We start from the raw sequence: 57,671 nt of genomic DNA on the forward strand, positions 1-57,671 counted from the left end.
TTTTCCCTGGTATTCAAGGTGGACCATTAATGCATATCATTGCGGCGAAAGCGGTATGCTTTAAAGAGGCTTTATCAGATGAATTCAAGGAATATGCTGGACAAATCATTAAAAATGCTAAAGCGTTCAGTGATGCATTTATCGAAGAAGGATTACGTATTGTTTCAGGTGGAACCGACAACCATTTATTATTAGTTGATGTGACTCCACTTGGGCTTACAGGAAAAGAAGCGGAACACATTCTTGATGAAATTGGAATTACAACAAATAAAAACACGATCCCATTTGACACAAACAGTCCGTTCGTAACTAGTGGTGTTCGTATGGGTACTGCTGCAGTTACTTCTCGTGGATTCGGCGAAGAAGAAATGAAAGAAGTAGCAGCTATTATTGCGAAAACATTGAAAAATCATGAAGATGAAGCTGTATTAAATGAAGCGAGAGAACGTGTGAATGCTATAACAGCTAATTTTCCATTGTACGAAAAATAATTGATTTGAAAGATGTTCCTTAACATGTTGGGGAGCATCTTTTTTTGGTTATATACTTATGGGATGCCGGTGTGTAGTGAAATTACTGATATCGAGTGCGGGAACCGCTGATAAGAGTAGTGTGATTGCTGATATTTGAAGTGTGAATACCAATTCAAGCTAGCGAACCTAATTAACCTTAGAAAAAATACTGAAAAAATACTCTTTTCGACATTATTCCGCAAAGCTTGAATCCCTATCATTTTTTAAGTACAATTTGATAGAATGAAAATTGAAGGAGTGAACGGAAAGTATGGGCAATGTATTCGTTTTGGATCATCCATTAATTCAACATAAATTAACGTATATTCGAAATAAAAACACTGGTACAAAGGAATTTAGAGAGCTTGTTGATGAAGTTGCAATGTTAATGGCTTTTGAAATTACAAGAGACCTACCATTAGAAGAAGTAGATGTAGACACACCAGTTATGAATGCAAAAGCGAAGATACTAGCTGGGAAAAAGATTGGACTTGTCCCCATTTTACGTGCAGGATTAGGAATGGTTGATGGAATGCGTAAACTAATCCCAGCGGCAAAAGTAGGACATGTTGGACTGTATCGCGACCCAGAAACATTGCAACCTGTAGAGTATTACATTAAATTGCCTTCTGATATTGAAGAACGTGAACTAATTGTAATTGATCCAATGCTTGCCACAGGTGGTTCAGCAAACGATGCTATCCACTCATTGAAAAAACGCGGAGCAAAAAATATTCGTCTTATGTGCATAGTAGCAGCCCCTGAAGGTGTAGAAGTGATTAAGAAAGAGCATCCGGATGTAGATATTTACTTAGCAGCATTAGATGAAGGACTTGATGATCACGGTTATATCGTGCCAGGACTTGGTGACGCAGGAGATAGGTTGTTCGGAACAAAATAAAAAACATGAAAAAAGCTGTTATGTAAGTAGCAGCTTTTTCTGTAGCCGATATATTCAGACTGTTTAGTAAACATTGCAATATAGTGTATAGGGTTATATAATTAAAACAATACTAAACCAAAAAAGTTGGGGGTAATAAAATGCATATTAGATCTTCAGCTAATCTTAAAGAAAATTACAAACAAATTTCAGAATTAGCTCATCAAAAGGCTGAACCAATATACATTACAGACAATGGAGAAGAAGACCTTGTGTTAATGAGTGTAGACGCGTTTGAGAAAAGAAAAGCCATAATTGAATTAAAGGAAAAATTATTAATTGCGGAGGAACAACGTTTATCTGGAGAACCATCCATACCACTTCACATTGCCAAAAATAGAATAAAGGAAAAGATAGATGAAAAGTTACAAAGTTGAGCTATCGCTTGAGGCGAATAGAGATTTAGATGCTATATTTGATTATATTTTGCTTCATAACTCTCAGGCTGCGTATGAGATGTTAAATAAGATTTTTAGTTCGTTGGAGCAACTTTCTCACTTCCCTGAATTGGGTGCAGAGGTAAGGGGGCTTGAACTAAGTACTTACCAATTTAGAATGTTAGTTATAAAACCATATTTGGCATTCTATAGGATTTTTGATAATAAGGTATATGTATATCGTGTATTACATGCATCTCAAGATTATATTAGTATCTTCACCTCAAACTAAACAAACAAAATCCACTATAAACATCCACATTCACTGCATAATTCCCTATTACTTTACAGAAACTACCTGTAAAAAGGGGAACTCCATTTTATGTATCGTTTGATCTTCTTACTTTTACTTATAAGCTTATTTAATATTTTCCAACCCCAAGTATCACTGGCGGAAGAAGAAAAAAAGGTAGATTCAATTATTATAGAGGTTGAGGGAGACCCTGAAGAGCGGAAAGAATATATTGAGAAAAATTACCCCTTTATTGATGTCGTAGCAACATATGAATTGCTTTTTAATGGGGTGGCGTTACAAGGAAAACCACGAAACTTAGAGAAATTGGAATCACTCGAATTTATTAGGGCGATTCATACGGTTCAAACTTATGAGGCTTTACCTTATTTCAAAGCAAATCAAACTCTTAGGCAATCGTATGAGGGATTAAAAGAGAAAAAATCTGATGTCATTCCTTCTGACTTAAATGATACGGAATACACAGGAAAAGGAATTAAAGTTGGTGTTGTGGATACCGGTATTGATTACAACCACCCGGATCTTTCTAATAATTACAAAGCCGGATATGACTTAGTAGACCTTGATGAAGATCCAATGGAAACATTGAAAGAAGAGGGTATCCCGACTATTCATGGCTCTCATGTTGCAGGTATTATCGCAGCGGATGGTGATTTGAAAGGTGTTGCACCGGATGCGGAAATCTATTCATACCGTGCCCTAGGACCAGGGGGGGCTGGAACATCTGTACAAGTACTGGCTGCAATGGAGCAGGCTGTAAAAGATGATGTGGATGTATTGAATCTATCTTTGGGTAATTCGGTAAATGGGCCTGATTATCCAACGAGTGTAGCGGTGAACCGTGCCGTTGAACTTGGTGTACCTGTCGTTATTGCAAATGGAAATAGTGGGCCAAATCATTGGACCGTTGGAGCTCCTGCAACCGCATCAAAAGCATTCTCAGTTGGTGCTTCTACCAATCCGCAAAAAATACCTTATCTTGTGGAACCGAAGTCGAATCGGCCTTTTCTTATTCAAGTAATGATGGGGTCTGTTCCTTGGGACTTTGAAAGGTCCCACCAAATTGTAAAAGATACAGAAAAGGAAAATATGTACGGTAAAATTGCTTTATTACAACGAAGCGATATTCCTTTTTATGATTTGGCAAAGGAAGCGGAAGAAAAAGGAGCAGAGGCTGTTTTAATTGCAAATAATGAAGATGACATGATTAGTGGATCCATTGATACGGGGGAAGAACCAATCAAAATTCCTGTTGCGATGATTTCCAAAGAAGATGGGGAATGGCTAAATAAACTAGTAGCCAAGGATTCTGTTTACCTTGAAACAGCTTATCAACAGGTGGATACAACAATTGCTCCTTTCAGCTCTAGGGGGCCAGTAACAGTGAATTGGGATATTAAGCCAGATATATTAGCACCGGGGACGAACATATTAAGTACTGTTCCAGGGGGATATCAATCTTTACAAGGGACAAGTATGGCTGCGCCTCATGTTGCTGGAGTTATCGCATTAATAAAAGAAGCACATCCAAATTGGACTACCGAACAAATTTATGGAGCAATCGAAACGACTGCTATACCATTGAAGGATGAGGAAGGAAATCTTTTTGATCCAATCGTTCAAGGGATGGGCGAAATTCAACCGAGTGATGCAATTGAAACAGATGCCATTATTCATGGGGCGAAGCTATCCTTTGGCAAAATAGAAAAATATAATGAAACAAAAATGGTTCAAGTCAAAATAGAAAATAAAACTAATCAAGATCAAACCTATTATTTTGATATACCAAAGAAACAAAAAGGAATCACTTGGGAATTACCGCAAACATTTACAGTAAAGAAACAAGAAACGAAGACATTCCCCATAAAATTAACGATAACAAGTCCTCAAGTTGAGGAAGGTTTACAACAAGGATGGTTGCAATTAAATAGGAAGGATAGTGAACAGTCCTATCAATTACCGTATTTATTTATTAATCAAACTACGGATAATCCAAAGGCAATGGGATTTCAATTTGCTTTAAAACCTTTTTCGGAGGATTCTTATACGTATCAATTATACGTCACGGAACCTGCTAAAAAAGTGAAAGTAGATTTGTATGATCCACAGACACTACTCTTTGACCGAACGTTATTAACAACGGAAGAATTACAAACGGGGATGAATGAAGGGGAAATGAAGAAAAAAGAAATCGGAAATCCAGGAAATTACCTGGCAATTATAACGGTCTATTTAGAAGATGGAACGTATGAAAGTTATGAAACAATAATAATGATTGAATAAAAACAAAGGCGCAAGCGCCCGGTAAGGGACGTACGTTTCTTTCCTCCCTATTAAAAAGGACCAATCAAGAGGGTTAAAACACTCTTTTGATTGGTCTTTTTTTGTTGAGTTCTTTCGTTCACAAATTTGTCAATAATAGTTCAAAAAAGACTTGGATTTAGCGACATCTTGATGCGGATGTTGTGGTACTATGATTGTAAAGAAAAGATGGGGGAAACACCTTGCAAAATAGAGCTTTTTTCTGTTGTTAAATTAATGCAAATTAACTTACAAAAGCGATTGACAATGGTAGTCCTGCTAATGTAAACTAACTTAGTGTGGGATGGTAAGGTTTTCATTAAACAACATATAGATAGTGAAAACTCAAGTACATAGTATTCGCTTATCCTTACTGTCGTAAACATGAAAAAAATGCTGAATAACAACGAATAATGGCAAATGATTCCCTAAAGATGTGTTCAAAAGAACTTTTTGAACAACTTCACAAAAGGTTAGAGCAATCTGGGGCTTTAGACTAAGCATAAAGGAAATAGGAGAGAGAAAATGTCAGAATATGAAAGTATGGTTCGACGACAACGTAAATGGATGCTCTATTTTCTGTCGATATTAGTGCTAGGGGCTGGTTTTACACCATATACCCATGTTTTTAACGGTCTAATCTTAGGGTCAGCCATAAGCTTTTATAATTTATGGTTATTACAGCGAAAAACCGAAGCATTTGGTAAATCCGTTGTAGATACTGGCGCAGCTCGGAGTGGACTAGGAGTTTTTTCAAGACTGGCTGCAGTGGCGATTGGGATTTTACTGGCACTACGTTATCAAGAGGTCTTCCATATTATGGGTGTAGCTATAGGGGTTTTATCTTCTTATCTTATTATTCTATTTGACATGATTCTAGAAATTATCAAACAGAAGAAAGTGAAGGAATCGTAAAGGTTACTCATATGATGGCAGACCTTTTTGCAGATTGGAGAAATGTTTCCTGCTGCAGTATAGATTGTCTATCGGCAATCAAAGAGGTTTCTAGATACTATAAATCTGAAAAGAGGTGATAGTTTTGGATCATACAGCTCCAATAGTTGAAGATGTATTCGGGATTTCCTGGCTAGACTTTAATTTGGCTAATGTCTTCATGATAGCTGTAACATCATTGATTGTTTTTGTTATTAGTGTACTAGGTGCTAGAAATTTACAAATGAAGCCAAAAGGTGCACAAAACGTAATGGAGTGGATTCTTGACTTTGTTAAGGGAATTGTCAATGACACGATGGACTGGAAGACTGGTAAACTGTTTTTGCCATTAGCCTTAACCCTATTTAGTTATATTTTAGTAGCCAATCTGTTAGGCGTAATGACCAATGGGGTAGTAAATGGTGACTTATGGTGGAAATCTCCAACAGCAGATCCGGGTCTAACCCTGTCATTAGCTGTCATGGTAATTGTTCTAAGCCATTTCTATGGAATTAAGTTGCGTGGGGGTAAAGCTTATATAAAAGACTATTTTACTCCAATTTGGCCGCTATTCCCTATTAAAATAGTGGAGGAGTTCTCCAACACCTTAACATTAGGTTTACGTCTATTCGGTAACATCTTTGCTGGTGAAGTATTGTTAACATTATTAGTAGGTTTAACAACATCCGGCGTATTAGGATTTATTGGAGGAGCTATTCCTTTCCTAGCTTGGCAAGGATTTAGTGTGTTTATTGGTGGTATTCAAGCATTTATCTTTACAATGCTATCAATGGTTTATATTTCACACAAAGTTAGTGATGAACATTAATTAAGTGACTCAGCCAGTTTTAATTTATCATTAAAATTGGAAATAATAAAAAAATTAATATAAATTATCAAGGAGGAAATTATATTATGGGAGCTTTAGCAGCAGCAATTGCAGTAGGTTTAGGTGCACTTGGAGCAGGTATTGGTAATGGTTTAATTGTTAGTCGTACAGTAGAAGGGATTGCACGTCAACCAGAACTTAAAGGTCAATTACAAACAACCATGTTTATTGGGGTAGGTCTAGTTGAAGCGGTGCCGATTATCGGTGTAGTTATTGCGTTAATGGTAATGTAGTCTATTAATTAAATGATAGATCATTAAAAGAATGGCGAAGGAAATCTTCCAAAGGAAACTTCGCCGTTGTTTTCATGTAGGTAAGTAGTTAAATAGGGGGTCGCTCTGGAGAAACTCTAAAACGACCATTTAATTGGAACTTGTAATATTCACTGATAAAGGTGAAAGGAGTGAATTTTGTGCAGGTATTTGCGAATTCTTATGTATATGCAGCATTAGGTGGACTTAACGTAGGAGATATGCTAGTGCAGTTATTTTTCTTCATTGTATTGCTATTACTACTTAGGAAGTTTGCTTGGGGTCCAGTAGTAAACATGATGCAAAAACGTGAAGAATATGTGGCAAACGAAATTGAGGTTGCTGAGAAAAACCGTAAAGAAGCGGAAGAGACAGCCCAAAAGGCTCAGGCTGAATTGAATCAAGTAAAACAAGAAGCACAGAAAATGTTTGAAGATGCAAAAGTTGCCGGAGCAAAACAAGAACAAGATATTATCGAAACTGCTCGTAAAGAAGCAGACCGCATAAAGAAACAAGCACAGCAAGAAATTCAAAACGAAAAAGAGCAAGCATTACAAGCACTTCAAGATCAGGTTGCTTCATTATCCGTTTTAATTGCTAGTAAAGTAATTGAAAAGGAATTGAATGAAAAAGACCAAGAAAGATTGATTCATGATTATCTTAAAGAGGTAGGAGAAGAGCGATGAGTGAAACGGTAGTTGCCAATCGTTATGCAGAGGCTCTTTTCGAACTCGGACAAGAAAAACATATATTGGATAAGTTTGTAGAGGAATTCACTGTTGTTCGTGAAGTGTTTCAAACAGAAGAGCAATTTGTTAAATTTCTTACATATCCAGGGATTAATAATGACAAGAAGAAAGAGCTAATTGAAGCTGCATTTAAAGGATGTCAAAAAGATGTTATAAACACAGTGAAACTGTTGGTTGAACGTCATCATACTGTAAATGTTCCAATCATTATTGATCACTTTATCCAATTAGTGAACGATTCAAAAGGTATTGCAGAAGCTACGGTATATTCTGTTCGTGAATTATCAAGTGACGAATTACTCAAAGTAAAACAGTCATTTACAAAACGTTTAAAAAAGGAAAAAATTCATATTACCAATATTGTGGACCCATCTATCATGGGGGGCATTAAAATCCGCGTTGGAAATACCATTTATGATGGTTCCATTAGCAATAAATTAAAACGTTTTGAACGGAATATCGTAACTGCAAACATATGATGATAGGGGTGAAGATGGTATGAGCATTAAAGCTGAAGAAATCAGCACACTGATTAAACAGCAAATCGCAAATTATGATGCGGAAATCGAAGTTAGTGATGTTGGAACAGTTATTGAAGTTGGGGACGGTATCGCGCGTGCGCACGGTCTTGACAATGCAATGGCTGGTGAACTTTTAGAGTTCCAAAACGGTGTCATGGGCTTAGCGCAAAACCTTGAAGAAGCTAACGTTGGTATCGTTATTTTAGGACCATATACAGAAATTAAAGAAGGCGATGAGGTTCGTCGCACAGGTAGAATCATGCAAGTACCAGTAGGAGAAAGTTTATTAGGACGTGTAGTGAACCCGCTTGGGCAAGCAATTGATGGACTTGGCCCAATCGAAACAACAAAAACTCGTCCAATCGAATCTCCAGCGCCAGGGGTTATGGATCGTAAATCGGTTGATGAACCACTACAAACTGGTATTAAAGCAATTGATGCCCTTGTACCAATTGGACGTGGACAACGTGAGTTGATCATCGGTGACCGCCAAACTGGTAAAACCACTCTAGCAGTAGATACAATCATTAACCAAAAAGATCAGGATATGATTTGTATTTATGTTGCAATTGGACAAAAACAATCTACAGTACGCGGAACGGTTGAAACACTTCGTCGTTATGGAGCGTTAGATTACACAATTGTTGTTTCCGCTGGTGCATCTGACCCAGCTCCATTACAATACCTAGCACCATATGCTGGTGTATCCATGGGTGAAGAATTCATGTACAACGGTAAACACGTATTAGTAGTTTACGATGACCTTTCTAAACAAGCGGTTGCTTATCGTGAACTTTCTCTACTATTACGTCGTCCACCGGGTCGTGAAGCATTCCCAGGAGATGTATTCTACTTACACTCACGTTTACTAGAACGTGCAGCTAAATTAAGTGATGCAAAAGGTGGCGGTTCTTTAACTGCATTACCATTTGTTGAAACACAAGCTGGGGATATTTCAGCATATATCCCAACAAACGTAATCTCCATTACAGACGGACAGATTTTCTTGCAATCTGACTTATTCTTCTCAGGGGTTCGTCCGGCAATTAACGCAGGTTTATCTGTATCACGTGTTGGTGGTTCCGCACAAATTAAAGCGATGAAGAAAGTTGCAGGTACACTACGTCTAGACTTAGCTTCTTTCCGTGAGTTAGAAGCATTCAGTCAATTCGGTTCTGACTTAGATAAAGCAACTCAAGCGAAACTGAACCGTGGTCAACGTACAGTAGAAGTTCTAAAACAAGGATTGCATAAACCACTAGCTGTTGAAAAACAAGTTATGATCATTTATGCATTAACAAAAGGATTCCTAGATGATATTCCGGTAGAAGACGTTCTTCGCTTTGAAGAAGAAATGAACAACTGGTTGGATTCTAACCGTGCGGAACTGCTTGCTTCTATTCGCGAAACTGGAAACCTTCCAGATGCTAAAGACATGAACGAAGCAATCGAATCATTTAAGAAAACATTTTTAACTTCAAATTAATCGACCGTTTATAGAGAAATAAGATGCAGAAATCGGTGCAAATGACCCGATTTCTGACATCTACCTCATGTTTTGAAAGTGTGGTGAAATAAATTGGCATCACTAAGAGATATAAAAGCAAGAATTGATTCAACAAAGAAAACAAAACAAATTACAAGTGCGATGGAACTTGTTTCTGCATCTAAAATGAACAAAGCAGAGCAACATGCAAAAGGTTATGTACCATACAGTGAGAAAATGCAAGAAGTAGTTGCACATATTGCAAAAGGAACGGATGCATCTCACCCAATGCTTGAAACACGTGAAGTAAAGAAAACTGGCTATTTAGTTATTACTTCTGACCGTGGTCTAGTAGGTGGATATAATAGTCATGTTTTAAAACTATTACAAACTACGATTAATGAGCGCCATAACTCACCTGATGAATATACTGTTATCGTCATCGGACGTAAAGGGTTTGACTATTGCAGGAAACGGAATATTCCGGTTTCTAATAGTATTATCGGTGTTGCTGACCATCCACAATTTGCAGATATTAAAGATATTGCAAAAGCAACTGTTCAAATGTTTACTGATAAGGAAATTGATGAATTAAACATCATTTATAACCACTATGTAAGTGCAATATCTCAAGTACCAACAATGAATAAATTGTTGCCAATTGAAGATATACAAGGACAAAACGGTACTACTAGTCAGTATGAATATGAACCAAATGAAGAACAAATATTGAAGGTATTATTACCACTTTATGCCGAGAGTTTAATTTTCGGTGCATTACTAGATGGTAAAGCAAGTGAACACGCAGCAAGTATGACGGCAATGCGTAGTGCAACAGATAATGCTAATGATCTGATTGGAGATTTAACATTGTCCTATAACCGTGCTCGTCAGGCGCAAATCACTCAACAAATTTCTGAAATTGTTGGTGGAGCAGCTGCTATAGAGTAACTTTTTTCCATCTAAACGCTAGGAGGGAATTTTTTTGAGCAAAGGACATGTAACACAAGTTATGGGACCAGTTGTTGACGTGAAATTTGATGACGCTGACCTCCCGGAAATTTATGATGCTCTTACTGTTAACATTGAAACAGAAGAAAATACAAGTGAACAACTTACATTAGAAGTAGCGTTACAATTAGGCGATAACGCTGTCCGTACGATTGCGATGTCATCTACAGACGGATTAAAACGTGGAGCGGAAGTTACAGGCCTAGGACGCCCTATTTCTGTACCAGTTGGGGATGTAACTTTAGGGCGTGTGTTCAACGTTTTAGGTGATAAAATTGACCTAGATGAAGCATTACCAGAAGGAATTCGTAAAGACCCAATTCACCGTGAAGCACCTAAATTCGAAAACCTTTCCACTGAAACTGAAATTTTAGAAACTGGAATTAAGGTTGTAGACTTACTTGCACCATATATTAAAGGTGGTAAGATCGGTCTATTCGGTGGTGCGGGTGTAGGTAAAACCGTACTTATTCAGGAATTAATTAATAACATCGCACAAGAACACGGAGGTATTTCCGTATTCGCTGGTGTTGGAGAACGTACTCGTGAAGGTAACGACCTTTACTATGAAATGAAAGACTCTGGCGTTATTTCTAAAACAGCCATGGTATTCGGACAAATGAATGAGCCACCTGGAGCACGTATGCGTGTAGCTCTAACTGGACTTACGATGGCTGAATATTTCCGTGATGAACAAGGACAAGACGTATTGCTATTCATTGACAACATTTTCCGATTTACACAAGCTGGTTCAGAGGTATCCGCTCTACTTGGACGTATGCCATCTGCCGTTGGTTACCAACCAACACTAGCTACGGAAATGGGTGCACTTCAAGAGCGTATTACGTCAACTGATAAAGGATCCGTTACATCTATCCAGGCTATTTATGTACCTGCGGATGACTATACTGATCCTGCGCCAGCTACGACGTTCGCGCACTTAGATGCTACAACAAACTTAGACCGTAAATTGTCTGAACAAGGTATCTACCCAGCAGTGGATCCATTAGAATCTACTTCACGTGCACTTGACCCTGAAGTGGTAGGGGAAGAACACTATAAAGTAGCAACTGAAGTACAACAAACACTTCAACGCTACAAAGAATTACAAGATATTATCGCAATCTTAGGTATGGATGAATTAGGAGACGAGGACAAACTAGTCGTTGCTCGTGCACGTCGTATCCAATTCTTCCTATCTCAAAACTTCCACGTTGCGGAACAATTTACTGGTCAACCAGGTTCTTATGTTCCAGTAGCTGAAACAGTGAAAGGATTTAGAGAAATCCTTGACGGTAAATATGATGATCTACCAGAAGATGCATTCCGTCTAGTAGGCCGTATCGAAGAAGTAGTAGAAAAAGCACAACAATTACAAGGTTAAACGAAAAGCGAAGGCGACCGTTTAGGGAAGTTTACTAGTCCCTGGTCGCCGGAGCTAGACAATAAGAAAAGCGGAATCGTTCGTATAGAGACGTACGGGCTGGACTGAGCCGCAGGAGACAAAAGAAGCCTCGCTAGTCTCTGGACGATCGAGCTAAACAATGGGTTGTTAAGCGAAAAACCAGTTCGGCTGGATTCAAGCTTAGGTCTATAAAAGAGGGAACAATGGGGTAACGTGTATCGTTATCTCTTCCTCTATGCAAATCCTAGGAGGGATTACATTGAAAACACTAACTGTGAGTGTTGTTACTCCTAATGGTCCCGTTTTGGAAGATGAATATGAAATGGTTGTATGTCGTGCGGAAAGTGGAGAAATTGGCATCATGCCACACCACATTCCGATTGTTGCCCCATTATCCATCGCTGCCGTTCGTTTGAAGAAAGCGGGTAGTGAGGATAAACTCGCTGTGAATGGAGGCATCATGGAAGTTAGCTCAAACAAGGTTTCTATCCTTGCACAATCAGCTGAAAAGCCATCTGATATTGATGTAGAACGTGCAAGAAAAGCTAAAGAAAGAGCTGAACGCAGACTTCAATCAAATCAAGATAATATCGATAAATTACGGGCAGAATTAGCACTCCAACGCGCAATTAACCGTTTAGATGTTTCAAGTAAATAATTGTAAAAATCTCTTGCGACTTTGTTGCAGGGGATTTTTTGTTTTTATCCCACTTTAAGCTTTTGTGGAAACAAAGAAGGTAGATGGGAGATCAACTGCCCGTATAGGTCCGATAAGTCAGTGAGGGATGAAGGGAACCCCCCATTGATGGAAGTCTCCTTTATTAGAATCGTATATTACATATCGACGCAATCCAACGAAAAACAACATTAATATCAATAATCTTCTTATAATCAGCAAGATAATCTATTTATCCTCTTAAATAGATATTTCCTAGGAAATGATTCCATTATTCGATTAGAATATCCGACATTCGACATACCTTTTTAGCGAATGCCTTAGTTGCATTTATGGAGACCTTTTTGGTGAAGAAAGTAATTGAAGTCATTGAAATCATAGGATAAGATAGATAATATTTTCTTGTTTAAAGAAATGGGTTAGAAACATTGTACACACTATATATTTTTGACATTTTTATATATTCATGGCAAAGTAACAAATAGAAGAAGAATAAGGTGGTTGTATATGTTATCAATTGGACAATGGGCTTTAGTCAGTATTTTTTCGCACTTTTTATTTATATACATTACTTGGCGCGTACTATTAGCTGTAAACCTTTCGTCAATTATTAAAAAGGGGAAGGTAACAGAAGCAAGAATTTTATTATTTTTTATAGCAATTTTAATCGGTTCTGGTGTTAGCCGATTTTTCCTAGAAATTGTTCAATGGTCAAATGACCTTATTTTCTTGTTTTAATAGTGTGTGTTTAAAAAGGAGGATCAAAAGGACTGGGGTGGCGGTAGCTTTGAGCGGAGTGTCACTTTTACCGACTTTTTGAACAACCTTTAATATTAAAAATACTAACTCTAGTAATCTATGAGTATATCAAATAACCTCTTCGGTCAATACTGTGACTAGCAGAAATAACCGGGGGGTTTTTTTATGAAAAAAATGTTACTAATCTCTGTATTATTCATGTTCACTTCAGTTGCATCCGTTCAAGGGAAAACAGTATCGGAAATAGAGCAATTAGCTGATTTTGTTACAAATCAACAATTACCCGTAAAAGAATGGCAAGTTATTACCAAGGAAAAGATGACCGAGAACTCTATTAATGAAATTTTGAAGGATTTAAAAAATAGTTATAAAGCCTCTAGGATGGAAAATGAAAATATAATAAAATTTCAATTTAGAGACACTCATAAAGAGAGAAGTGTTAACGTAACATATAATGTTATGTTACCTAAAAAGAAAGAAAGTTATCCACAATTAACAATGGTTGTCGAAGGAAGTGCTTGGAATCAAGACATAAAATCCGAGTTTCATCATGTGTTTCATTCCATTTCAACTAAATATTTTTCAAGTAATAAACGAATATTTTCGTGGCTTAAAACGGAAACCGGTGGTATAATACATAATGGTGTATTTGAAAAAGAACTAATAAACTTTTTTAATCTTCAACATATAAAAACACAATTAGATACTACTACAAATATAGAACGTAAATACATTTATGGATATACAGAAAAATGGGATGAAAAGATAACAATCGAAGACATACCAGTAAACGTCCAAATTGCAATAACCCATGAAAAAAAAGGACATCCAGAAGTGACTTTAGGAACACCTATCCTAATAAATGAATATTAATATAGAGAAAATGGATCTGAAGGAGATTTGTAACATGGAAAAAATCATCGTAAGAGGCGGACACCAATTAAATGGCACTGTTCGTGTAGAAGGTGCCAAAAATGCGGTTCTTCCGGTTATTGCTGCAAGTTTGATTGCAAGTGAAGGTAAGAGTATCATTACTGAAGTACCTGTTCTAGCTGATGTGTATACAATTAATGAAGTATTAAGAAATATGAACGTTAATGTTAACTTTGATCCTGATAAAAATACAGTAGAAATTGATGCTTCCAATGATTTAACGACAGAAGCTCCATTTGAGTATGTTCGAAAAATGCGCGCTTCTGTATTAGTGTTGGGACCACTTTTGGCCCGCTATGGTCATGCAAAAGTTGCAATGCCAGGTGGCTGTGCAATCGGATCACGTCCAATTGACTTACATTTGAAAGGCTTTGAAGCGATGGGTGCCGAAATTCATGTAGGCAACGGATTTGTTGAAGCAAAAGTAGATGGACGTCTGAAAGGTGCAAAAATTTATTTAGATATGCCAAGTGTTGGTGCAACTGAAAATATTATTATGGCAGCTGCATTAGCTGACGGAACTACGATACTAGAAAACTGTGCAAAAGAACCTGAAATTGTAGACTTGGTAAATTATTTAAATAAAATGGGTGCCAAAATTGTTGGTGCAGGAACTGAGACCATTCGCATTACTGGAGTGGAAAAGTTACATGGTGCAAACCATTCGATTATTCCTGATCGAATTGAAGCAGGTACCTTTATGGTAGCAGCTGCAATTACTGGTGGAAATGTTTTAATTGAAAATGCAGAAGCAGACCATCTTCGTTCCGTTATTTCCAAATTAGAGGAAATGAACGTTACCGTAAAGGAAGAAAACCGTGGACTTCGCGTAATCGGACCGAAAGATGGAAAATTAAAAGCGACAGATATTAAAACATTACCATATCCTGGTTTTCCAACAGATATGCAGTCACAGTTAATGGCCTTAATGCTTCAAGCAAAAGGAACTAGCGTCATTACCGAAACGGTATTCGAAAATCGCTTTATGCATGTAGAAGAATTTAGACGTATGAATGCAAAAATGAAAATTGAGGGACGTAGTGTTATTATTGAAGGTCCTTCTGAATTACAAGGTGCTGAGGTTGCTGCGACGGACTTACGTGCTGCAGCTGCGCTAATATTGGCCGGTTTAGTTTCTGAAGGATATACAAGAATTACTGAATTAAAACACTTAGACCGTGGTTATGTTGATTTGGCAGGGAAATTAGCTTCCCTTGGTGCAAACATTGAACGTGTAAACGAAGACCCAAACGTGCTAATTCAAGCGGACCAAGACAACAAAAGAATGATTGCAAGATTATCCTAAAAGTGGACAATAATATAAACATAACTAAGAAATCGCGTGGATCAATAACAACCATGCGATTTTTTTGTCTTTGTCTGGGAAATTATAAAATTTGTGGTTGTGGATAACATAGATACAGAAATAGCCACGTCCGGCTCCAGCGCCCAGTGACTAGTAGACTTCCTTCACCTCCGTACGATAAAGAAGACTTGCCGATTGGTGAAACCAGAGGCTTAGTCGCACTTATACCCTTGCGGTGAAAGTCAACATCGGCTCGCTTACGCTCTCCGTGTTTCCTTTATCTCCTACGGCTCAGTCCAGTCTATACGTCACTAAACGGGCGCTTGCGCCTTTGTTCTTATAAGGCGCATCAGTATTTCACTTTATCATGTCTTAACTAGCTGTAAAACAAAACCCCCACTGAATGATTTTCAATTTATCTTACCTAAACAGGCAGTTAGACTCTCACCTTAAGCTTCTGAAGGGAGGTGGGAGATCAACTGCCCGTAAAGGTACTTAATGTAATGAGAGTTATTCATATTTTACAAATAACTACATATGATTTTTAAGTAGGATGAGGGAAATATCAAGGAGTGTGACAAAGATGATCTTTCCAAATAGATTATGTAAAGGGGATACAATTGGTGTCATGGCGCCAGCGGGACCGGCAGATTTGGAAGATATCAAAAAGGTCATTCCTTTTTTTGAAAATCTTGGACTATGCGTACAGCTCGGACAACATGTGGATAACGTATATGGATATTTGGCTGGAACCGACCAAGAACGATTAGAGGACTTTCATGATATGGTTGCCAATCCGAATATAAAAGCGATTATTTTTGCCCGTGGTGGATATGGTACAGCTCGATTTGTTCCTTCTGTTAATTACGAATTGGTAAGATGTAATCCTAAAATTTTATGGGGTTATAGTGATATTACATATTTGCATACGGCCATTCGACAACAAACGGGTCTTGTAACTTTCCATGGACCGATGTTAGCATCTGATATTGCCAAACCCCATTTCGATTACTTCTCCGGATCCATGTTTAAACAGTTATTCCAACCTACGTGTCTTATTTACTCAGAATACATATCCCCACTCTATGTACATGATGCTGGTGAAACAGAAGGTCAGTTGGTAGGTGGAAATTTATCCGTACTACTTAGCACAATGGGTACCCCATATGAAATAGATATGAAAGATAAAATCCTTTTAATAGAGGATATTGGTGAGGAACCTTATCGAGTGGATAGCATGCTCAATCAGTTAAAAATGTCTGGTAAACTACGAGAAGCGAGAGGCATCGTAATAGGAGATTTTGCGAATACGGAATCGAAATTGAAACATTCCTTCACAATAGAAGAAGTGTTTAACGATTATTTTTCGAATATAGGCATTCCCGTGATAAGTGGTTTCAAGATTGGTCATTGTTTTCCACACTTTTCTATTCCTTTAGGTGCATATGCAAAGTTATCCACATATAATAAACAATTAATCATTGAGCCTGGAGTTAGGTAATCATGCCAAAAAGGTCGAAATATGTGGAGTGAAAGCGAAAAGTAATAAATTCATTACCTAAGTTCGACAAGCTTTAAGTCTATCATCGATTGGAAGTTACGTATTTTCCTATAGAATTGTATAAGTGCGTGTTCAAAAAGACTGTGGTAAAAGTCTAGAAGCGTCTTTAAAAAGTTTAAGAGAACTGTATTCTTTTACCGGACTTTTTGAACAACTTCTATAAAGGAAATTTCAATTTCTGGTTCTATTGAAAACAGGATTTGTATAAATTTAATAATAGGGTTACTAGATTAATCAAACGACTACATTATTAAAGGAGGAAAGCTGTGAAAGGACATAACTATTCATACAAGCCAGTCAAAAAGAAGAAGAAAAACTTAAGCGTAGTAAAACAACTAAAAAAGAAGCAGTCATCTCATCATTTTACAAAGAAGAACAAACTGAATAAAGTCACCCAACTCCATTCTGTATATCAGAGCAAATGGACTTCGAAAAAGTGGAGGCTTCCAACTATACTAACTCTATCTGTTTTGATTATGTTCATTCTAGTAATTCCGACGATCGTTGTACTACCATTTGGAAGTAGCGAGCAAGAAGGTACTGTAGTAGGAGCAAAGGAGATGAAAGAAGAAACCGTAGAAACTGCTTCATCACCGTTTACAGTAAAGGTGAAACGAACTGCAACGGAAAAGGTTGAAAATATACCGCTCGAGGATTACATCGCTGGGGTTATTGCTGCAGAAATGCCTGCAGAATTTGAGTTAGAAGCACTGAAAGCTCAGGCCCTTGCAGCGCGAACTTATACGGTCAATCATTTGCTGCATGGTGAAAAAAATGAAGAATACGATGTAACAGACACCGTTGAACATCAAGTATATAAGAGTGACGACGAACTTCTAAAACAATGGGGTAGTGAATACTCCGAGAAAATGAATAAAATTAAAGAAGCGGTTAATGCGACAAAAGGGAAAATCTTAACTTATAAAGAAGCTCCTATAACAGCAGCGTTTTTCTCTACTAGTAATGGTTATACAGAGAACTCCGAAGATTACTGGGATAATGAGCTTCCATATTTAAGAAGCGTTAAAAGCCCATGGGATAAAGAATCTCCAAAATATCTGAACCAAGACACATTTACAATACAAGAAGTAGAAACAGCATTAGGTATCACTCTACCAAAAGATAAGCCCGCGTATATAGAAGAATCAAGGACGGAAAGTGGCCGCGTGAAAGAGATTGGAATAGAAGGAAATAGTTTTTCAGGAAGGGAAGTCCGTGAAAAATTAAATTTAAAATCAAGCGACTTTAAGATAAAACAAAATAATGGACATTTCGTTTTTACAACAGAAGGCTTTGGGCATGGCATAGGAATGAGCCAATATGGGGCAAATTTTATGGCCAAAGAAGGTAAAACATATGAAGACATCGTCCATCATTATTATAAAGATGTAAAAATCAGTACGGTAAATGAAACCGCACCAACTCTCGTTTCTAAATGAAATGAGGGTTTTTTGGTGTTTGAATACGGCGGAAAACTTGAGAGCGGAATTGATGAGTGACCGAAGATAGAAAGGATTAAAGGAAAAGGTCACTCATGTATGTGATGAGTGACCGAGGAAGGAAAAAACCAAAGGAAAAGGTCACTCATGTATGTGATGAGTGCCCGAGGACGGAAAAAATCAGAGGAAAGGGTCACTCAAGGAGATGATGAGTGACCGAGGACGGAAAAAATCAGAGGAAAAGGTCACTCATGTATGTGATGAGTGCCCGAGGAAGGAAAAAACCAAAGGAAAAGGTCACTCATGTATGTGATGAGTGCCCGAAGACGGAAAAAAATAAAGGAAAAGGTCACTCATGTGGCTGATGAGTGCCCGAAGACGGAAAGGAATAAAGGAAAAGGTCACTCATAGAGATGATGAGTGACCAAGATAAACTGTCGATCGGCAAAAGATCCTACCTCTTGTGATAAATTCGATTATGCATGACAGTTAGATATCCTATTCATAATAAGTCCATTGATTTACCCCTACACGGTTAAAATTAGTTGCTAGAATTCTTCTTATAGCCTTTTTAGATTCTACTACTTGGCACCAATCTTGAATCATATTGGTTGTAATTTTTTCATTTGGGAACAGAGTTTGAAATTCTTTAATGGTTCTTAATACAGCATTGCTAATCGGTTCTTTATAGCTACAATTGTGGCAAACGCATTTTCTTTTCTCCACTGAAACAGAAAATGAATGACATTGGAAGCAGGTAATCCCTTTTCGAAGTTGGTTATAATTATAGGAAGGAACTTTTTTATATGGCGAGTCAGTAATGTGTAACGATGTTAGCTGATCTGCAAGTTTTTCGTGCCATTTAGATAATTTGGAAGGTGTTTTATTTAAATGACTCAAGTAATTTTTAATTTGTGTTGGAAAAATAATAGGTTGGTTAAGAGGTGCTTGGTATAAGGTGAAAGTTGGATTAATAAAAACAATGGAAGCATGTATTGGGAGAGTGTAACCTAGTTTAAGGAGTAATTGTCGTAGTAGGGATTCACTTCTGCTCAATTGGTGAAGTGGATTTACAATTTCTGTTTTAGGCTTCTTGAATATCTTATCTGAATCGTAATAATAATCACCTTCAAAGTTTTTCACCTCATAAAAATAGATTGCCTCTTGAAGAATAAGGAGGGAATCAATTTGGAAGGTAGTGTTATTTATTTCCAATAACAAATCATTTAATATGAAGCATTCACACTGGAGTTTTTCTGTTAAAGTATCAAACATTACCTCACCTTCATAGCCCCTTTTTTGATTATAATAGTGTTGTTTATCTTTGTTAGTTAAATTCATTCGGGGATTTAATAATTCAAGAATCTTTAGATCAATGGGTTTTGTACGGTATTTAAATATCATATGTACACATCCTTTTAATGTATTTAAATCTATTATATTGGATTCTTAACTTAGAAGAAAGAGACAAGCTGAAGACATTTAAGGAATGTTGCTAGACATCATTCAAACGCTTACTTTTCCCTATTATTTAAAATAAATGCATAAAATCGAATAATTTTTTCTCGGCAATGTATATATTTCTCCATTTCTGATAACAATGATTGCTGAGGTGATGTTCTAATGAAAGAAAACAGAGAAACTCCAAAAAATAAATGGAGTCAAATTTTCCGGAAAAAATGGTTTTTCCCAGCTGTATATTTAGGTCTTGCTGCACTTCTATTAGCTGTTGTTGTATGGTATCAAAATATGGATAGTTCTGTTCCGACTGCTGATGAGGAAATTCAAAATGAACAAGAGGAGTCTATTCCTACGTCAGCTGATGATGAAGCAGAACCAGTAGCAAATCAACAAGAAGTCATTCAATTTCCTTTAACAGATCCTGATCAAGCAGAAATCGTAACTAAATTTTATGACTATAGTGCATCTGAAGAAGATCAAGAAAGTGCTTTAGTATTTTATAATAATAAATACTATCAAAGCAAAGGAATTGACGTTGCATCAGAAAAACCATTCGATGTTGTTGCATCCTTAAGCGGGACTGTAAAGGAAGTGAAGGAAGACCCACTTCTAGGTAATGTGGTTGTACTTACTCATGGCAATGAAGTGATGACCTATTACTCAAGTCTTGAGGAAGTTAAAGTAAAACCTGGAGATGAAGTGAAACAAGGGGATCAAGTAGGAACAGCGGGACAAAGTATTTTCGGAAAAGACAATGGTACACATGTACATTTTGAAATAAGAAAAGATGGACAAGTAGTAAATCCAGAAAGCTTCTTCAATCAACCAGTTAGTAGTTTAGATAAGGTAAAAAGTGAAGAAGTAACGGAAGAAGCTGAAGCTAATGAAGACACTGCTGTAAATGAAGAAGAAGCTGAGTCTGATGAAGCTGCAACTGAGGATGCTAACGAATCTGAAGCAAGTGAAAATGAAGAAGAAGATGCTAATGCAGATTCAGAGGCGGATTCTGACAATGAAACAATTCAATAAAAAGTGAAAAAAGTACTCTAGCATAACGTTTGCTAGGGTATTTTTCTTTGTTTAGGAAAATTGAAACGTAAATAGGCAAAAATAGAGATGAAAAATAAGGAAAAACTCGGATATTGTCGAACGATTTTTCATAATTTCCGAAAAAATTGTGCTATGATGGTACATGTGTTTGTTAGTAATGGTTTGAATTTAGGTAATCTTACAAGAATATGACCAGAAAACTAAGAAAAGAGAAATAAAAAAAGAAAATAGACTGAAAGAATAAGAAAATAGAGATAAAGGTAAAATACTGTAAAAAAGAAGAGATTTTTCATATGGTAAGAGAGGAGAATATAATTGACAATGGTAGCAGGTAAGATATATTCGGAAATGGTATCGCTAATTCAACTTCAAGATGCACTTAGGCAAAAATATAGTGAGAAAATGGCAGCGGAACAAATGAGACAGTTTTGTTTAGATTCTTCTTCAAAAGATATCCAAAAAAAGGGCATGGAATTTTTATTTATAAATGGTTATCTTCACGACTTGCGAACATTAATTGAAAAAAACAAACGATCCAACGACCCATCCAATAGAAAGTGGGCAGAAGTTTACAAAATTCAACTACAAATTAGGGAAAAAGACTATAAACCTATTGAAGTTATAGAAAGAATTAATCAATTCGAAACAAATGAACCGGAATTATTATGTCTACTTGAGTTCGCCAAAGTGAATTTACAATTTAATATGCACAATTACCATGATCTCGGAAATGCAATTTGTAGATATGATGAGCTTCTCCCACAAATAAATGATTATTTTTTAGTGGAAAACTTTAAAATTAGGTATCATATCCTAACACTTACTTACACATTAATGCAAAATGAAATTATTATGACGAGAAAACATGGGTATAAATTACTGAACTTAACGTGTAACCCAGAAATACAAGTAAGCACACATATTAAATTGGGAGAATCCTATACGTTTGATTCTTATTCACAAGGGATGTTTCATTTGAAGGAAGCATTAAAAATAGCAAAAGAGCATAATTTGACATCCCAAATTGAGTTTATTGAGCAAACAAAGATTCCTTTTTTAGCTGCTCATTCCAATAAAACAGATAATATTACGACCACCGATAAAAGTGAGCAAGCACATTTAGAAATTATGAAAGGAAATCATAAGAAGGCAATTGAAATATTAAAGCAAATTCCTATAGATACACCATTTAAAAAATATTATTTAGGTAAGGCGAAACGAGATAAATCGTTATTATTACAATCCTATAAAGACTTTGTATATAAACGAAATGATAACTTCTTTTGTCGTTTACCTTTGCGTGAATTAAAAATACTATGACATGAAGCGTTTTAGCAAAAGCTGACATATAAGTTGTGTCAGCTTTATTTTTATATTGATTATTTAAAAATACAACTTGTCCGACAGCCTAAATATGGAATTTTTATCATAAATGGAGTGTAAGCGTAATAAAATGAATACTACCAATCAGTCATTTAGCAACGTCTGAGGTGAGAGCTCATTGTGGCTGGTAGTCTGAACATGATAATGAAAGCAGATTATTGTATTTTGTCAGTAGAAATTACAGAATATTCCTATAGAATTCGTTATTTAATTACGATTAACAATTTAATAGTTACATAGATTACTTTGTCGCTCCGATTATTATTCGTATGAATGAACATGCCGCACTATGATTAACACCTTGTCTCAGGTTCTTAGACACCTCGGAAGTTATCAACTTAGGGAGGCGAACGGTGTGCACGATTACATCAAAGAAAGAACGATTAAAATAGGTAATTATATCTTGGAGACAAGAAAAACAGTTCGAACGATAGCGAAGGAATTTGGTGTTTCCAAAAGCACAGTTCATAAAGATCTTACAGAACGCTTACCAGAAATTAACCCCGAATTAGCCGCTCAAGTAAAAGAAGTCCTAGAATATCACAAATCGATACGACATCTTCGTGGGGGAGAAGCAACAAGAAAGAAATATAAAGTAAACCCACCAAATAAGGATACTCCTAAGCCAGTAGGATAATGAGGAGTACTAGGATAGGACGAGAGATTTCTCGTCCTATTTTTGGCAGGTAGGAAAGTTTGTTGGAAGTACTTTAAGGGTGTATTTTGCAATAATTAAGTCATAACTTAATAGTAGTGAAATAAAATCTCCATTAATTTAAGCTAGAACCTCTGAGCCAGGGCAAATATTATAAAGTGTGGACAAATCATGAAAGTTTTGTGCTAGGGAAAATGAGAATAAATCTTGTATAGTTTTCTCTAGATGACGAATATGAAGTCATTGCTTTTGGTATTAATACAATTGCAAAATAAGATTGGTGAACAGGGTGGAGAGACCGTCAAGCCCATTGTTAACAGTTACAAACATTGCGGTATGATTGTCACCCTTTTTCACAGAATAAAATTAACTGATTTGTACACATGTATAACTATTTCAGCCTACCGAGACACTGATGGCAAATCTAATGTAATCTCAATAATTCCTCAAATGCCTTCGTCTCAATCCCCAAATCCCATTAAAAAATTCAACAAAAATCTTTTTAGATAAATGCAGTTAATTGTAGATTTTTGTGGTAAAATATTTTACTAGTAGCATTATGTTTTCGGACAGATGCAAGTTAATAAACTTAGGAGGATCTAGATACATGTTTTCTAGGGATATTGGAATTGACCTTGGAACGGCAAATGTACTTATTCATTTGAAGGGGAAAGGAATTGTTTTGAATGAGCCATCCGTTGTTGCGATGGACCGCAACACTGGGAAAGTCCTGGAGGTTGGGGAAGCTGCACGGCGTATGGTTGGTCGTACACCTGGAAACATTGAAGCAATTCGTCCATTAAAAGATGGAGTAATTGCTGATTTCGATGTAACAGAAGCAATGCTAAGGCATTTTATTAATAAAATCAATGTAAAAGGACTTCTTTCCAAACCAAGAATGCTCATTTGCTGTCCAACGAATATTACGAAAGTGGAGCAAAAGGCGATTAAAGAAGCCGCAGAGAAATCTGGTGGGAAAAAGGTTTATTTAGAAGAAGAGCCTAAAGTTGCTGCAATCGGTGCGGGAATGGAAATTTTCCAGCCAAGCGGGAACATGGTTGTTGATATCGGTGGAGGTACAACAGACGTTGCGGTACTATCCATGGGAGGTATTGTTACTTCCGAATCGATTAAAATGGCTGGGGATAAGTTTGACGTTGAGATTCTTCAATATATTAAGAAAAAATATAAATTATTAATTGGTGAACGGACTGCTGAGGAAATTAAAATTCAAGTTGCGACTGTATTTGAAGGTTCTAGAAAAGAAGAAATGGAAATTCGTGGTCGCGATATGGTTACAGGTCTTCCACGTACAATCTCTGTGGAATCGGTTGAAATTGAAGAAGCACTTCGTGAATCGGTTTATTTAATTGTACAAGCAGCGAAATCTGTTTTAGAACGTACACCACCAGAATTATCAGCTGATATCATTGACCGTGGAATTATTTTAACCGGTGGCGGTGCGCTTATCCATGGAATTGATCAGCTTCTAGCAGAAGAATTAAAAGTTCCTGTATTTATAGCGGAAGAACCAATGAATTGTGTGGCAAAAGGTACAGGTATCATGCTTGAAAATATTGATAAGATTGAAAAGAGAATTATCTAAGCCCCGAGCCTTGGAGGTGATTAGATGTTAAGAGGTTTTTATACGGCTGCAAGTGGGATGTTAGCGCAACAACGTGCACAAGAGACGTTAGCAAATAATGTAGCAAATGCGAATACTCCAGGGTATAAAGCGGAACAAGCGACTATAAGAGCTTTTCCAGAGCTTTTGATGCAACAAATGGGTTCTAAACAGACGCCTATGAAAAATAGCTCGAATGTAGCAACAACGAAATCAATTGGGGCGTTAAATACTGGAGTATATGTGCAAGAAACAATTCCAAACTTTCAGCAAGGGGATATCCGTGAAACGAAACTTCAGACGGATTTAGCCATTGTACAAGGTGATGTTCCTGACGAAAATGGTGCATTATTTTTTACAGTGCAAAATGATGCTGGTGATGTTCGATACACAAGGAACGGGAATTTCACAGTGGACGGACAAGGATACCTTGTAACAAGTCAGGGTTATTATGTTTTGGATCAAACAGGTAATCCGATTCAAATGGACGGTACATCGTTTTCTGTTACGCCAGATGGAATCATAGAAACAAATACGCAATACATTCCATTGGGCATCGCTTATACAGACAATGCACTAGAAATGGTAAAAGAAGGTAATGACTTATTTGCTGGGGAAACGGGTGCAGTCCCTGCTAATGCCAATTTTACAATGAAACAAGGATTTCTAGAAGGGTCAAACGTTGATGCAGTAAAGACGATGACGGAAATGATGAATGCTTATCGCATGTTTGAAACAAATCAGCAGGTATTAAAGGCCTTTGATGAAAGCTTGGGTAAAGCAGTTAGTGAAATTGGAAGAATTTAATGATTGGTGAAATTTAGAAGTACATGTTCAAAAGGAGGATGAAAAGGACCGAGGTCGGCTAAATGCGCAACGTCCTTTTGCAACGCCGACACTCGCACGTCCTGTGCTTCGCAGTTCGAGGCGGCGAAGTTTTGAGGAACGGAACGTATGCAATTAATACGTGAGTATCCGAAAAGCGAGCCAACTAGAAACGTCGAAGTGTCTTTTTCACCGGACTTTTTGAACGACCTTTAGGAGGAAATGTAATGTCTCGTATGATGATACAAGCAGCTGTAACAATGAACCAATTACAAAAAAAGTTGGACATTGTTGGGAACAATATCGCAAATAGCCAAACAACAGGATATAAATCTCGTGGAGCTGAATTTTCCTCCTTGCTTTATCAACAAATCGATAATTTGGAAAACCCAGGGAATGGAGAACAACGTCTAACACCTGATGGTATCCGAATTGGTTCAGGTGCTAGCTTAGGTGCAACCACTTTAAATCTGGATCAGGGGTCGATTGTTACGTCGGACAGAGCGTTAGATACTGCTTTGTTAAACGAAAATACGCTTTTTCAAATCCAAGTTACAGACAATGGGGTAACGGAAACGATGTACACTCGTGACGGGGCCTTTTATTTAAGTCCAAGCACGGATGGCAGGTCGGTAACATTGACGACGAAAGATGGAAATCCAGTTCTTGGTGAAAACGGTCCAATCACATTTAATAGTGGTTTTGATTCTATTTCCATTCGTGATAATGGACAAGTTGTCGTGGAACGTGGAGGTATTGTAGAAGAAGTAGGAACAATTGATATAGTGGAAGCAACCCGTCCAAATGTTTTGGAAGCGGTAGGACAAAATTTGTTCCGTTTGCCAAACCTAGAGGAACTGAATGATAATCTAGCGGATATTATCCAGGACGTTCCAGCACAGACGAAGCTAATTCAAAGTAATGCTTTAGAGCAATCCAACGTAGATATCTCCCAACAAATGTCGGACTTAATCCTGGCACAACGGTCCTATCAATATAATTCCCGCACGATTTCCATGTCAGATCAAATGATGGGACTTGTGAATGGATTGCGGTCTTAATTGGACTTTAACTTGTTATTAAAATAGTTCTAGATATGCGGTACCGCAATGTGATAATATTTTATATATAAAATGAAAAAGAATAGGCATTTTTATTTGCTTGTTTGAATACCATTTAATATATAGAACGGACGCGATTGTCAGGATTGAGGAGTTACAAATATGTCAACAGAACAGTTAGAAAAAGTTGCTGAGAATCCTACACGTAAAGAGCAGAAAGAGAAAACAGCTGAGAAGCAACCTAAAAAGAATCATGCAGAAACAAGAAAACAACTTAAAGAGCAAAAGAAAAAGGATAGATTTCAAAAGCTCGGACGCCTTCTAAAGACGGAGCGCCTTCCAAAGCTCAAACACTTTCTTAAGTTTGAACGTCGAGGACGAAGAATGTTCCCGATTTGGCTACGTATTATTGTTGTACTTTCACTTGCTGCAATTGCTCTAGTAGTAGGGTTAATGGTAGGTTATGGAGTTCTAGGCAATGGTAACCTAATTGATGCCTTAAAAATCGAGACCTGGCAACACCTGATAGATATTGTGGTAAAAGCAGAATAGCAAAAAAATTAGCATTTCATCATAGGATGGGGTGCTTTTTATTTTTCAATTCGTTTCACCCTAGAACTTTGATATAATAACGACAAGACTTATTTTTATTAAAAGGAGTAGATACCATGATGGACATCGAACAAATTAAAGAAATTATTCCACATCGCTATCCGTTTTTGTTAGTGGATAAAGTTACTGAAATGGAAGAAGGTAAACGTGTCGTTGGTCTAAAAAATGTAACCATGAATGAACCATTTTTCCAAGGGCATTTTCCAAAATATGCGGTAATGCCTGGGGTTCTTATTATCGAAGCATTAGCACAAGTAGGAGCAATTGCGGTACTTGGTATCGAAGCGAATAAGGGGAAAATTGGCTTTTTGGCAGGTGTGGACAAGTGTCGATTTAAACGCCAGGTGCGACCAGGTGATCAGTTAAAACTTGAAGTAGAAATTATAAGAATGAAGGGACCAATTGGAAAAGGAAAGGGAATTGCAACAGTGGATGGTGAATTAGCTTGTGAAGCAGAAATCACCTTTGCGATTAAATAAAATTTAAAAAAATGGTAAAAACATGAATGACTTTGTCATAAATGGAAATCCTAATCTCGAGACTATAAAAAAGGAGGCAACATTTATGACGAAGAAAATTCTTATTAAGTTAGGTGCATCACTGCTGGCAATATCTTTAGTAGCGGCGTGTGGTAACAATAATGATAATGATGATAATAATCCGGATAACGCGCCGGTAGAAGATCAAAACCCAACGAATGAAGCGCCAGCAGATGACGGAGTGAATGATAATAATGAGGATCCAATAACGGATGACAACGAAGCTCCGTTAAATCAAGAGGATGATAATGGAAACCTTAATCCAGCAGAAGACAATGGTTTAGATAATCAAGATGATAACAATGATGTAGAAAATCCAAATGATGATCAAAACCTTAACAAAAAAGATGATAAAGACAATAGAGACAATCAATAATACATCTACTTAAACAGAGCAGCTTTTAAAGTTGTTCTGTTTTTGTTATTTGAAGTCCTCTTGTTTTGTTGAAATTCTCTGATTTTATAGTACAATAATGAAGAAACAGAATAAAGTGAGGAGGATATTTATGGTGAAATCACCGTACTATATGGTAACAAAAGATACAAAAATGATAGTAGAGGAGGATTCAGCGTATTATCGTTCTAGTATTATTGAAGAAAATCAAACGATGAAGGATGAAAAAAGTTATTCCCCTTATAAACCCGAGCAAATTATTGATTATAATTGTAAACGTTATGGTTCTACGTTAAATGGTAGAAGAGAAGTTGTAGAAGAGATTTTAAAATCCTCAAGCAAAATCCCTATTCCAATTAACCCTCAGTCAGGTATTTACTTCATACCAACAGCTTCCACAAGAAACAAAAACTGCGTATGGATTGCGTATCACCAGATTAAACATTATAGAAAAAGCGATGAACAAACATTGGTTTTGTTTCATGATGGAACGAGCGAACTAATTCCTACAACGGCATCGGTATTCGACCGTCAATTTAAGCGTGCAAGCCAAGTGATTGTTCATTTTAATCGTTATACGTTATTCGGACATGGACCAAAACTGTGGTAAATGGTCATATACATTTGTGTTCAAAAAGGAGGATGAAACGGACCAAGATCGGCATTGCCAACTAGAAACGTCGAAGTGTCCTTTTCGCCAGACTTTTTGAACAACTTCTATAAAAGTGAAACATAATGAAGTGTTAACCGTACTACAAAAAAAGAGGATTCATTCCTCTTGTTAAAAATAAATTATCGCAAAATTTGCTTATTTCGGTGGAATGCTGAATTGGAAAATGAGATAATAAGGGGGGATGGTTGGAATTTAATGTAAGAATGAATATTCGCGCCACAACCCAATATGTTCAGTTCAAAGAACGTCTTTTAGGAATTACACTACACAAACATATGATGTTATACGAAAGGCGATTCACCTCCCACCTACCCATTGGGTTAAACCCTACATATTCCTTGAGGATGGGAGTCCTCTCGCCTAATTATGATAGAAAAAAGAAGAAGGTAAAGGGGGAAATTAGGGGAATGAAAAAAATTATTTTAGGATTTTCTTTTGTACTAATTGTTTCATTGCTTGCGGCATGTACAGAGAGTAATGACGCTGCAGAAAACGAGGAACAGGAAGAAAGGGTTGTAGCGGTAGAAACGGAAGAAGCCGTAGAAAAGGATCTAGTCATTGACAAGTCCATCTATGGTCGTACGGCACCTAATCATGTTGCACCGGTTGCGGTACAGACGCCTGGTGAGGTAAAAGAAGTGATGGTGGAAAATGAGGAAGAGGTAGATGATAATGATACGATTCTCAAAATCTCCACAGCTGTAGGAAGCCAAAATGTTCGTTCAACAACAGAAGGTGAAGTCATTAATCTTTTAGTGAATAAAGGAGATGTGGTGGATCCTGAAGAACCAGTTGCCATGGTTGCAGATCTTGACACAATAAAAATCGAATTTTCCGTAACAAAACAGTTACTTTCTTTGATTTCTGAAGATGACAAGGTAAACGTATTCATTGAGGATAAAGAATATGAAGCAGCCATTACGAATGTAGGTACACTTCCTAACGAAACAGGATTATATTCCGTTATCGCAACAGTAGATAATGAGAAAAGAGAGATTTTACCCGGCGTTGTTGCTGATATTCGTATACCTGAGAAAAAAGTGGAAACTGCTATTCTAATTCCAACTTCAGCCATTGTAAATGAAGAGAATAAGGATTTTATTTTTACGGTTAAAGAAAATGTAGCAACAAGACAAGAAATAAAGGTATTAGAAACAGAGTCAGATGTTACTGCTGTAGAAGGTATAAACGCTGGAGATCAAGTTGTTACGACGGGACAGTTGACATTAACCGACGGCGCTGAAGTGAATGTTACAGGAGGCGAGTAAATCGTGAAATTAATAAAAGCATCCGTGAATCGTCCAGTCGGTGTCATTATGATTGTACTCGCCATTATAGCTCTAGGTTTTGTTTCTGTACGTAACTTGGCGGTCGACCTATTTCCAGAGATTGAACTTCCGATCGCTGTTGTAGCAACTAATTATGAAGATGCAGCACCAGAGGATGTAGAGAATTTAATTTCTCGTCCAGTAGAATCAGCGGTTAGTACTGTTCAGGGGATTGACACGGTCCAATCGCAGTCACAATCAGGTGCATCTCTTGTGATGATGATGTTTAAGAATGGAACAGATCTTGATCAGGCCATGCTTGATGTACGGGAAAAAATCGACCAAATTAAGGGGATGCTTCCAGAACAAGCAGGGGATCCAAGTATTCTACGTTTCAGTCCCGAGGCATTACCTGTTATGTACATTGGTTTAACAGGGAAAGATGCTGCAACATTAACGGAACTTGCAGATAATCAAATCGTCCCTTTCCTTGAAAGACAAGAGGGAGTAGCTTCTGTAACAGTAGAAGGAGCAAAGATTCGAGAAATACAGCTAGTGGTTGACCCAGCCAAATTACAACAATATGGTGTCACTACGCAAATGATTCAGCAAGCACTCGGGGAAAGCAATCAATCCGCATCAGTTGGAACCGTGGATAAAGGAAATAAAGACTTGCAGTTACGAGTGACAGGAGAATTTGACTCGATAGATGATATTCGGGAAACAGTTATTCAAACCGAATCAGGCGCCATCCTACATGTGGATGATGTGGCTGAAGTTAAAGATACATATAAAGAGGCGAGTTCAGCTTCCTTAGTAAATGGGGAAGAATCCATTGTTTTGTCCATCATGAAGCAAACCGATGCCAATACAGTAGCAGTAGCAAACACCGTTCAGAAAAACTTAGAAACGATTCAAGCTGAACTTGGAGATGAAGTGAATTTAGATGTCATTATCGATACATCGGAGTTCATTCAGATGTCAGTGGATAGTGTTTTATCCAATATTATTATAGGTGGCGCTATTTCTTTCTTTATCCTATTACTATTCCTAAAGAGCATTCGTGCGACATTTGTTATCGGTTTATCGATTCCAATTGCACTTATTTCTACCTTTGCGCTTATGTATTTTACAGGACATACACTAAACGTCCTAACATTAGGTGGATTAGCGCTTGGGATTGGAATGATGGTGGATAGCTCGATTATTATTTTAGAAAACATTTACACGTATCGAAAAAATGGAGAAAGCTTGAAGGAAGCCGCAATTAAAGGTGCCTCCGAGTTAACTCCAGCAGTTATCGCTTCCACTACAACGACAATTGTGGTATTTTTACCAATGGTTTTTGTAGAAGGAATTGCGGCAGACTTATTCATGCCACTTGGAATAACGGTTGCCTTTTCTCTTATTGCTTCATTAGTTGTAGCAATCACATTAGTGCCGATGCTATCTTCTAAACTTTTAGCAAAATCAATGGAAGATAAAGGACGTAGATATTGGTTTGATAGATTCTTAGACTGGTTACGTAATAAATACAGTAACGCTCTTAAGAAAGTATTGAAATATTGCAAAACAAGCGTTTTCGTTGTTATCTTATTGATTGTCGGAAGTTTAGCACTTACTCCTTTGATAGGAGCGGAGTTTATTCCAGCATCTGACCAAGGGCAAGCAATGATTAACGTGGAAACGGAGCCAGGAACGAAATTTGAGTACACGTATAAGATTGTGGAACAAGTGAATGAAGTTTTGGCGGGATACGATGAAGTTTTAGATGTAAGTTATGTAGTAGTTAGTTCATCAGGTGGAATGATGGGCGCTGGTGGTTCCAATGGTGGTGCGAGCTATACGTTAATGCTTACACCAGCAAGTGAACGAACGAAATCCACGACCAAAATCGTTCAAGAAATGGATGAACAATTACAACAGATACCTGGTGCTGAAATTACGGCCACCGCAATGGATGGCGGAGCAAATATGAGCATGGGGGACCCAGTTCAAATTATTTTAAACGGTCCGGAACATGATGTGTTACGTAGTCTGTCTGAACAAGTAGTGGATGAAATTTCTACGGTTGAAGGGGTATTTAACCCAACAACAGGCGCATCGGATGGGATACCACATATGGAAATCCATGTCGATGAGGAAAAAGCGGCTATGTATGGATTAACCCCATCTCAAGTGACTGGACAAATTCAATTACAGTTTAATGGACAAATCGCAACACAATATCGTGAGGCTGGAAAAGAAATTGATGTCACATTAATTTATCCTGAAGATCAACGTTCGACTATTAATGATATTAGAGATATGAAGATTCAGTCAACTAACGGTGCAAGGCTTCCTTTAGAAGAAGTAGCAACTTTTGAGGAAACACAAGGACCTGCTACGTTACAAAGGGAAAATCAACAGCCACAAATGAATGTATCTAGCGCTCTTGTAGACCGTGATCTTGCAAGTGTGATGCAAGATATCGATGCAAAATTAGGTGCGATGAACTTCCCAGAAGGATATAGTTATTCCATCGGTGGTCAAGCGGAGGATATGGTAGAAGCGTTCGGGCAACTAGCATTAGCTCTCATTTTTGCCATATTCCTAGTATATGCGGTAATGGCTGTACAGTTTGAAAACTTCCTATTCCCATTCATCATCATGTTCGCATTGCCAACAACAATAATCGGGGTGATTATAGGATTTTTAATAACCGGAATTTCATTTAGTATACCTGCGTTTATCGGTATTATCATGCTCGCCGGTATCGTAGTTAACAACTCCATCGTTCTGGTAGATTATATTAATATATTAAGAAGACGAGGAATGACAAGAAGTAAAGCAATTGTTGAGGCCGGCCGCAGTAGGCTACGACCAATATTAATGACCACTCTCACCACCGTGCTCGCTATGGTTCCATTAGGATTAGCACTCGGTGAAGGAGCGGAAATGCAACAACCACTAGCAATTACGATTATTTTTGGTTTAAGTGCTTCAACTATATTCACGCTATTCTTCGTACCGGTTATATATATTATTTTTGATAATATTACAGAGAAGTTTACGAGAAGGAAAAAGAAAAAGGTGGTAGAAGAGTAAAGGAGGCCCACGCTAGGTGATAGCGTGGGTTTGTTTTTGTGCAGGTAGGAGGTATAAAAATCTTTCCTGTCTGGGAATCCGGTTATACGTTAATCAAAGACGAGAATCTGTTATTTATGGGCAATCATTCATTTTTCATGGTTATGGTTGGAAAATCAGCAAACGGCTCCTGGATATCAGCGATCGAACTTCAAATATCAGCACACACCCTCGGGATATCAGCATTCAAACATCAAATATCAGCACCCGCCCTTGGGATATCAGCATTCAAACATCAAATATTAGCACCCGCCCCCTGGATATCAGTAATCAAACTCTATATATCAGCACACACCCTTGAGATATCAGCAGTCAAACGTCAAATATCAGCACACGTCTGGGATATCAGTAATCAAACTTTATATATCAGCACACACCCTCGAGATATCAGCATTCAAACATCAAATATCAGCACCCGCCCCCTGGATATCAGTAATCAAACTCTATATATCAGCACACACCCTTGAGATATCAGTAGTCAAACATCAAATATCAGCACCCGCCCCCTGGATATCAGTAATCAAACTCTATATATCAGCACACACCCTCAAGATATCAGCATTCAAACATCAAATATCAGCACACACCCTCGGGATATCAGCATTCAAACACCATATATCAGCATAACCTCCGAGATATCAGTAATCAATCGCATCCAATAACCTTCTACAACCAAAACAAAACCCCCACACGCTTAGTGCGTGTGGGGGGCCACAAATTAAACATCCCACCAATGGAAACCATCTTTTTCAAGCAGTTCATCTGCTGCTCGTGGTCCCATGGATCCGGATTTATAGTTAGGGAAGCTTGGTTGTTTCTCTGCCCATGTTTCTAAAATTGGGTCAACGAATTCCCAAGATAATGCAACTTCATCCCAATGGGTAAAGTTTGTTGCATCACCAATCGTACAGTCATATAATAATTTTTCATATGCTTCTGGAGTGTTGATTCCAGGAACATCATTTTGATTGTATGTTAATTCGATTGGTTCTGCTAATGATCCAGTTCCTTCTTTACTCGCATTAATGGAAAGGGTAACGCCAGCATCAGGTTGGATATTAATTCTAAGCAAGTTTGGATATCTTTGCTTATGAGATTTGTAATACAAGTTCATTGGGAGATCTCTAAATTGGACTACGATGCTAATCGTTTTTTCTGCCATGCGTTTTCCAGTACGTACATAGATTGGTACGCCAGCCCAACGATAGTTATCAACAAGAAGTCTACCTGCTACAAATGTTTCCGTATTGGAGAAGGCAAGATCTTCATGCTCTTCACGATAGCTTGGTACAGCTTGATTATTGATTTCACCAGCATCGTATTGACCACGGACAAAATATTTGTACACTTCATCTGGATTAATTTTGCGAAGTGCACGAAGGACTTTAATTTTTTCTGAGCGAATTTCTTTTGTTGTTAACTTAATTGGTGGCTCCATTAAAAGAAGGGCAACCATTTGTAAAATATGGTTTTGCAACATGTCACGTGCAGCACCAGATTGATCGTAGTAACGAGCTCGATCCTCTACTCCAAGTACTTCACTTGCAGTAATTTGGATATTCGAGATAAATTGGTTATTCCATAAATGTTCGAATATTCCATTGGCAAAACGAATGACCTCAATATTTTGGACCATTTCTTTTCCTAAATAATGGTCGATACGATAGATTTGATCTTCATCAAATGCTTCACGGATTTCATTGTTCAATTCTTTCGCTGTAGCTAAATTTGTTCCAAATGGTTTTTCGATAATAAGACGAGTCCAGCCAGCGGATTCTTTCAAACCATATTCTTTTAATTTTTTCGCGATTAAGCCAAAGAAGTTAGGTGCCATTGCTAGGTAAAATAGGCGGTTGCCGTCCGTTTCGTATTTACCTTCCAAATCGATGATCAATTTATTTAGACCATCGTATGTAGCATCGTCCGTAACATCAAATGATTGATAATAGAAATGAGATGTGAAATCACTTAGCTCTTCTTCAGTAGCAGTAGCTTTGCGGATAGAGGTTTCAACATTCTCACGTAAAGTTTCATCTGTCCAAGGTCTACGTGCTAATCCCACAACCGCGAAATTTTCACTTAAATTGCCTTTTTTATAAAGGTTATAAATGGAAGGGAATAGTTTACGCTTTGCTAAGTCTCCGGTTGCACCGAATATGACAAAAACAACTTTTGGTTGTTGTGTATTTTCATTCATTTTGAATTCCTCCGCTTAAAAAAATATATATTAACTATAATAGAGAAAACAGAAAATTATAGCAAATGATTGATAGGACTTTTAATATAAAAGTTTATTTAGAATAGTATAACGAATGTATTAATCTTTCCTAATAAAAACCTTTTTGACAATCTGATTGACTACTTCTGAAAACATGAGTCCAATTGCAATTCCACCGGCTAAAAGCATAACTTGTGCGGATAACTGTATCGCTAAATCATAATTGTTTTCCACGAATTGTCGCATCGCACGGTAGGCAACTCCACCAGGCACTAATGGAATAATTCCAGAAACTGTAAAGATAATGATGGGTGTTTTGTAAATTTTAGCGCATGTATAGCTTAGTATAGAAACTAGAACTGCACCAAATATTGTAGCTGGAACAACATCCAATCCGTAAGTTGTAAGGGAATAATAACAGATCCAACCAAGCATGCCGACAAGACCACTTTGAATGATTGATCGTTTTGGTACATTAAATATTATACCAAATCCTGCCGAGGCAATAAAACTTGTGACTAATTGTGCCGAGATCATGAGCATGGGTTAAGCCCTCCTTCATTTACATAAAAGTAAAAATAGCTGCAATACCTGCACCAATGGCAACTGCAGTTAACGATGCTTCCACACCTTTAGAAACCCCTGCTACCAAATGACCGGCCATTAAATCACGTATTGCGTTCGTAATTAGTAAACCAGGAACGAGTGGCATAACTGCACCAATTATTACCAGATCAAGGGAAGTACCAAATCCATAGTGGATAAAGAGAAGCGAAGAGATCCCGATTAAAAAGGCACCGAGAAATTCCGCAAGAAAGCGAATATCGACAAATCTCTCAAAACTTATCATGCCAGCAAAACCGATTCCCCCAGCAATTACTGCTGGTAGAAAATCTTCCCACCTCCCGCCAAACATAATGGCGAAACAACCGCTAACTATAGCGGAAGCAAGTATCTGCAACCAAGCTGGATATAGCTTTCCCTTTTCCACCTCTTGTAGTAGAAGAAAAGCGCGTCCCAAGTCTATCTCGCCAGCGGCAATTTTTCGCGAAATGCTATTCACTTCAGCGATTTTACTTAAATCAGCCGTTGATCTTTTTCTAATACGTAACATTTTCGCCTCAGAATCTGCATCAATAGCAAAATTAATAGCTGTTGGGGTCGCATAACTTTGTGCATTTGGTGCCCCAAACGAGTTGGCAATTCGATTCATCGTATCTTCCACCCGGTATGTCTCCGCACCGCTAACAAGCATTATTTTGCCAGCAAGCATACATACCCTTTCAACCATAGCCTTCTCCATATCATTACCTGCCAATCAGATGATTTGAGTATATTATAAGACTAGTTAAGGTAGAAAAGAAAGGAAAGGGAATTGAAATGACCTGTGAAATTTTGTGTAGGTTTCTGGGAATAAGAGAATTTCATAGTGGAAAATCGGAAATTTCCGGGGAAATTAATATTTCCTGGGGAATATTGTCAGGTTATAAGGAAAAGAGATGAGGGAGGGTACCCCCGTCTCATGGTACTATCATTAGTAACATCACTATTGAAATAATCGGAATCGCCATTACAAGACTGGCAGATATTAATCCAAAACCTCGTACCACAGGCATTATGTTTTCATCTACATCAATACGTGACTGTAAGAAAATATAAATAATAGAAAATACAATAAGCCCGACAATGATAGTGAACGGTACAACTAGTTCATCGACCGACCTAACTGGCTCCATGTTTACGAATCCTATGATGATTAAAACAATTGGAATAGCCTCACTAATGGCAGAACCTATAAATAAATTCGTTTGATACTTCTCTATCATTTCTGGGTTGTCTTTAATTTTTTCTAAGTTTCTCTTGAAAAAAGCTAAGATTCCAATTACAGCAATTACTGAAGCAAGTACAGGTATGTATGTCAAAATTTGTCACCTCCCAAGAATAAATATACCAGCATGGGAGTGAAATAAGTAATTTAAATTTTTAATATTAGTTAAAATTAGCTATAATTTAGTAGGAAAAGGTAAAGATAAGTAGAAGATATTGCAACAATAGGAGAATAATATGTTTAATTATGTCGATTTGTCGATCGCATTTTTTATCGCACTCGTTGCATCATTATTGTTAACAATTCCAGTAAAAAAATTAGCAGTGAAAATAGGAGCAGTTGATTTTCCGCATAAACGAAAGATACATAAAGTTGTAACACCCAGATTGGGTGGATTAGCAATATTCGCTGGATTTGTCTTGGCACTTATTTATATTCATCCAAGGCATGAGTATCTGCCTGCGATATTACTTGGTGGAATTATCATCTTGATAACCGGGGCAATCGATGATAAGTATACGATTACTCCAATTGCAAAATTAACTGGGCAATTGATTGCAGCATCCTTTCTCGTAAATGCTGGTTTAATTATTGAACGATTAACGGTACCATTTATCGGTACCATTGAACTTGGATTTTTTAGTGTGTTAATTACTGTATTATGGGTTGTCGGAATTACGAATGCCATTAATTTAATTGACGGCCTTGATGGACTAGCTACCGGAGTATCGAGTATTGCACTTATTAGTATTTTTATTATGTCACTTATGGACGGACAAGTGCTTGTGGCTTATCTTTCCATTGCTTTAATTGGAGCGAATATTGGATTTCTATTTCATAACTTTTATCCGGCAAAAATATATATGGGTGACAGCGGATCGAACTTCCTCGGCTACATGATATCTGTTGTATCGATATTAGGATTGTTTAAAGAAATAGCATTTTTCAGCTTCATCATTCCTGTTATTGTACTAGCTGTTCCAATTTTCGATACGTTATTTGCGATTTATCGTCGTGCCAAGAATAAGGAAAAAATAATGCAACCGGATAATAAGCACATTCATTATCGATTAATTGAAGCAGGTTTCTCCCATCGTCAAACTGTACTAATTATTTATGCTTTTAGTGTCTTATTCGGAGGACTTGCCATTTTATTTAATTACGTACAAGAAACGACATTAATCGTAGTGGTAATCCTCGTTTATTTAGTCCTACATATATTTGCCGAATTAGCTGGAATTGTTCTAGGCGGAAAACGTCCAATCATCGACGGTTTTTTAAAATTTATACGAAGAAAAAAACGATGTAATGAAAGTGAAGAAAGTGGTTAAGGTGAGAACTACAATTTGTAGTTTCTCGCCTTTTTTGTTAGTGATACGACATGGTTAGTTTAGAGGTGGACGGATTTTTGGTGAAATAATTAATCCGTTAATCGTCGTTCATAATCCGATACTAGCATGTGCTAATCCGTTAATCAGCACCCATAATCTGATACTTGCATCCCACAATCCGTTAATCGCCACCCATAATCTAACATTCCTTTCCCGATCACCATTCGTTAATTCCTTCAAAAATTCGATAATTTTCTATATATCCAGTTATCCTGCTTAATTCGACACATCTATTTTCTCGGCATCACATTTTTGTACCGAGAAGTTTCTATAGAATGATCCCATGTGAAAACGGATTTCATAAAACTAAACCACCATGTTTATAAATGAGCTCGGGACATCAGGAATCGAAAACGAGGAATATAACTAATGTACGAGAAAGAATATCAACTACTGAGAGGAGTTATTAACCAAAGGCTGAGAGCAATAATGGTAAGATGTCTCTGTCAACAATTAGGAGAAAAAGGTGGAAGAAGAACCGCAACAAATCGAGATCAAGAATTTTATGAGGAAAATGATAAATAGGGCGGAAATACACGAGTTCGCTAATAAAATAACTCATAATAATTTAAAGGAAAGAGAGATTCATTCCCTTTCCTTATTGGAGCTACTAAAAAACCAAATTCAAAATCATTATTCACAACATATCTAACTTATAGTCCCAATCTATACTTTTTACCTTTATTCATCCCAACCATTTCCGTGCATTCTTTTCTAAGAATGTGTTTAGTCATATCAGGGGATGATAGCCCAAGGAAATATCGGGCTTGTTTATTTGTAATCCATTCACCAAACATTAATCGATAATCCCTCAATGCATGTTTATGTGCATCAATTGATACATTTTTGCAACTTTGACAATACCACTTTCCGTTAAATCTATTCATTGGTAAGGCACCACATTTTGTGCAGAACACACCCTTTACCATATCAATTGACCGTACTCCGTATTCTTCAAACAAATTCACATCTACTGGGCAATGGGAACGTTCAAGAAGTCTAGCTAGATGATGAAGCTGGTTTCTGGATAAAATAGGTGAGGTATAATTCTTTTCTATTTCTTGAATCCGAAAAACTAAATCGCTACTGTGGATCAATTCATGTGGAATGATATCTTGAGGGGTTTCTCTTTCAATGATTGTTTTGGGGAAACTTATAACAGCTAGATATTCGATAGGTATATCGGGGAAATCATGATTTTTCAACCATCGTTTTAGGCGGAGCGCTTGTATTTTCACCTGGTCAATAGGGTTCTGGAATCCTTCTTTCATTCCGTTATTATCTATGCGCGTAACTTGCCCATTTGCACCAAATCTTACCGTCCCCTCCCAATTTTTTGTTTCTACAACAGTATTAAAATAATTGGATAATGTTAAAGTATCCATTTGAAAATATCCAACTTCATCTTGCAATCTTAGGTTGTGTAGTACTATAAATTTTTGCTTATCAATTAATCGTAGCCTATATTTAATTTCATTTTCGCCATTAACCTCAGCGTATTTAATTTTTAAATCCTTCAATACAGCTTGCTTCATAGGATGATTTGCTGAAAGCCGACGCTCGAACGCCTGCAATGTTAAAAGCTCAAGTTTTTTATTTCGTGGATCATACAAATTAAATTCATTCCTTTCATAAAATGGGTTTAAGAATAAAATACGACACGAAGTAGCAAAAATCCTTTTTATTTTTAGATATTCTAGGTAATATGTAATTTTTTATTGGAAGTGAGGGTTATGGGTGGGATATCAATACTCTCCCCGTTGGATATCAGTATTCGCACCATATATCAGCATCGTCTGGCAGGATATCAGTATTCGTGATATATCAGCAAACGCCTGTTGGATATCAGTACTGGTGCACTGTATATCAGTATCCGCTGGCATGATATCAGTACTCGTCACATATATCAGCATCGTCTGGCAAGATATCAGTAAGTTCGTACATCATATATCAGCAAAAGAACGCCCGCAGGATATCAGTATTCAGTTCATGTACCATATATCAGCAAACGCTGGCATGATATCAGTATCTGTGCACCATATATCAGTAATCGCTGGCGTGATATCAGTACTCATGCACTATATATCGGCATCCGCCGGCTAGATATCAGTACTGGTGCACCATATATCAGCAAACGCTGGCATGATATCAGTACTTATCACTATATATCAGCATGTCTGGCATGATATCAGTACTTATCACTATATATCAGCATGTCTGGCATGATATCAGTACTTATCACTATATATCAGCATGTCTGGCATGATATCAGTACTTATCACTATATATCAGCATGTCTGGCATGATATCAGTACTTATCACTATATATCAGCATGTCTGGCAGGATATCAGTACTCATCACTATATATCAGCATCGTCTGGCAAGATATCAGTACTCGTGTACATATATCAGCATCCGCTGGCAAGATATCAGTACTGGTGCACCATATATCAGCAAACGCTGGCATGATATCAGTACTTATCACTATATATCAGCATATCTGGCAGTATATCAGTACTGGTGCACCATATATCAGCAAACGCTGGCATGATATCAGTACTTATCACTATATATCAGCATGTCTGGCAGGATATCAGTACTTATCACTATATATCAGCATGTCTGGCAGGATATCAGTACTCATCACTATATATCAGCATCCGCTGACAAGATATCAGTACTCGTGTACATATATCAGCATCCACCGGCAGGATATCAGGCAGAAAGTTACCCAGGCTCATCCCCCCCATAAACCACCCGCACCAACTGCTCACTCGATCTTCCCTTCGAATACCGATTCCATTCCTCCGAAAATTCCCGAACACCGCTCATGTCATAGGCCTCATTCTTAATCACTTCCACTAAATCGTCCATGTTACAGACAACGGGCCCGGGGACGAGTTCTTCGTAAACTTCCCAGAATCCACGCTCCTCGGCATACTCATCGATATCATAAGCGAAGAAAACCATTGGCTTGTTAAATAAAGAATACTCAAAAATGATGGAGGAATAATCGGAAATGAGTACGTCTGCTATGACAAGCAAATGGTTGATGTTATAGGTTGTGACGTCAATGGCGAAGTCGGGATGGTTGTTTTCAATATCGACCTTAACAGCTGGGTGCAAACTCAAAAACAACACATAGTCGTCATGAAAGTACTTGTACATTTTTTCGATGTCCATCTTCAATTCTTGAACGTGTAACTCCTGATCACGATAGGTAGGGGCGTAGAGAATGACCTTTTTCTCATCTATTATCGGAAAATACCTTCGTAATGACTGTGCGGCTTTTTCTAAATTCTCGTGATCAAAAAAGAAATCCGTCCGTGGTATGCCAGTTCGCAATAGTTGCTTCTCCTTTATTCCAAATCCTTCTTTAAAAATAGCGGCCATTTTATCTGACCCAATGACAACATAATCGAAGCGGGAATAAACGGCTTTAAATCTTCTAAAAGCACTAGGTGGGCGGTTTTCAATCGATAAGTCACGTAGTCCGAATTGTTTAATCGCACCGGCTGCATGCCAAAGCTGGACACATGTTACATTTTCTTTAAAATCCGTAACAGCTAAAAATCCAAAATAATTATCAACAATTACTTTTTCAGAAGTTGCTAAATGATAGATAGACTCCATCCAGTCGATAAAATTTCCAACTTTAAAAGAAATAATCCGTCTACGTGGACGTTTTTTAAAAGTAATATTACAAGGGTGTACTTTTAAAATGACGATACGATGGTCGGTTGTTTTTTCCACTTCACGCATCGTATATAAAATATTTCGGCCAAAAGAAGCAACAAAGGTGGTCTTTTGCTGCAAGGGGAATCGTTTAAAAAGGTTGAAAAAAAGGCGGAAGGTAAAAAGGTAAATGGCTACTGCAATTTCTCTCATTATTTCGCGTGGTGATTCAAGTCTGTTTTAATTTTTGTGGTGGAAATCCCAACAGTTCGAGGTAAATACACCACTTCACAATATTCTTTTAAAAAATCAAATTTACCTTCCCAATCATCGCCAATGACAAAAACATCCACATTGTATTTTTTCACATCGTCTATTTTCTGATCCCATGATTCCTCGGGGATGACAAGATCGACATAGCGAACAGCTTCCAGTATCATTTTTCGTTGCTCGAAACTATAGTAGGCTTTTTTGTCCTTTATCAAATTAAATTCATCAGTGGAGATTCCAACAATTAAGTAGTCTCCATATTCTTTGGCACGTTTTAATAAGTTGATATGGCCATTATGAAGAAAATCAAACGTACCATAGGTGATTACTCTTTTCATAAAAAATCCTCCATTCCTTTTAAGTATTATTTAACAATATGATAAAATTATTTTGTGACTGAATTAACATAAAATTCATACGAAGTTAATCGTTCATTAACGGTTGCTTAACATTCATCCGATATAATGTAGGTATCACCTAAATAATGGAGGGGTTTGGGAAATGAATATTCGAGGTATTGCTCATAGAGGTTATCCAGTGGAGTATCCGGAAAACACGATTTCATCATTTCGTGCAGCGATTGAAATGGGATTCACCCATATGGAGTTAGACGTGCATCTGACAAAAGACGGGGTTCCAGTTGTCATGCACGACGCGACGATTGATCGTATGACAGATGGGCATGGGGAAATACGTCAATATACATTCCAAGAATTACAAGCGTTTTGCATCAATGAAACAGAGGAGAAAATCCCATCTTTGGCTCAAGTTTTACAGCTTGCGAAAGGGAAAATTATTGTTTCCATTGAATTAAAGGATACGAGGCTATATAGAAGGATTGAGGAAAGAGTGGTGGAAGTGGTCAATCAGTTGGAAATGATGGACCAAGTTTACTTTATTTCGTTTAACCATCATTCCTTGAAAAAGCTTCGCAGCCTATCTCCAGAAGCACAGGTCGGCCCCTTAGTAAATCGGGTGAAACGTTCACATTTTAAATTAATGGAAAAAATAGATGCGAAATATCTAGCGGTGAGGTATGATGGATTAAAGGAAAAATATGTTAATAAATGTGAAGAACTTGGAATTCAGCTTGTGGTTTGGACAGTGAATACGAAAGAACAAATGATTCAAATAGAGAAATATCCTTCCATTTTAACGACGACAGATGAATTGCAAAGATATAAGGAGCATTTTTATCCTACCTTATCCATGAATTAAAAACTTACTCGTAACACAAAATAAAAGAAAACTTCCTATCTGTTCAGGAGGATTTAAAAATGTTATATATTGCGTTAATTGTTAGTTTCTTTAGTTCCATTATTATTACACCAATCGTAAAACGGTTCGCATTGAAAATTGGAGCTACGGATCAACCAAATGAAAGAAAAGTTCATACTTCCGTTATGCCACGATTAGGTGGTTTGGCGATATTTTTAAGTTTTATAATTGGAATTATTCTCTTTTATCCTAATCCTGGAGACTATTGGCCCATCTTAGTTGGTGGAACGATCATTATTCTTACTGGAATCTTGGATGATATTTTTACCATTTCGGCAAAATATAAGTTGCTCGGGCAAATCATCGCGGCACTAGTAACCGTATTAGGTGGAATTCAAATCGAGTTCGTTACCATCTGGCAGGACGAGCGAATTTACTTTGAATTCTTTGCAATCCCAATCACCATTATTTGGATTGTCGCAATAACAAACGCGATTAATCTAATTGATGGCTTAGATGGCTTGGCGGCTGGTGTATCATCGATTGCATTATTTACGATTTCAGTCATAGCGATTACAAGAGGAGATATCCTCATCGCATTTCTCGGACTCGTCATGCTCGGTAGTACAGTCGGATTTTTGGTATATAATTTCTACCCAGCGAAAATATTTATGGGTGATACTGGATCATTATTTTTAGGATATATGATCAGCGTCGTTTCGGTATTGGGTCTTTACAAAGAGGTTACCATCGTATCCTTAATCATTCCAATTATTATCTTGGGAATTCCAATTATGGATACAACGTTTGCCATCATTCGCCGTATCGTACAAGGAAGACCATTATCATCACCAGATAAATTTCATTTACACCATTGTATCATTCGCCTAGGATTCACCCACAGACAAACGGTTATTATGATTTATGCACTAAGTATTCTATTTAGTGTCATCGCAATTGTCCTAACGAGGTCCACATTATGGGGATCCATTTCTATATTAGTTTCATTATTAATTTTGGTGGAATTGATTGTGGAAATCACTGGGGTCATTAGTGATCAATATAGACCGATTTTAAATTTAATAGGATGGAAGAAGTAGACAAGTTGTCTTGGGGGAGGCAGCTTGTTTTTTGTTTTGTAGGGGAAGGTGAGTGCTGATAAAGTGTGGAGGATCGCTGATATGTCGTGCGTGAATGCTGAAATAGCATGAGGGAATGCTGAAATATTGTGCCTAAGCTGATAAAGTAAGAAGGATACTGATATCGGTAACAAGATTGCTGATAAAAAGTGATTGAGTGCCGATATCTTGTATTTGCTGAAATCGCGTATTGATTGCTGATAAAAAGTCAATGATTGCTAAAATCCCGTCCTCGACTACTGATAAAGAGTAAACAACTGCTGATATCTGCCCCGCGTGCTGAATAATGATATGGAATGCTTTTTACACATGACTGTTAATTTTTTTCACAACCAAGCAAGTTAATTTTGGGATAACGAATCAAGGAAGGTTATGCTAAAGATTTGTCGAATTACTTTATAAACAAACAATTGGAGGAGTGAGACCTGATGGAGTTGGTGATTCTGAATATACCATTGATTTCGAAAAGTATCATCCGAATGGAACCATCGAAATATACATTGCTGTAAGATAAATGGTAATGACTGTCACTTATCGGCGCTTTTTCCAAACAAAAAAGGCGCTTATCTGTGCTTTTGAATAAAAAGGGGGGAAGTTATACATGAAACGAAAACGCATCTTTTTAGTAACTATTGGCGCGGTTGTTTTGTTATTTGTAGGTACGTTACTTTATGCCATTTTAAGAGATGACGATCCATATCGCTATTTTACTGGACTCGGAGAAGAAATTAGTGTAACGCCAGATGATTCGAAAATCGCTTTTTCTTACTATGTAGATGGTAAGGAATCCATTTATACGGCAAATCCTGATGGCACTCATGTTAAACAAATAACCAATTCAAATAACCAGCGGGATAGCCAACCAAAATACTCACCTGATGGTAAAAAGCTTGTTTATTTAAGTAAAGATGCGGAAGGGATTCAAACTCTAAGGATGGTCAACCAAGATGGAAGTGAAGGTAGGCCATTGACGGACAGCAAGTTTCACGTAACAGACGCTATTTTTTCACATGATGGGGAAACAATTTATTTCGTTGCAGTAGAAGCGGAAGAGTTTAAAAAAGGCGAAGAATCAAGAGAAGGATATGACTTATATTCTATTGAGGTAGATGGGGAACATATGAAAAAGTTGACGGATGCCGATCATTTTTCCATGGATTATCTCTTTCTTTCGCCTGATGGAGACACGATTTTTTATAGTGAATTTGACGGGAGCAAAGATCGGATTTATTCCTACTCATTCGAAGATGGAAAAGTAAATATTAGTCCGTCCATTCTTTCTGCGAAGATGATTAATACACAGTCCTTTTATGAACCAAAATTGTCACCGGACGGAAGGTATTTAGCGTTTACAGACGTTTCGCAGGAATCACAAGATAGTTCGCTTTTTAAGTATGATTTGTTTTTATTAAACTTGGATACGCAAAAAGTGGAGAGATTAACAGACTTGAAAAAAGCCGTAACATCTCCAACCTTTTTTCATAAGGAAAATAAAATCGCTTTTCTGGAAAACACTAATTGGTCAAATGCCCCAGCTGTGTATCGGTTAATGACCATTGATCCAACAACGCACAACATCGAAGCTGTTAACCTAGATGCACCTCAATCATCAGGTGACAATCGATTCATACAAATGTTTGATCGTTCGGTAAACACCTTAACTATTGCGATCCTATATATGTTACTGATGGGGTTACTAAGTGTTTACTTACATTATCATCATTTGGGTAAAGCCTATCTGCCTTCCATCATTAGTTTTGCGATTGCCATACTAACATTTGCAGCAAGTTTTGTGGTGGCCAGAATGGTTGATCCTTGGTATGGAATTGGACTTATGATGTTGGCTGTAGGGATTTTTGGCTGTTCCGTGATAATTGTCTTGTTTGTGTTTATTTTTAAGCGGTTTGCGAAATAAAGGATAGTTGTGCATGGGAAAGGTTATAAGATACGTTATTTTATATTGAAAATATATTATGTTTAATGTTTAAGTAGCACCCCCGATATTAGGAGGTGCTACTTTTATGTAAAGTATCCTTTACAGTCGGGTTTCCTTTACTTTATAATGATGGATAGAAGATGAATTGTATAACAAGATAAAATTACTTCAATAAGGAGGAGGGGGTTTCATGAAAATGAGTAGTAAGGCAGGGAGAAGGCTTTTCTTCATAAGTGGTTTTATATTTCTACTTAATAGTTTGCTTATCATTTTTTCCAGCATATCAACAGGAGATTTCTTTGTTGGACATGAGCTTGTTTTTTTAGGTACGGCTGTTATGTCCTTTTGTCTATCCTATCTCTATCCACAATTTAAAGAAGATGATGAGCGTTCAAAAAGAATACGAGAAAGAGGAGTGTTTTTTAGTTTCCTCTTTATTTTGGGTTATATGATTATTCTCATGCCACTCTTTCAATTGAAAATCATTGATCTAAACGGATATCAGACGGTTAGTTTGTTAGCAACACTAGCGATGATAACTGTATTTTCTTCATTTGTCGTTTTGTCAAAGCGCTACTAAGGTTACTTTGGTTTTGAAAAAATAGTCGATAATTGTAGAACGATTATTAAAGGAATCTCGTCCATTTTGTAGAAATTATTCATATAAGATTATTGCCTCGAAACACTAACGGAATCTACAAGGAAGGTGAATGATATGCCAAAAAGAAATTTTGTTGCAAGAAATCTATTAAAATGGATGCCAAATGACGAGCAAAGCATGTATGAAAGAAAACTTACTGATGTTATGAAACGTTTAAAGGTTCAAGATTTTCATTTCAATTGGGATCGTACTAGCTGCTATGTTGAATTTGATTACAATGAGAATTTTTACAAACTTGAACACTCTGTTGAAAAGGCTAAGAAAAAAGGAATTATGCTACGCAATGGATTGGATTGTTTGGTAGAGTTGACTCAATCCTTGGATGATTTATGCGGTATCATTGATAGGGGAATGTTAGATTTCGAAACATGGATATCCGGTATGAAACAGTCACCTTCAGAAACAACGGTACCTGAATTCCAGGAAGAATTTGAAATAAAGTATAAGACAGTGGGAAGACAAAATTATACGGAATATAATACAGAGGAATTGAATGAACCTATTTCTTTTGGAACGGAACCGTCACGAGGAGAACTTGAACAAAATTCGATTAACCGACGGGCGTTGAATAAGGCTAGATTTTAACGTTTGAAGTACGATAGGATGAGGGGTATTCTATTATAAACTGAATTTAAATGTAGATAGAATCCACTTTGAATAATAATTTATCAAAGTGGATTCCTTTTATGAGTGGGCCTATAGGGTGTTTTAGTTAAACTTTACTTATTATTGAATAGGTTCTGTAAAAGTAAAGGTATTGGTTTTATCCTGTTTGCATGCCGATAAAGTACTAGGGACTACTGATATCTCGTGGCTGACCTGCTGATAAAAAGCAATAGATTGCTGATATTTTGTGCCAATAGGATCACTGTGGATGAGTAACGGAACGATGCTTTTGGGAAAAAGGGAAACTCCCAATGATGGAAGTCTTCTTTATATCTATCATTGATTTTTTACAATTAGACAATAAGCTTCCACTAATCCCCTTTGGATGCAACCCACTCAATCTGAAAGCTCATTCCTCCCTTAATATATGGAAGTATTGCTCTATCTTTTTTAATTACAAGGCCAATAACATTTACTTTATCGTCAGCAGGGAGGTTGCGTTTCGTGATTTGAATTTCGCCTTGATAGCGTCCATATTTTTCGTTATCTATGGTGATAGATCCTGCCTTTCTTGCTATTGTGTTTTCAGGTTTAACGGGGTAATCTCCAGTTAGTCCGTATTGTCTGGATTCAGTGGAGCGGATAACATCTCTTGCAGCATCTTGGCGATTGGTTTGTTTTGTTTCTAACCGGTCGTAGATATACTCATCGCCTCCAAAATAATCTGCTCGAAGCAAAACTATTCCTTCCTTATATTTTGCAAATTGTTTCATAGATGCTTCACTAATGGATGGGTCACCGATTAAGATTTTATCTACCCACTTATTAGATTCGAATTCCAAAAAGGAAGAAAAGGTAGATTGTCTTCGCTGTTCTTCAATCGTTGGGAGTCCTTCGAATAGTGGGCCTCTTTTTTCGCCATCACCAGGGATGAATGCCATTACTTTAATACCCTCTGATTTTAGCCAACGATTTTTTTCATTAAAGTCTTCTAAAGCTAATCCAGTTTCTGGACGAGGGTAATAATTATGCCAAGCTTCTATGGATGTGAAATTTGCTCCATGGTTTCGCAATTGCTCGATGTCTTCTTGGGTAATGGTGCTTGCATTAAGGGCGATTGCCATTTGATTAGATAATTTAGCTATCGTTTCTACTGCTACGCCATAATCCACACGTAAACCAGTAATGCCAAAGTTTTTTAATTCGTGGGCATTTTCCCATGAAAGCCTGAGATAGTTTAAAGACTTTGGGGAAATATCACAGATTAATTCCATGTTGTATTTTATGGCAAGTTTACCCAACGCCAATAGTCTTTCCTTATACATATTGGGGTCGTCTTCCGGGATATGTAGGGAGGTAAAAATGCTACTGAACCCTAGTTGATTCATTTTTTTAATGTATGTTTCTTGTTCTGTGATAGATTGGTTTGATAAATAAATGGAAATACCAAGCATTTCTATAACACACCTTTCCGTTTTACTAAAGAAAAAGGAGGAAAACTACCTTCCTCCTTTTTAAATATTAATCCAAGTTATCCGCCATCTCTTCTTTAAATCCAAAGAAATAAGTGATGATAAATCCTGCTGTATACGTGATGAGTAAGCCAAGGAAATAGAGTATATACTTATTGTCAGCAATTAATGGAATAAGTGGGATACCAGAGACTCCGATTCCAGTAGCTGCTGTTTTCATAACTGCTTGGAAGGCCCCACCTACTGCTGCACCAAGACATGCTGTGATAAAAGGTCGGCCCAGTGGTAAGGTAACACCATAGATTAATGGTTCGCCAATTCCAAGGAATCCTGTTGGAAGACCACCTTTAATAACATTACGTAGACGTTTGTTTTTCGTTTTTACATAAATCGCAATTGCTGCTCCAACTTGGCTCGCTCCAGCCATTGCAAGGATTGGTAGTAATGCGGTAGAGTTAAAGGTGTTGATTAACTCCATATGGATTGGCGTCAACCCATGGTGTAGACCGAGCATTACTAATGGTAGGAAGAAACCTGCAAGTAAGGCACCAGCTATAGCACTTCCGATTGCACCGCCTAAGCTTAACACCGCATTAATTCCAGACGTGATTCCAGTAGATAAGACACCAGCGACTGGCTGTACCACAACTAAAGTTAATAGACCGACAACTAAAATCGTTAGTAATGGAGTAAAAATAATATCAACTGCATTTGGGATAATTTTTCTGAATTGCTTTTCAAAAAATACCATGAGCCAAGCGGCAAACATCGCACCAATTAATCCACCGTAACCAGGTGTTAAATTATTTCCAAAGAGAGTAATGTCTGCAAGCGCTGGGTTCATGGTGATGATACCTGCGATAGCACCTAATACTGGGGTGCCTCCAAATTCCTTTGCTGTATTCCAAGCAACAACAATCGCTAAATAGGCAAAAATACTGCCGCCGAGAACCGTTAGAAGTTGCATCCATGTTAATGTGTCATCAACACCGGAGTTTTTCAAAAATCCTACCGTACCGTTGATGATTCCAGAACCAACAATACCAGGAATAAGTGGTATGAAAATGCTTCCAATTTTACGTAGCAAATTTTTCATTGGTGTGTTATTTTTCTTCTTAATTCCTGCTTTTGTCATTTCCGCAATATTATCTTCATTGACATCAAGTGCCTCTCCCATTTTTATTCCTGTAATGCTCGTAATGTGGTTAGAAACTTTGTTGACGGTACCAGGGCCAACAACGATTTGTAAGGTGTCGTCCTCCACGACACCCATGACTCCATCTGTTTGTTTCAATTGTTTGATGTCTGCTTTTTCATATTCTTTTAAATTAATTCGTACACGAGTCATGCAGTGGGTAAAGGAACGAATATTTTCGGCCCCACCAACATGTTCAAGTATCTCTCTTGCTAATTTCTCCTCCTTTTTCATTCTGACTCCCTCCTCATTAGCTATTTCGTATTTCGAATAAAGCCTTTTGACTCTTCTAATTTCTTAACCGCTTGATCAAATGTACAATTTAATAAAATCATGACAATGGCAGCTTTAACGTTATAATTTGCTTTTTTCAAGTAATCTGCTGCTGTTACATAATCAGCATTGGTTGCTTCCATAATAATGTGTTTGGATCGTTCGATTAGCTTCTTGTTTGTTGGTTGGACATCAACCATTAAGTTTTGATAAACCTTTCCAATCCCAATCATCGCTGTTGTCGTAATCATGTTTAGGACAAGCTTTTGCGATGTGCCAGCTTTTAATCGAGTAGATCCTGTGATGATTTCTGGGCCTGTGACCACTTCAATTTTTACATTAGCAATTTTTCCAATTTCAGAGTCTTTATTGTTACTAATGCTGACCGTTTTTGCACCAATTTCATTTGCGTATTGTAAGCCACCAATGACATAAGGCGTTCTCCCGCTTGCTGCTATTCCAATTACGGTATCTTTCTCTGTTAATGAAATGGCTTTTAGGTCATCACCTCCTAAAGTATTATTATCTTCGGCACCTTCAATCGCCTCTGTAATGGCCTTCGATCCTCCCGCTATGAGGCCCTGAACGAGGTCGTGCGATACTCCAAAGGTTGGGGGACATTCTGAAGCATCTAGGATTCCTAAACGTCCACTTGTTCCAGCACCAATATATATTAATCTACCACCTTGCTTAAAAGACTCGATAGCAAAATTGACAGCCCTTTCAATTTGAGGAATTTCTTTAGCTATCGCTGTTGGAACTTTACTATCTTCTTGATTCATTATCTCTAAAATTTCTCTGATAGGTTTTATATCTATATCTATGCTATGCGGGTTTCTTAATTCTGTTGTTAATTTGTTTAGCATTTTCTCACCCTTTCTTCTTACACTTTTATTTTACAAATTATGAAATATAAAGTCAATATAACATTAATAAACTATGAAATTTTATTTCACTATAGTTATAGGGAAAGAAAGTATCAGGCTAGGATTCGAGGGAAAGCCCCCAAATGTTAAGCTGTGATTACCTTCTTAGTCGAATTACTTCATTTCGTGCCTCATGGTAGCGGGAGAGGACATTTTCACCTTTTTTATTTAAGACGCTAAGGTACAATGCGTCAATAATGGTTAGTTGTGTCATTCTTGAAGGGATACTTCCAATTCGATAATCTTGTTCAACGACTGGTGTACAAAGTCGGATATCCGCTTCTTTATACAGTGGGGACTTATCAAGATTGGTAATTGCAATCACAGTTGCTCCTTCTTTTTGAGCAAATCGGGATAGTTCCAAAACATCTTTTGTTTTTCCTGACATACTAATCGCGATGACAACATCATTTTTATTTAAATAGGGAATAGATGACAGTAAAAAGTGAAAGTCTTGATGGGCTGTACTGGGATATCCAAGTTTCGTAAATTTATAAAAACCATCCAATGCCGCTGTTGCTGACCCACCGACCCCATAGAAAACAAGTTTATCCGCATGAAGAATCTTATCCACTGCTTTTTCAAATTCTTTTCGTTCTAATGAGGTAGTGATTGCTTCAATGGCAGATTTATTGACAAAGGAAACTTGTTGAAAAATATCATAGGGTTCGCTCTTTTTTTGCAGAAAATTAAAATCAGTAAGGTTAAAATCTTCCTTTGCCAACTCTTTGGCAAGTTCTAATTTGAATGTTTTAAAACTCTCTATTCCAATGGATTTACAAAAGCGAACAACACTTGATTCGCTTGTTCCGGCTTTCCTAGAAAGGTCCTTCGTCGTCATATTAGGAATAAGTTTTGGATTTTCCAACACATAAATACCCATCTTCTTTTCCGCTTCTGATAAAGTATGGAGATTTTCGTTAATTCTCGCAAGTATAGAGTTCATAATCATATTTCCTCTCTTTGACAAAGTGGGGACGGTTCTTTTATTTTCATTATACAAGGAAATCGGTTTGTTGCATATCTTATATTGGGCTAGGTGGGCTATGATTAAAAGAAGAAGGGTTTGTGATATTTTGTTTGAGGGTTTTTAAAAAACTGGGTGAAGAAAAGGTGGTTATTTCATTAAATTGCTTTGCACTGATAAAAGTCGACTGCCCTACTGATATCTGGTGCCTGCTTGCCGAAAAAAGTCAACTGCCTACTGATATCTGGTAGCTGCTTGCCGAAAAAAGTCAATTGCCTACTGATATCTGGTAGCTGATTGCTGATAAAAAGCAACTGCTTACTGATAACCGGTAGCTGCTTGCCGAAAAAAGTCAACTGCCTGCTGATATCCGGTACTTTATCCCGATAAAAGGCACATGCCCTCCTGATAAAGAGGCCCTGAATCCTGATATCCCACGCACCAATCCTGATATCCCGCTCCACATTTTCAATATCCCACCACACCCCAACAAAAAAACGAGCACTTTCTATGCTCGTTTCCTCTTCAACATCTCCAACGCGTACATCGGCGTATGCAGAGCCTGTTTCTGATAAGGCTCCACACACTTCCTTAATTCCGCACGTTTATTTTCTCTGTCTTCCAATATAGAATCTGCTACCGTAAACAATGCTTCTCCATCCCAATCGTCTATTTCTGTGTTGCCAATGACTGGTTGTTTACAGATCTCGGCAAAGGCATCAATCTTTGGGTCGTAGGAAAGGGCGATGAATGGGGTGTATGTGATTGCTGAGAAAATAAGGGAGTGTAGTCTCATGCCGATGAGTAAATCGGCTTTTCCAATGATGGCTATTTTCTCTTCAACTTCACAATCACATGGGAAAATCTCGCTCGCTTCTTGCATCAAATCGCCTACGTCCATGGATGCTTTTTCATCATGTTTTCCGTGCATAGGGACAAACACGATCGAATAGCCTTTTCTGGCAAGCTTATCCAATGCCTCTGCGATATACTTTTTGAACGTTATTTGGCTTGGCCAATCGCGAACAGAAACAGCTACAATGGGACCATTACGGCTTCCTTGCCAGTCGCATGAAAAAGTATTGCTGTTCAAGCCTAGTACGGGATCGGGCACAATCGTGGAGTCCTTGCTTACGCCAAGTTCATCTAATAGCCTTTTTGAATCCAAATCTCGAACCGTAATATGCTCGACTTTATTTAATGTATGTTTCACAATCCATTTGCTTAATTTATTGGAAATCGGGCCCATCCCTTGTGCATAAATAAAGACAGGCTTTTTATAAAATGTTGCAAGTTGGATGATACCGCTATAATACGGAATAGACTTCAATCCAGTTTTATCTTGTAAAAGACTGCCGCCACCACTAATGAGGCCATCCGCTTTTTTTATAATGGCTGAAATTTCCCCGAGGTGATGCCGGTCAACGGAGTCTACTCCATACATCTCTTTCGTATATGACGGGTTGTTGGACAGAACGGTAATGTCGATATCCGCTTGAATGCCGCGCAATCCTTGTATAATCGAATATAAAATCGCCTCGTCACCACAGTTATCAAATCCATAATAACCTGATAGAACAACATGCATTCGGGTCACCTCGCTTTTGCCAATTTAGATGATAAATAGGTATAGCATTTTTTAATAATAAAAATCAACAACAAGCCAATCAAATATCCAATGATGATGCTATAAAAGGTACGTAGCAATGAGATATATAACGGAATGTGAAAATGTGTAAAGGTGTTTACGATGGATAAAAATCCAATCGTTCCTGGGATAAGTAACAGGTTTCCGAGTAATTTATTTTTCGGTCTTACATACAACGCAACGATAAACAAAGGAAATCCGATTAAAAACTCTTTTGTCCGAGGGCGTACATAGAGCCACTCCTCTAGTTTATGACGAAGCAAAAGTTCCATGTCACTTGCTGTACCCGCATTTCCAGTTCGGCTAACATAATACAACCCAATGGCTGCAAGACTTAAGAATACTAACAAATGCCAATATTTCACTTCGGCATTCAATAGACGCGGGCCATTTTCGCGTAAAATTCTAAATGCCATTTGCCAAAATAAATAAACACCGACAAAAGCGATAGGGAGGACGTAAACTAATTTCACCCCTCTAAATATTTCCATCCCAGTGATAAAGGCATTTCCGTTTAACAATCCAAGCACAATTATAATTCCTACAAAGCTAATCGCAATCGCCTTTATATATTGAATTGTTACATCACGAAGCCGACCAACGCCCATATCCAAAGAAGCTAAAATAGCATAAATCGGTGTAACGATAGCAATGATTAAGGCAAAACCTTGTAAAATCACAAGTCGATCCAAAACAATGTACAGAAGGGCTAATAAGGTCATACCAAGTCCTGCTATAATCGATAAACTACGCCACTTCCATATTCTCGCTGCGGCTAAATACGTAAAAACTATTCCAGCTAGGAGTACAACTAGTGTATTCCACAGTAAAACAGGAATCGTCTCATAAGGTTGAGCGGTCCCTAATTGAAATCCACCAGGCATCATGTGCTGAATCTCAGTCAAAAATTCCTCCGCATCTTCCAAACTTTCTTCCGGATCCCCATACGTTAAGTGGAAGAAGATCGAGCGGATATTCCGTTCCTTCACAGCACGGACAACTTGATTCGCACTTTCATCCAAGGTTTTTTGATTTAAATCAATACTATGCAAACGAATGATGTCATAGTCTGTGTTTCGTGCTAATGTTTGAAAACCATGTTGTTTGGCAAATTCAATCATGTAAAAGCTAGAACCAGCCTCATGTAACTGCCGGATCCAGTTATTCATTTTCTCTAATTCAGGAAAACCAATGACCTCTTCGCCATGAAACAGAATATTCGTATCCCCATTATGAACTTCAAGCACTCGATCCATCGCTTCCTGGTCAAAATCCACAGCATTGTCCATACGCAGAACATAATCTAATCCATGCTCCGTAATCTCATGAATAACTGATTCATCATAGCCAAGGAACGTGTTCAACCCTTTACCCGAATCCTTTGGTAAAAAGTAAAATTCTTCACCGGCAATTGTCCGTATTTCTGGGTTGATTTCATCCAATATGACTTGTTCATAGTATTGCCCATCTGGAATAGTGATATAATATCCAGGTACTTCTGAAATTTGCTCATCCACCATGGAAAAGCGCAACATTTCCATTAGCATTTTATCTGTATAAATCGAAAGGATGCCCTGATTGTCAAGTTCAACTAATGTCATCGGATTTAAGCTCACTGATGTTAATCCTGCATCTTTTAATCGGGAAAAAACGTCATCTACTGAAAAAGTAGAATCATTTGTTAATGTATTCAATTCCTCATACGGAACGACCATTTCGTAGTGGTTGTTTGTTGTTTCCACATTCCAACGCTGGTACAGGCCAACCGACGAGATTAGAAGCAAAATAACGAGTACGCCCCAAACCCACTTTTGTTTCATTATGTTATTCTTCCTCTCTAGTTCATTAATTAGAGGTACAGATATCAGTGCTCATCCCTTGGAAATCAGCACTCGGCCCTCGGATATCAGCATACACTCCTCGGATATCGGCACACATTCCTTAGAAATCAGCATACACTCCTCGGATATCGGCACACATTCCTTAGAAATCAGCACATACCCCCCGGATATCGGCGCACACTCCTTAGAAATCAGCATACACTCCTCGGATATCGGCACACATTCCTTAGAAATCAGCACATACCCCCCGGATATCGGCGCACACTCCTTAGAAATCAGCATACACTCCTCGGATATCGGCACACATTCCTTAGAAATCAGCACATACCCCCCGGATATCGGCGCACACTCCTTAGAAATCAGCACACTCCCCGGATATCGGCGCACACTCCTTAGAAATCAGCATACACTCCTCGGATATCGGCATCCATCCTCAGATATCGGCACACACTCCCCGGAAACCCAGTACTCATCCTCAGATATCAGCACCCGATCCCCGGAAATCAGCACCCACCCCAGATTTTTAGAGGAAGTTCAAAAAGTCTGGCGAAACTTTTTCATCCTCCTTTTTGAACACGTTTTTTCACATTTTCTCTATCAATCACGTTCCAAACGAATAACATTCCAAAATAAATAACTGCCCCGACAAGGATTGCTCCCATCACATATAAGACAGCCTGCAACCTCGGCCATTCTGCAACTTGGAAAAATAAAGTAGGTGCGCCAATGATGATTGCCATCGAGAGGGATGCAACGATCATTTTTACGATTTGCCAACCATGCCAAAATGAAAAAGGGATATTTCGGTAAATAAATATCATGTTCACGATAAATAAAAAAATGTAGACCACTAATGTAGAAATAGCCGCACCATTTAACCCAAAAAGATGAACTAAAAAGATATTCGAAAAGGTTTTGACGACAATTCCAATCAAAATAATATATGCTGCTTGATTTGCTAAGTTCATTCCTTGTAAAATTCCCGTACCCAATACGGTTAAAGAAGTAAAAACAGAGCTGAAGCCAATAATGGCAAGCATCGTGCTTCCTTCTAAGTCGGAAAACAATCCTACATTCATTGGTAACGTTAAAGCTAACAGGCCAATAGCAGCAGGCCAAGCAATGAGATTTGCCATATAAAAAGCTTTCTCAATGGTTGTACGCATCCCGTTTCGATCATGATTTACCAACTTTTCCGTAAGTAAAGGAATTAACGGAAGCACAATCGAAGTGGCAAATACAGTAGCAATCTGCACAAGTGCTAATCCACGACCATAGATACCATATAAATAATGAATATCACTAGCTCCATCTACACCTATCGAACGTAATCCAAATGGAATAGTAAGGGAATCGATAAAATTAACCAAAGC

55 protein-coding genes (2 of these 55 cut by a window edge) are annotated in these 57,671 nt (G+C 37.6%); 39 read left to right on the plus strand and 16 right to left on the minus strand.

Going from position 1 to position 57,671, the window contains the following annotated elements:
* The 19 genes from KM885_RS03840 to spoIID form a co-directional block, all read left to right on the plus strand.
* Positions 1 to 491, plus strand: the 3' end of a protein-coding gene (locus tag KM885_RS03840; RefSeq protein WP_047186710.1) for a serine hydroxymethyltransferase. The gene continues 748 nt to the left of window position 1, outside the view; only the last 491 of its 1,239 coding nucleotides appear in the window; its start codon lies beyond the left edge, outside the window; the stop codon is at positions 489 to 491.
* 292 nt (positions 492 to 783) lie between these two features.
* Positions 784 to 1,413 (plus strand): uracil phosphoribosyltransferase, encoded by a 630-nt coding sequence (gene upp, locus KM885_RS03845; protein WP_047186711.1) that lies wholly within the window; start codon positions 784 to 786, stop codon positions 1,411 to 1,413.
* Between the two features lie 140 nt (positions 1,414 to 1,553).
* Positions 1,554 to 1,829 carry a type II toxin-antitoxin system Phd/YefM family antitoxin gene (locus KM885_RS03850; RefSeq protein WP_047186712.1) on the plus strand — a complete coding sequence of 92 codons (276 nt, stop codon included), beginning with the start codon at positions 1,554 to 1,556 and terminating at the stop codon, positions 1,827 to 1,829.
* A complete protein-coding gene (locus KM885_RS03855) occupies positions 1,810 to 2,121 on the plus strand; it encodes a type II toxin-antitoxin system RelE/ParE family toxin (RefSeq protein ID WP_047186713.1) in 312 nt (103 codons plus the stop codon). Before KM885_RS03850 ends, KM885_RS03855 begins: the two co-directional genes overlap by 20 nt.
* Before the next feature lie 90 nt (positions 2,122 to 2,211).
* Entirely contained in the window at positions 2,212 to 4,425 is a 2,214-nt protein-coding gene (locus KM885_RS03860; RefSeq protein ID WP_216883546.1) for a S8 family serine peptidase, read from the plus strand.
* A 543-nt stretch (positions 4,426 to 4,968) separates the two neighbouring features.
* Positions 4,969 to 5,358, plus strand: a complete 390-nt coding sequence (locus tag KM885_RS03865) for an ATP synthase subunit I (protein WP_047186715.1) — start codon at positions 4,969 to 4,971, stop codon at positions 5,356 to 5,358.
* 124 nt (positions 5,359 to 5,482) lie between these two features.
* Positions 5,483 to 6,205 (plus strand): F0F1 ATP synthase subunit A, encoded by a 723-nt coding sequence (atpB, locus tag KM885_RS03870; protein WP_047186716.1) that lies wholly within the window; start codon positions 5,483 to 5,485, stop codon positions 6,203 to 6,205.
* Positions 6,206 to 6,291: 86 nt separating this feature from the next.
* Complete coding sequence (atpE, locus tag KM885_RS03875; protein ID WP_047186717.1) at positions 6,292 to 6,498, plus strand: F0F1 ATP synthase subunit C; 207 nt, start codon at positions 6,292 to 6,294, stop codon at positions 6,496 to 6,498.
* 239 nt (positions 6,499 to 6,737) lie between these two features.
* Positions 6,738 to 7,202, plus strand: coding sequence for a F0F1 ATP synthase subunit B (gene atpF, locus KM885_RS03880; protein WP_083452523.1), 465 nt, complete (start codon positions 6,738 to 6,740; stop codon positions 7,200 to 7,202).
* Complete coding sequence (locus tag KM885_RS03885; protein ID WP_047186719.1) at positions 7,199 to 7,744, plus strand: F0F1 ATP synthase subunit delta; 546 nt, start codon at positions 7,199 to 7,201, stop codon at positions 7,742 to 7,744. Before atpF ends, KM885_RS03885 begins: the two co-directional genes overlap by 4 nt.
* A gap of 19 nt (positions 7,745 to 7,763) precedes the next feature.
* The gene (gene atpA / locus KM885_RS03890; RefSeq protein WP_047186720.1) at positions 7,764 to 9,272 is read left to right on the plus strand and encodes a F0F1 ATP synthase subunit alpha; all 1,509 of its coding nucleotides are present in this window, start codon (positions 7,764 to 7,766) and stop codon (positions 9,270 to 9,272) included.
* 93 nt (positions 9,273 to 9,365) lie between these two features.
* The gene (atpG, locus tag KM885_RS03895) at positions 9,366 to 10,223 is read left to right on the plus strand and encodes an ATP synthase F1 subunit gamma (RefSeq protein ID WP_047186721.1); all 858 of its coding nucleotides are present in this window, start codon (positions 9,366 to 9,368) and stop codon (positions 10,221 to 10,223) included.
* A gap of 34 nt (positions 10,224 to 10,257) precedes the next feature.
* On the plus strand, positions 10,258 to 11,667 hold the full coding sequence (atpD, locus tag KM885_RS03900) for a F0F1 ATP synthase subunit beta (RefSeq protein ID WP_216883547.1): 1,410 nt from the start codon (positions 10,258 to 10,260) through the stop codon (positions 11,665 to 11,667).
* 280 nt (positions 11,668 to 11,947) lie between these two features.
* Positions 11,948 to 12,346: a F0F1 ATP synthase subunit epsilon gene (locus tag KM885_RS03905; protein ID WP_047186723.1), complete on the plus strand. Its 399-nt coding sequence runs from the start codon at positions 11,948 to 11,950 to the stop codon at positions 12,344 to 12,346.
* Positions 12,347 to 12,871: 525 nt separating this feature from the next.
* Positions 12,872 to 13,102 carry a DUF1146 family protein gene (locus KM885_RS03910; protein WP_047186724.1) on the plus strand — a complete coding sequence of 77 codons (231 nt, stop codon included), beginning with the start codon at positions 12,872 to 12,874 and terminating at the stop codon, positions 13,100 to 13,102.
* 186 nt (positions 13,103 to 13,288) lie between these two features.
* Entirely contained in the window at positions 13,289 to 13,996 is a 708-nt protein-coding gene (locus KM885_RS03915; RefSeq protein WP_060668169.1) for a YwmB family TATA-box binding protein, read from the plus strand.
* Between the two features lie 34 nt (positions 13,997 to 14,030).
* Positions 14,031 to 15,362 (plus strand): UDP-N-acetylglucosamine 1-carboxyvinyltransferase, encoded by a 1,332-nt coding sequence (gene murA / locus KM885_RS03920; RefSeq protein WP_060668168.1) that lies wholly within the window; start codon positions 14,031 to 14,033, stop codon positions 15,360 to 15,362.
* A 583-nt stretch (positions 15,363 to 15,945) separates the two neighbouring features.
* Positions 15,946 to 16,863: a S66 peptidase family protein gene (locus KM885_RS03925; protein ID WP_204797996.1), complete on the plus strand. Its 918-nt coding sequence runs from the start codon at positions 15,946 to 15,948 to the stop codon at positions 16,861 to 16,863.
* A gap of 326 nt (positions 16,864 to 17,189) precedes the next feature.
* On the plus strand, positions 17,190 to 18,362 hold the full coding sequence (gene spoIID, locus KM885_RS03930; protein WP_060668166.1) for a stage II sporulation protein D: 1,173 nt from the start codon (positions 17,190 to 17,192) through the stop codon (positions 18,360 to 18,362).
* Positions 18,363 to 18,860: 498 nt separating this feature from the next.
* Here spoIID and KM885_RS03935 read toward each other — a convergent pair whose 3' ends face one another.
* Complete coding sequence (locus tag KM885_RS03935) at positions 18,861 to 19,766, minus strand: nuclease-related domain-containing protein (RefSeq protein WP_047183944.1); 906 nt, start codon at positions 19,764 to 19,766, stop codon at positions 18,861 to 18,863.
* A gap of 219 nt (positions 19,767 to 19,985) precedes the next feature.
* Between KM885_RS03935 and KM885_RS03940 the strand changes: the two genes are divergently transcribed.
* The 13 genes from KM885_RS03940 (at position 19,986) to KM885_RS04000 (ending at position 33,500) form a co-directional block, all read left to right on the plus strand.
* The gene (locus tag KM885_RS03940; RefSeq protein WP_047183945.1) at positions 19,986 to 20,852 is read left to right on the plus strand and encodes a stage II sporulation protein SpoIIQ; all 867 of its coding nucleotides are present in this window, start codon (positions 19,986 to 19,988) and stop codon (positions 20,850 to 20,852) included.
* Between the two features lie 342 nt (positions 20,853 to 21,194).
* Entirely contained in the window at positions 21,195 to 22,193 is a 999-nt protein-coding gene (locus tag KM885_RS03945) for an AimR family lysis-lysogeny pheromone receptor (protein ID WP_225344068.1), read from the plus strand.
* Between the two features lie 418 nt (positions 22,194 to 22,611).
* The gene (gene spoIIID / locus KM885_RS03950; RefSeq protein ID WP_047183946.1) at positions 22,612 to 22,893 is read left to right on the plus strand and encodes a sporulation transcriptional regulator SpoIIID; all 282 of its coding nucleotides are present in this window, start codon (positions 22,612 to 22,614) and stop codon (positions 22,891 to 22,893) included.
* Between the two features lie 625 nt (positions 22,894 to 23,518).
* Positions 23,519 to 24,517, plus strand: coding sequence for a rod shape-determining protein (gene mreB, locus KM885_RS03955; RefSeq protein WP_047183947.1), 999 nt, complete (start codon positions 23,519 to 23,521; stop codon positions 24,515 to 24,517).
* Positions 24,518 to 24,541: 24 nt separating this feature from the next.
* The gene (locus tag KM885_RS03960) at positions 24,542 to 25,342 is read left to right on the plus strand and encodes a flagellar hook-basal body protein (RefSeq protein WP_216883548.1); all 801 of its coding nucleotides are present in this window, start codon (positions 24,542 to 24,544) and stop codon (positions 25,340 to 25,342) included.
* A gap of 245 nt (positions 25,343 to 25,587) precedes the next feature.
* Positions 25,588 to 26,421 (plus strand): flagellar hook-basal body protein, encoded by an 834-nt coding sequence (locus KM885_RS03965; protein WP_145523389.1) that lies wholly within the window; start codon positions 25,588 to 25,590, stop codon positions 26,419 to 26,421.
* Positions 26,422 to 26,583: 162 nt separating this feature from the next.
* The gene (locus tag KM885_RS03970) at positions 26,584 to 26,973 is read left to right on the plus strand and encodes a DNA-directed RNA polymerase subunit beta (protein WP_047183950.1); all 390 of its coding nucleotides are present in this window, start codon (positions 26,584 to 26,586) and stop codon (positions 26,971 to 26,973) included.
* 116 nt (positions 26,974 to 27,089) lie between these two features.
* Positions 27,090 to 27,512 carry a 3-hydroxyacyl-ACP dehydratase FabZ gene (fabZ, locus tag KM885_RS03975; RefSeq protein ID WP_145523388.1) on the plus strand — a complete coding sequence of 141 codons (423 nt, stop codon included), beginning with the start codon at positions 27,090 to 27,092 and terminating at the stop codon, positions 27,510 to 27,512.
* A gap of 22 nt (positions 27,513 to 27,534) precedes the next feature.
* Entirely contained in the window at positions 27,535 to 27,948 is a 414-nt protein-coding gene (locus KM885_RS03980; protein ID WP_216883549.1) for a hypothetical protein, read from the plus strand.
* Between the two features lie 130 nt (positions 27,949 to 28,078).
* Positions 28,079 to 28,576: a competence protein ComK gene (locus KM885_RS03985; protein WP_168380737.1), complete on the plus strand. Its 498-nt coding sequence runs from the start codon at positions 28,079 to 28,081 to the stop codon at positions 28,574 to 28,576.
* 470 nt (positions 28,577 to 29,046) lie between these two features.
* Positions 29,047 to 29,907 (plus strand): efflux RND transporter periplasmic adaptor subunit, encoded by an 861-nt coding sequence (locus tag KM885_RS03990; RefSeq protein ID WP_216883550.1) that lies wholly within the window; start codon positions 29,047 to 29,049, stop codon positions 29,905 to 29,907.
* Positions 29,908 to 29,910: 3 nt separating this feature from the next.
* Complete coding sequence (locus KM885_RS03995) at positions 29,911 to 32,994, plus strand: efflux RND transporter permease subunit (RefSeq protein WP_216883551.1); 3,084 nt, start codon at positions 29,911 to 29,913, stop codon at positions 32,992 to 32,994.
* A 38-nt stretch (positions 32,995 to 33,032) separates the two neighbouring features.
* Positions 33,033 to 33,500, plus strand: a complete 468-nt coding sequence (locus tag KM885_RS04000; RefSeq protein ID WP_216883552.1) for a hypothetical protein — start codon at positions 33,033 to 33,035, stop codon at positions 33,498 to 33,500.
* Between the two features lie 251 nt (positions 33,501 to 33,751).
* Here the strand turns inward: KM885_RS04000 and zwf are convergent, their stop codons facing one another.
* The 4 genes from zwf to KM885_RS04020 all read right to left on the minus strand — a co-directional run bounded on the left by zwf (position 33,752) and on the right by KM885_RS04020 (position 37,173).
* Positions 33,752 to 35,230 carry a glucose-6-phosphate dehydrogenase gene (zwf, locus tag KM885_RS04005; RefSeq protein WP_047183954.1) on the minus strand — a complete coding sequence of 493 codons (1,479 nt, stop codon included), beginning with the start codon at positions 35,228 to 35,230 and terminating at the stop codon, positions 33,752 to 33,754.
* Positions 35,231 to 35,350: 120 nt separating this feature from the next.
* Complete coding sequence (locus tag KM885_RS04010) at positions 35,351 to 35,788, minus strand: threonine/serine exporter family protein (RefSeq protein ID WP_083452595.1); 438 nt, start codon at positions 35,786 to 35,788, stop codon at positions 35,351 to 35,353.
* Between the two features lie 25 nt (positions 35,789 to 35,813).
* The gene (locus tag KM885_RS04015) at positions 35,814 to 36,554 is read right to left on the minus strand and encodes a threonine/serine exporter family protein (protein WP_060668816.1); all 741 of its coding nucleotides are present in this window, start codon (positions 36,552 to 36,554) and stop codon (positions 35,814 to 35,816) included.
* A 217-nt stretch (positions 36,555 to 36,771) separates the two neighbouring features.
* Positions 36,772 to 37,173 carry a hypothetical protein gene (locus KM885_RS04020; protein ID WP_052771617.1) on the minus strand — a complete coding sequence of 134 codons (402 nt, stop codon included), beginning with the start codon at positions 37,171 to 37,173 and terminating at the stop codon, positions 36,772 to 36,774.
* A 142-nt stretch (positions 37,174 to 37,315) separates the two neighbouring features.
* On the opposite strand from KM885_RS04020, the gene KM885_RS04025 reads away from it, so the two are divergent.
* Together KM885_RS04025 and KM885_RS04030 are read left to right on the plus strand one after the other, a co-directional pair.
* Entirely contained in the window at positions 37,316 to 38,410 is a 1,095-nt protein-coding gene (locus KM885_RS04025; RefSeq protein WP_060668817.1) for a glycosyltransferase family 4 protein, read from the plus strand.
* A gap of 429 nt (positions 38,411 to 38,839) precedes the next feature.
* The gene (locus KM885_RS04030) at positions 38,840 to 38,995 is read left to right on the plus strand and encodes a hypothetical protein (RefSeq protein WP_216883553.1); all 156 of its coding nucleotides are present in this window, start codon (positions 38,840 to 38,842) and stop codon (positions 38,993 to 38,995) included.
* 128 nt (positions 38,996 to 39,123) lie between these two features.
* Here KM885_RS04030 and KM885_RS04035 read toward each other — a convergent pair whose 3' ends face one another.
* The 3 genes from KM885_RS04035 to tagD all read right to left on the minus strand — a co-directional run bounded on the left by KM885_RS04035 (position 39,124) and on the right by tagD (position 42,754).
* Positions 39,124 to 40,083: a nuclease-related domain-containing protein gene (locus KM885_RS04035; protein ID WP_216883554.1), complete on the minus strand. Its 960-nt coding sequence runs from the start codon at positions 40,081 to 40,083 to the stop codon at positions 39,124 to 39,126.
* A gap of 1,115 nt (positions 40,084 to 41,198) precedes the next feature.
* Complete coding sequence (locus tag KM885_RS04040) at positions 41,199 to 42,287, minus strand: CDP-glycerol glycerophosphotransferase family protein (protein ID WP_244986899.1); 1,089 nt, start codon at positions 42,285 to 42,287, stop codon at positions 41,199 to 41,201.
* A gap of 71 nt (positions 42,288 to 42,358) precedes the next feature.
* Entirely contained in the window at positions 42,359 to 42,754 is a 396-nt protein-coding gene (tagD, locus tag KM885_RS04045) for a glycerol-3-phosphate cytidylyltransferase (RefSeq protein ID WP_145523375.1), read from the minus strand.
* A 163-nt stretch (positions 42,755 to 42,917) separates the two neighbouring features.
* On the opposite strand from tagD, the gene KM885_RS04050 reads away from it, so the two are divergent.
* The 5 genes from KM885_RS04050 to KM885_RS04070 all read left to right on the plus strand — a co-directional run bounded on the left by KM885_RS04050 (position 42,918) and on the right by KM885_RS04070 (position 47,955).
* Positions 42,918 to 43,634, plus strand: a complete 717-nt coding sequence (locus KM885_RS04050) for a glycerophosphodiester phosphodiesterase (RefSeq protein WP_216883555.1) — start codon at positions 42,918 to 42,920, stop codon at positions 43,632 to 43,634.
* Between the two features lie 59 nt (positions 43,635 to 43,693).
* Complete coding sequence (locus tag KM885_RS04055) at positions 43,694 to 44,734, plus strand: glycosyltransferase family 4 protein (protein ID WP_047183963.1); 1,041 nt, start codon at positions 43,694 to 43,696, stop codon at positions 44,732 to 44,734.
* A 640-nt stretch (positions 44,735 to 45,374) separates the two neighbouring features.
* The gene (locus KM885_RS04060) at positions 45,375 to 46,688 is read left to right on the plus strand and encodes a DPP IV N-terminal domain-containing protein (RefSeq protein ID WP_216883556.1); all 1,314 of its coding nucleotides are present in this window, start codon (positions 45,375 to 45,377) and stop codon (positions 46,686 to 46,688) included.
* Positions 46,689 to 46,899: 211 nt separating this feature from the next.
* Positions 46,900 to 47,289 (plus strand): hypothetical protein, encoded by a 390-nt coding sequence (locus tag KM885_RS04065; RefSeq protein WP_204798007.1) that lies wholly within the window; start codon positions 46,900 to 46,902, stop codon positions 47,287 to 47,289.
* 135 nt (positions 47,290 to 47,424) lie between these two features.
* Positions 47,425 to 47,955, plus strand: a complete 531-nt coding sequence (locus KM885_RS04070; protein WP_204798008.1) for a hypothetical protein — start codon at positions 47,425 to 47,427, stop codon at positions 47,953 to 47,955.
* Between the two features lie 392 nt (positions 47,956 to 48,347).
* Here KM885_RS04070 and KM885_RS04075 read toward each other — a convergent pair whose 3' ends face one another.
* From KM885_RS04075 to KM885_RS04110, 8 genes are all read right to left on the minus strand, one after another.
* A complete protein-coding gene (locus KM885_RS04075) occupies positions 48,348 to 49,430 on the minus strand; it encodes a DUF871 domain-containing protein (RefSeq protein WP_216883557.1) in 1,083 nt (360 codons plus the stop codon).
* Positions 49,431 to 49,497: 67 nt separating this feature from the next.
* Complete coding sequence (locus tag KM885_RS04080; protein ID WP_216883558.1) at positions 49,498 to 50,877, minus strand: PTS transporter subunit EIIC; 1,380 nt, start codon at positions 50,875 to 50,877, stop codon at positions 49,498 to 49,500.
* A gap of 20 nt (positions 50,878 to 50,897) precedes the next feature.
* On the minus strand, positions 50,898 to 51,782 hold the full coding sequence (gene murQ, locus KM885_RS04085) for an N-acetylmuramic acid 6-phosphate etherase (RefSeq protein ID WP_047185822.1): 885 nt from the start codon (positions 51,780 to 51,782) through the stop codon (positions 50,898 to 50,900).
* 157 nt (positions 51,783 to 51,939) lie between these two features.
* Positions 51,940 to 52,788, minus strand: a complete 849-nt coding sequence (locus tag KM885_RS04090) for a MurR/RpiR family transcriptional regulator (protein ID WP_047185838.1) — start codon at positions 52,786 to 52,788, stop codon at positions 51,940 to 51,942.
* Between the two features lie 179 nt (positions 52,789 to 52,967).
* Positions 52,968 to 53,396, minus strand: a complete 429-nt coding sequence (locus KM885_RS04095) for a hypothetical protein (RefSeq protein WP_216883603.1) — start codon at positions 53,394 to 53,396, stop codon at positions 52,968 to 52,970.
* A complete protein-coding gene (gene csaB / locus KM885_RS04100) occupies positions 53,318 to 54,397 on the minus strand; it encodes a polysaccharide pyruvyl transferase CsaB (protein WP_216883600.1) in 1,080 nt (359 codons plus the stop codon). Before csaB ends, KM885_RS04095 begins: the two co-directional genes overlap by 79 nt.
* A gap of 5 nt (positions 54,398 to 54,402) precedes the next feature.
* Positions 54,403 to 56,277, minus strand: a complete 1,875-nt coding sequence (locus KM885_RS04105) for a DUF5693 family protein (RefSeq protein WP_216883559.1) — start codon at positions 56,275 to 56,277, stop codon at positions 54,403 to 54,405.
* A gap of 578 nt (positions 56,278 to 56,855) precedes the next feature.
* A protein-coding gene (locus KM885_RS04110; RefSeq protein ID WP_216883560.1) for a putative polysaccharide biosynthesis protein crosses the window boundary here: on the minus strand, positions 56,856 to 57,671 show its 3' portion. Its footprint extends 738 nt past the window's final position; 816 of the gene's 1,554 nt are visible here — the last part of the coding sequence; its start codon lies beyond the right edge, outside the window; its stop codon occupies positions 56,856 to 56,858.

Source organism: Oceanobacillus caeni (genome assembly GCF_019037185.1).
Classification (GTDB): domain Bacteria; phylum Bacillota; class Bacilli; order Bacillales; family Amphibacillaceae; genus Oceanobacillus; species Oceanobacillus caeni.

What these genes read in the sequence shown, in the direction of transcription:
- upp (WP_047186711.1), top strand. Translation starts at nt 784, where the DNA reads ATGGGCAATGTATTCGTTTTGGATCATCCATTAATTCAACATAAATTA.
- KM885_RS03850 (WP_047186712.1), top strand. Translation starts at nt 1,554, where the DNA reads ATGCATATTAGATCTTCAGCTAATCTTAAAGAAAATTACAAACAAATT.
- KM885_RS03855 (WP_047186713.1), top strand. Translation starts at nt 1,810, where the DNA reads ATGAAAAGTTACAAAGTTGAGCTATCGCTTGAGGCGAATAGAGATTTA.
- KM885_RS03860 (WP_216883546.1), top strand. Translation starts at nt 2,212, where the DNA reads ATGTATCGTTTGATCTTCTTACTTTTACTTATAAGCTTATTTAATATT.
- KM885_RS03865 (WP_047186715.1), top strand. Translation starts at nt 4,969, where the DNA reads ATGTCAGAATATGAAAGTATGGTTCGACGACAACGTAAATGGATGCTC.
- atpE (WP_047186717.1), top strand. Translation starts at nt 6,292, where the DNA reads ATGGGAGCTTTAGCAGCAGCAATTGCAGTAGGTTTAGGTGCACTTGGA.
- atpF (WP_083452523.1), top strand. Translation starts at nt 6,738, where the DNA reads ATGCTAGTGCAGTTATTTTTCTTCATTGTATTGCTATTACTACTTAGG.
- KM885_RS03885 (WP_047186719.1), top strand. Translation starts at nt 7,199, where the DNA reads ATGAGTGAAACGGTAGTTGCCAATCGTTATGCAGAGGCTCTTTTCGAA.
- atpA (WP_047186720.1), top strand. Translation starts at nt 7,764, where the DNA reads ATGAGCATTAAAGCTGAAGAAATCAGCACACTGATTAAACAGCAAATC.
- KM885_RS03910 (WP_047186724.1), top strand. Translation starts at nt 12,872, where the DNA reads ATGTTATCAATTGGACAATGGGCTTTAGTCAGTATTTTTTCGCACTTT.
- KM885_RS03915 (WP_060668169.1), top strand. Translation starts at nt 13,289, where the DNA reads ATGAAAAAAATGTTACTAATCTCTGTATTATTCATGTTCACTTCAGTT.
- murA (WP_060668168.1), top strand. Translation starts at nt 14,031, where the DNA reads ATGGAAAAAATCATCGTAAGAGGCGGACACCAATTAAATGGCACTGTT.
- KM885_RS03925 (WP_204797996.1), top strand. Translation starts at nt 15,946, where the DNA reads ATGATCTTTCCAAATAGATTATGTAAAGGGGATACAATTGGTGTCATG.
- KM885_RS03935 (WP_047183944.1), bottom strand. Translation starts at nt 19,766, where the DNA reads ATGATATTTAAATACCGTACAAAACCCATTGATCTAAAGATTCTTGAA.
- KM885_RS03940 (WP_047183945.1), top strand. Translation starts at nt 19,986, where the DNA reads ATGAAAGAAAACAGAGAAACTCCAAAAAATAAATGGAGTCAAATTTTC.
- KM885_RS03945 (WP_225344068.1), top strand. Translation starts at nt 21,195, where the DNA reads ATGGTAGCAGGTAAGATATATTCGGAAATGGTATCGCTAATTCAACTT.
- mreB (WP_047183947.1), top strand. Translation starts at nt 23,519, where the DNA reads ATGTTTTCTAGGGATATTGGAATTGACCTTGGAACGGCAAATGTACTT.
- KM885_RS03960 (WP_216883548.1), top strand. Translation starts at nt 24,542, where the DNA reads ATGTTAAGAGGTTTTTATACGGCTGCAAGTGGGATGTTAGCGCAACAA.
- KM885_RS03965 (WP_145523389.1), top strand. Translation starts at nt 25,588, where the DNA reads ATGTCTCGTATGATGATACAAGCAGCTGTAACAATGAACCAATTACAA.
- KM885_RS03970 (WP_047183950.1), top strand. Translation starts at nt 26,584, where the DNA reads ATGTCAACAGAACAGTTAGAAAAAGTTGCTGAGAATCCTACACGTAAA.
- fabZ (WP_145523388.1), top strand. Translation starts at nt 27,090, where the DNA reads ATGATGGACATCGAACAAATTAAAGAAATTATTCCACATCGCTATCCG.
- KM885_RS03980 (WP_216883549.1), top strand. Translation starts at nt 27,535, where the DNA reads ATGAATGACTTTGTCATAAATGGAAATCCTAATCTCGAGACTATAAAA.
- KM885_RS03985 (WP_168380737.1), top strand. Translation starts at nt 28,079, where the DNA reads ATGGTGAAATCACCGTACTATATGGTAACAAAAGATACAAAAATGATA.
- KM885_RS03990 (WP_216883550.1), top strand. Translation starts at nt 29,047, where the DNA reads ATGAAAAAAATTATTTTAGGATTTTCTTTTGTACTAATTGTTTCATTG.
- zwf (WP_047183954.1), bottom strand. Translation starts at nt 35,230, where the DNA reads ATGAATGAAAATACACAACAACCAAAAGTTGTTTTTGTCATATTCGGT.
- KM885_RS04010 (WP_083452595.1), bottom strand. Translation starts at nt 35,788, where the DNA reads ATGATCTCGGCACAATTAGTCACAAGTTTTATTGCCTCGGCAGGATTT.
- KM885_RS04015 (WP_060668816.1), bottom strand. Translation starts at nt 36,554, where the DNA reads ATGGAGAAGGCTATGGTTGAAAGGGTATGTATGCTTGCTGGCAAAATA.
- KM885_RS04025 (WP_060668817.1), top strand. Translation starts at nt 37,316, where the DNA reads ATGTTTAATTATGTCGATTTGTCGATCGCATTTTTTATCGCACTCGTT.
- KM885_RS04030 (WP_216883553.1), top strand. Translation starts at nt 38,840, where the DNA reads ATGTACGAGAAAGAATATCAACTACTGAGAGGAGTTATTAACCAAAGG.
- tagD (WP_145523375.1), bottom strand. Translation starts at nt 42,754, where the DNA reads ATGAAAAGAGTAATCACCTATGGTACGTTTGATTTTCTTCATAATGGC.
- KM885_RS04050 (WP_216883555.1), top strand. Translation starts at nt 42,918, where the DNA reads ATGAATATTCGAGGTATTGCTCATAGAGGTTATCCAGTGGAGTATCCG.
- KM885_RS04055 (WP_047183963.1), top strand. Translation starts at nt 43,694, where the DNA reads ATGTTATATATTGCGTTAATTGTTAGTTTCTTTAGTTCCATTATTATT.
- KM885_RS04060 (WP_216883556.1), top strand. Translation starts at nt 45,375, where the DNA reads ATGAAACGAAAACGCATCTTTTTAGTAACTATTGGCGCGGTTGTTTTG.
- KM885_RS04065 (WP_204798007.1), top strand. Translation starts at nt 46,900, where the DNA reads ATGAAAATGAGTAGTAAGGCAGGGAGAAGGCTTTTCTTCATAAGTGGT.
- KM885_RS04070 (WP_204798008.1), top strand. Translation starts at nt 47,425, where the DNA reads ATGCCAAAAAGAAATTTTGTTGCAAGAAATCTATTAAAATGGATGCCA.
- KM885_RS04075 (WP_216883557.1), bottom strand. Translation starts at nt 49,430, where the DNA reads ATGCTTGGTATTTCCATTTATTTATCAAACCAATCTATCACAGAACAA.
- KM885_RS04080 (WP_216883558.1), bottom strand. Translation starts at nt 50,877, where the DNA reads ATGAAAAAGGAGGAGAAATTAGCAAGAGAGATACTTGAACATGTTGGT.
- murQ (WP_047185822.1), bottom strand. Translation starts at nt 51,782, where the DNA reads ATGCTAAACAAATTAACAACAGAATTAAGAAACCCGCATAGCATAGAT.
- KM885_RS04090 (WP_047185838.1), bottom strand. Translation starts at nt 52,788, where the DNA reads ATGAACTCTATACTTGCGAGAATTAACGAAAATCTCCATACTTTATCA.
- csaB (WP_216883600.1), bottom strand. Translation starts at nt 54,397, where the DNA reads ATGCATGTTGTTCTATCAGGTTATTATGGATTTGATAACTGTGGTGAC.
- KM885_RS04105 (WP_216883559.1), bottom strand. Translation starts at nt 56,277, where the DNA reads ATGAAACAAAAGTGGGTTTGGGGCGTACTCGTTATTTTGCTTCTAATC.